This is a genomic window from Rhodobacter sp. NTK016B (genome assembly GCF_017303295.1).
Taxonomy (GTDB): domain Bacteria; phylum Pseudomonadota; class Alphaproteobacteria; order Rhodobacterales; family Rhodobacteraceae; genus Pararhodobacter.
The window spans coordinates 1-52915 of the sequence record NZ_JAFKOK010000006.1 but is presented as its reverse complement, the minus strand read 5'-3'; the positions used below and the strand labels follow the sequence as shown (position 1 = coordinate 52915).

The following is a 52915-nucleotide window of genomic DNA, read 5'->3' as shown; positions in this document are numbered from 1 at the left end:
ATTTTCTCAAAGGGGCCGCGCTGAATCTCGGCTTCAGCCAGTTCGCCGCGACCTGCGCCACAGCGGAAAAAGACGCTGCGGCAGGACAGGTCGACGGGATCGACCCGGATGCGATCCGCGCGCTCTATGCGGAATCGGAAAAGGAATTCCGCATCGGGCTGGCCAAGCGCGCGGCCTGACCGCCCGCTACAGCAGGAAGTTCGCCAGCGTTTCGTCCACCGTGACATCGCGGTAATCGAACCCGGCGGCGTCCATCCGGCGAAACAGCGCGTCGATATTTTCGGCCCGCGCGGTTTCCACGCCGATCAGCACCGAGCCGAAATTGCGCGCGGATTTCTTCAGGTATTCGAAGCGGGCGATGTCGTCCTCGGGGCCGAGGATCTCGAGAAAGTCGCGCAACGCGCCCGGACGCTGGGGCAGGCGCAGGATGAAGTACTTCTTCGTCCCGGCAAAACGCATGGCGCGTTCGCGGACCTCGGGCAGGCGCTCGAAGTCGAAATTCCCGCCCGATGTCAGGCAGACCACGGTCTTGCCGGCGATCTGATCGGCCAGATCGGGCAGGCAGTCGACCGACAGCGCGCCCGCCGGTTCCAGCACGATGCCTTCGACATTGAGCATCTCCAGCATGGTGATGCAGATCCGGTCTTCGGGCGCCAGAAGCACCTGCGCGGGGTCGATATCGGCCAGCGCGGCAAAGGGGCGCGCACCGATGCGGGCAACCGCGGCGCCATCCACAAAGCTGTCGACGCGCGGCAGCGTCACCGGTTCCCCCGCCTGAAGCGCCGCCGTAAGGCTGGCCCCGCCCGACGGTTCGATGAAGCGGAAATCGGGCGCTGTTCCCAGCGCGTTGAAATAGCGCCGCACGCCCGAGGACAGGCCGCCTCCGCCCACCGGCAGGACGATCATGTCGGGCGCATGGCCCATCTGGTCCATGATCTCGACGCCGACGCTGGCCTGACCTTCGATCACGTCGTCATCGTCGAAGGGCGACAGGAAATGGCCGTTCACCTCGGCGCAGAAGGCCTGTGCGGCGGCGAGAGACTGGTCGAAATAGTCCCCGGTCAGACGGATTTCGACCTGATCGCCGCCGAAGGTGCGGGTCTTGTCGATCTTCTGCTTAGGTGTCGTCACCGGCATGAAGATCACGCCGCGCTTGCCGAAATGGCGGCAGGCAAAGGCCACGCCCTGCGCATGGTTCCCGGCCGAGGCGCAGACGAAGGTTTCATGCGCGGGGTTCTGTTCCAGCACCCGCCGCATCGCATTGACCGCGCCCCGGATCTTGTAGCTGCGCACCGGCGTCAGGTCTTCGCGCTTGAGCCAGATATCGGCACCGAAGCGCTTCGAGAGATGGTCGTTGCGCTGCAGCGGCGTCGGGTCGAACAGGGACCGGAGGCTGTCGGCGGCTTGGCGGGCTGAGGTCAGGATATCGCGCATACCGCGTCCATACTTCGGTTGGCGCCGCATTGGGAGGACAGAATCGCGCAGGGCGGCATTGTTTGCATGACGCTTCTGGATCGGTGTTGTATCACGGCGCTGACCGGCTCGGGGATCTTGCGATGCGCGTCGTCTTGTTTCTTTCGCTTACCTTTCTTGCCGCCTGCGCGGTGAGGGCGCAGGTCGATTACGTCGACGCGCCGGGCGGCAGCGTCCCGGGTGCGACGTTGCGCACGATCCTTGTGGGCACGACGCGCGGCCCCGACACCGAGCAAAGTGTGCCGGGAACCGAGCGGGCCGAAGCCATAAGCTATGGCCGCTATGTTGTGTCGATCCCCGATGACCGCGAATCCGGCGAGATCCCGCGCCAGAGGACGCGCCAGCAGGCCGACCCGCGCGAACATTTCATGCTGGCCGGGAACGAGACGCTGAGCGCCCCGGCGTTCCGCGCGGCGCTGCAAGCCGAGATCGCGCAGGAACTCGTCTCTGAGCGCGAGGCAGTGGTCTTCGTCCACGGCTTCAACAACGCCTTCATCGAGGGCGTCTATCGCACCGCGCAGCTGGATTACGACCTGCAGATGCCCGGCGTGATGCTGCATTACTCGTGGCCCTCTCTGGGGGCGCCGCTGGCTTATGTGCATGACCGCGACAGCGCGCTTTTCGCGCGCGACGGACTGATGGAGATGCTGCATCAGATCCGGGACTCGGGCGTGACGCGGATCACCGTTCTGGCGCATTCGATGGGGTCGCAACTGACGATGGAGACGCTGCGCCAGATGGCGCTGATGCGCGATCCGGTGCTGCGCAATGTCGAGGGCGTGATCCTGCTGTCGCCCGATATCGATGTCGAGCTGTTCCGCTCGCAGGTGCACGCGATGGGGCGTCTGCCCGAACTTTTCGTCATCGTGACCTCGCAGCGCGACCGGATCCTGAACCTTTCGGCCAGCATGACGGGCGAGGCGGCGCGTCTGGGCAATATGGCCGATCCGAGCGCGGTGGCCGATCTGGACCTGACGGTTGTCGATGTCAGCGCCTTCGGGCGCGGGGCGGGGCATTTCACTATGGGCTCCTCGCCCGAGCTGAACCGCCTGCTGGCACAGATGAATGCCTCGCTCGAAGACGAAGTTTCGGGTCGGGTGCCTTTGCTACCGGCGGCGTTCCTGACCCTGCAGAATACCGGGCAGGTGATCCTGACACCGTTCAACGAGATTCAGGACGATCTGACCGGGGCCGGAACCGGAACGGGCCGTCCCGCCGTGCTGCCGTGGTGGTTGCGGCGGATGGTGATGGACGAAGAGCCCGACGCGGATGGGTCTGCCACAGAGGCCCAGACGGCGGAAGAGCGTTAACGCCGCCGGCGCAGATAGACGTAATACGCGCCGGTCCCGCCATGGCTGCGATGCGCCTCGCGGGTTTCCAGCACCAGCGGCCCGAGCGGCGCCGCGCGCAGCCATTGCGGCACTTCGTGTTTCAGAACGCCCTGCCGCACGGGCATCGGCGCCGCGTGATCGGGGCCCGCCTTGCGCCCCTTGCCGGTGATCACCAGCACCAGCCGCAATCCGCGCGCATGGGCGCTCATCACGAAACCCAGAAGCGCGGTATGCGCCTGCGCGACGGTCATGCCGTGCAGGTCGATTCGCGCCTCGGGCTCGAGCTTGCCGCGCGACATCGAGCGATGAAGGTTGCGGTCCATGCGCACCGGCTCGCGCGCCAGCCGGTCGCCGACACTTTCGGCCAGATCGACGCGCGTCCTGGGGTGGCTATGGGGCTGTGTCTTGGGAAAGCTCATGCGACCGGGGATCGGCGCGGGCGCCGGGGTCGAGGTCTGAGGCCCGGCAGGCGCGCGCGGATCGGGGACCGGGCCGTCGCGCAGATCGGGTTTCGCCGGGTCCGACGAGGGATGCAGCCGGTTGGCGCTGCGCGCCACCCTGTGCCACAATTCGCGCTCGTCTTCCGTCAGACGCCGGCGGGGCATGAGATACCCTCCGGTTGGGGATCAGTCGCCGGTTGCGACCAGTCGCCAGTTCGGGTTGTCCGAGCCCATCACGCGGGCAAAGGTCCAGTTGTCGCGCTGCTGCTTGATCTGGTTCGGGTCGCCTTCGACCGGATTGCCGTCGCGGTCATAGACCACCTGCGTCAATTCGCCCACGAAGCGGATGGTGATTTCGGCCTCGCGGCTGGTGGGATCGAAGCGTGCCGAAGAAATGCCGATCTCGCGCAGGCCGACGAAATTGGCCTCGACCTTCAGGCCCTCACGCTCGCGCAACTGGACCACTTCGTCGAAACTTTCGAACACGTCGCGCGACAGGAACGGCACCAGATCGTCCAGCTCGCCGCGCTCGAACCCCATGAGGATCATCTCGTAGGCGCCGCGCGCACCGCCCAGAAATTCCGACACGCTGAACGACGGCTCGATGCGTTTCATCGCGGCAAGCGCCACGGCGGCGTCCGAACTGGCGGGAACGTGATCGGTAATATCGTGATCTTCGCCGCCTTCGATCACCTCGAAGCCACGCTGGGACGCCTGACCTTGCGGTGCCGGGCCTGCCATCGGCTCGGGCGGACGCTCGTAGCCGTCGCGGGTGCCAAGCACATTACGCAGCTTCAGGATCAGGAAAACCGCAATACCGGCGAGAACGAGTAGTTGTATCACTGCGGAATCCATCATGTCCTCGGGGCGTGGCTCGGGCTTGGTTTCACTCAATCGTTGACTATGTAGGGTGCGTGACGCCCCGTGTCTACCGCAGGCGGGGTATGCATTGTCGAAAGGAATCGTCTTGCCCGCCTTGTTGGTCTTCGTCCTGATGCCGCTCATCGAGATCGCGCTCTTCATCGCCGTCGGCGGAGCGATCGGTGTCGGGGCCACGCTTGCGCTGATCGTTCTCAGCGCGCTTCTGGGCGCCGCCGTCCTGCGCGGACAGCAGGCGCGCGCGGTGGCGATGATGCAAGGGGGACTGCGGGTGCAGCCCGGCACCTTTCTGGCGCAGGGCGCGTTCAGCGTGGTTTCGGGCATTCTGCTGATCCTGCCCGGCTTTCTGACCGATACGATTGGGCTGATCCTGCTGATCCCGCCGCTGCAACGCGCCATCGTGCGGGGCATCGGCGCGCGCACGACGGTGGTCAGCACCACGACCTACCGGCAGGGCGACGTGGTGGACGGCGAGTTTACCGTGCACGAACCACGCCGCGACCCGCTCGATCCCGACCGCCGGATCGACGATCACCGCCCTTGATTGTGGCCGTGATCATTGCAGCGCCTGATGCGCTTTGTCGCAGCTTGGCGTGTGGGTAAGGTCCAGCGCCATTGAGGCAGGGGAAAGCACCTGCTAGAACCGCCGCGACACATGACCGATGCAGGAGAGTTTCATGGCCGAAAGTGGCAACGGCGCGACGCCGCAGCCTGGCGCCCCGACGGGCGCACAGCCCGGCGGGCAGCCGCAGGTGAAGTTCCAGGTTCTGGCGCAATTCGTGCGCGACCTGTCGTTCGAGAACGCGGTCGTCCGCGGTGACGGCGTTCTGCCGCCGGGCCAGCCCGACATTCAGGTGCAGGTCAGCCTCGACGCCAAGAAGCGCGACACCGATGGCCATTACGAAGTCATCTCGAAATACAAGATCGAGTCGAAACACAAGGAAACCGGCAAGGTCCTGTATCTTGTCGAGCTGGAATACGGCGGCATTTTCCTGATCGACGGTCTCCCGCAGGACCAGATGCATCCGTTCCTGCTGATCGAATGCCCGCGCATCGTCTTCCCCTTTGCGCGCCGCATCATTTCGGATGTGACCCGCGACGGCGGCTTCCCGCCGCTGAACCTCGACATGATCGACTTCATGGGTATGTACCGCCAGCAGCTGGCGCGTCAGGCCCAGTCGGGCGCGCCCGAAGGCACGAAGATTTCCTGATCTGAACGCCGGATTGACCCTTTGAAGCGGCCGGGCCCCCTGGGTCCGGCCGTTTTCTGTGGGGCGGTTGCCGTTGAGAGGTTGTTAACACCTTCGGCGCAGGCTTGGTCGCATGGAAAGTGCCGATTCCGACCTGACCGATGCTGACGCCCCACCGGCAGACCCCGACGGGGAGCCGCCCGCGCGCGCCGCGCGAAACGGTGACCGGCAAGCCCGTGTGGGAATCCTGCGCAACCCCAATGCGCCGCCGCGTCCGCCGCCGCGCCGGGCTTCGCTGACCGGGCGCTGGCCCCTACTGCGTAGCAAACGACGCCCGCCCGGTCGTCGGGGGAAGGGGGCGGACCTGGTCGATCCTCCGATCCTCGCTGACAACGACGAAAGCAATCAATCCATCGCGCGCGCGGTCCGCAGGGCCGAGAATGGGCGCGTTCAGTCCATCGATATCGACAGACTGATGGACTCGGTCGCCGGGATCGGCCGGGACGGGCCGACCCGCACCCCCTATTCGGCCATCGCGCTGGGCAGGGGGGACGCGGACGACCCCTCAGCCGCTCCCCGCAAGCCCGCCGTTCTGACCGCCGCAGCGTGGATCGAGGATGAGGACGGTGATGAAGACGACGACCCGCTGGGGGACGCGTTCAGCCAAGCCCTGAGCGACGGATCGCCCTGGCCTGAGCAAGAGGGAGACGGCGACGCAACGGACGGCCCGCAATCCCCCGATGCGCGGGCCGGTCGCCGCCGATGGTCGGGTCTGTTGGTATGGCTCGCCAGCCTTCTTGTGGCGGTTGGAGCGGTCTATTTTCTGACCCTTTAGCTGCTTTGGCCGGGAAGCGGGTCTGCAGACATGCATGTTGTATGGGAAAAGCGTGCTCGCGACGGGGGCGGGAAAACCATGGCGGCGTCCGTTTCGATGTGACGACGGCGGCTAAGATCATGGAATGTAACAGGAAGACCCAAGGTCTTCTTGTGCTCTGACAGCGATAATTGATGGCCGTTACCTGACGAGCAGGTCGATCCGAACGCACTGCTCCAACGGACCCGCATTGACCCACCAAACCCGCCAACGCAGTCAGCCGACGGCGGGCAGAGTCACCTCGACGATCAGGCCGGGCCTGTTATCCCTGAGCGCAACGCGTCCGTTATGCTTTTCGGCAATCGCCCGAACCAGCGCCAGTCCCAGACCGTTGCCCGGCTTAGACCGGCTGGGGTCGAGCCGGTGGAAGGGTTCGAAGACCCGCTCCATCGACGCTGCCGGAATACCCGGCCCGGTATCGGCCACCGTGAAGCGAACCTGTCCGTCCGCATGGCCCAGCCGGACTGTGATCCGGTTGCCATCCGGGCCATGCGTGACCGCGTTCTGCAAAAGGTTCACCACCATCTGCTGCAGCATCTGGCTGTCACCCATGACCGCGTAAGCCGCCCCGGCCTCGGTGTCGAAAGACAGGCTCTGTCCTTCATCCTCGGCGATCAGCGCGAAGGTCTCGACCAGTTCCGCGATCAGGGCCTGCAAATCGACCCGGGTGTTCAGATGCGCTTCGCCAGCAGCCTCGATCCGCGACAATTGCAGATACGAATCGAAGATGACGCGCATAGTCTCAAGCTCGTCCTGTGTATCGGTCAGCGCGTCGGACGGGTCGTCGCCGTGATCCACCATCTCCATGGCTTTGCCCAGCGAAAGATAGGCGCGGCCCAGCGGCGATTTCAGATCATGAGCAGCAGCGGCGGCGGTGTTGCGCGTCGTGGCGATCATCCGCGACAGACGGTCGAGATGCAGGTTCATCTGCCGGGCGATCCGGTCGATCTGCGTCGTGCCGCCGTTTTCAGAGATCCGCACCGCCGTGTCGCCCTCGCTGGTTTTCGACAGGGCCATTTCGATGTCCCGCAATCGCCGCAGGCTCTTGCTGCTCAGGAAATAACCGACCGAGAGCATAGTGAGAACGATCAGGAACCCGCTCAGCGTCAAGGTGCGGAAGACAAGGATTTTCGTATGATAGAGCAGGTCCAGCCGCTGCCCGACGACCAGAATGTTGTCGCCCAGCGGACCGGAGAAATAGACGTAATCGCGGGTCACGTCGTCCGGCGAGGCGGCGGCGTGGTCGAGCGGGCCGACCTGCAGGCCATCGGCCTCGGGGCGGGTCATAATGTTCCCGGCGATGAAGCGGTCCGACGTTCCGAACAGCGCCGCCGCGTGATGCGCGCTCGCGCCCACCCGCGACAGGTCCGTGATCGTGGTGACAATGGTCTCTTCACCGTCGCTGGCATGTTCGGCGGCGATGATGTCCCAGCGCTGCTGCACATCGTCGCCCAGCTCGTCTATCAGGCTGCGCTCGACATAGAACAGCGTGATCCAGCCAAACAGCAAAAGCAGGACCACGAACGCAAAGGCCGAGCGCAAAACCGCCGAGAACGCGGCCCCCGAAAGGATGTCACCGCGGTCCATGCATCGAATACCCGGTATTGCGAATCGTATGGATCAGCGGCGTGTCGTACGGCTTGTCGATCTTGGCGCGCAACCGGCTCATATGCGTTTCGACCACGGTGGTGTTGGGTTCGAAATTGAAGTTCCAGACCCGTTCGAGAAGCAGGGTGCGCGTCACCACCCGGCCCGAATTGCGCATCAGGATCTCGAGGATGCTGAACTCTTTGTTGTGCAATTCGATCATTTTACCCTGACGCGTCGCGGTGCGTGCCAGCAGGTCGAGCGTCAGGTCATGCACGGTCAGGGTGGAGTCGACGCTCGTTTCGGTCCTGCGCCGGGCGATGGCGTCGATGCGGGCCACCAGCTCCGAGAAATGGAACGGTTTCGTCAGGTAATCGTCGCTGCCCGCCGCCAGCCCTTCGACGCGGTCATCGACCTGCCCCAGCGCGGTCAGGAACAGAACGGGCAGGGACTTTTTCGACGCCCTGAGCGCCCTGAGGACCGACAGCCCGTCCATGCCGGGCAGCATCCGGTCGAGGATCGCCAGATCGCAGTCATTGTACAGACAATAGCTGAGCGCATCCCGGCCATCGGCAACGTGATCAACGGAATGGCCGAGTTCCGAAAGACCGGCGACGATGTAGTCGGCCACTTTGGCGTCGTCTTCCGCGAGCATGATTTTCATCGGGTGCGTCTCCTTGCCGTCATGTAACGAGAATCGCCCCCGCAGTGCCAGCGAAACAGCTTTCTTTGCACGGAAGTAAGGTTCGCGCGAAACAGGGGCGATGGCGCGCGCCTAGCGTGCCGCTGTGCCCGACAGACTCTCACGGGCCCATGGGAGCTATTCCAATGCAGACTTATCCAACCTCACCTATGCCCCCGGTCGGGGATCGGGCGGGTTTCAGACATCTCAGACTGGTCGGAGTCATTCTGGCCGTGATCGGCGCGCTGGCCATCCTGTTGCCGACGCTTGCCACCTTCGAGGCCGAGCTGCTCGTCGCGTGGATGCTGACCGTCTGGGGGGCCGCCGGCCTGTGGTTTTCGTGGGCGATCCGGCCCGCACCGGAATCGCGCTATGGCTTCGCGGGCTTCGGTATTCTGTTTGTGGTCGGTGTCGCGTTCATTCTGTTTCCGCTCGCAGGGATCGCCACGCTGACGGTCCTGATGATGGTGTCGTTCCTGATGGAAGGCATCCTGTCGATCCTGTTCGGGTTGCGCAGCAGCGCGAAGGTATCGAATTGGGGATGGCTGGTGTTCAGTGGGCTGTGTTCCTTTGCGGCGGGTGTCGTGGTGCTGTTCGGCTGGCCATGGACCGCAAGCTGGACGCTGGGCCTCATGATGGGTTTGAATTTTCTGTCGACCGGGCTGTCGCTTGTGATGCTGGACCGTCGGCAAAGCGCGCTACGCTGACGCGGCAAGATGCGAGGGGACGCCGCTGATGATCGTCAATTTCGAAACCCATGCCTCGAATGAGCGGACGTTTCTGGCATGGGTGCGCACCGCTGTCGCCATCGTCGGCTTCGGCCTTGCGGCGGCCCGGCTGGGCGAGCGCCCGGTGCCGCAATGGTCGACCTATCTTCTGTTCGCGGCGGGCGGCGCGGTCGTGACGATTGCCTGGCTGCGGATGCGGCATGTGCGCAAGCGGATCGACATTGCGCAGCGGCTGCCCGATGACGATGGCCCGGCCGAGGTCTTTTTGCTGTTGCTGGTGATGGCACTGTTCGTCCTGCTGGGCAGTTTCGCCGTTCATGTCGCGCCGTGAATTGCGCGTCGATAAGCCTTCGAAATCATGGTGCGGCGGGATTTGCCGCATCGCCAAGAACGCTTCTGCGGCGAGGTCAGCTCATCACACTGGTCATCGGCTATCGTATCGGTTTTTATGGACCGGACGCCCCGGGTCTTGCCGTCGATCCGACACTCGTCCAGCGGCTGACGCGGTCGGGGCCGGACGGCGGGCATGCCGCCCGAACGCGCCCCGAAAGATCAACAGGCGGAAGACAGCAGGACGAACAGAGATGAGATTTCGGCACGTTTCCAAAGTCATGCTGTTGGCGGGCTGTCTTGCCTTGGCGGCCTGCAACGGGACAGGGGACACGTTCCTGTTGCCTGCCGGACCGATCGCGGCGGCGCAACGGCTTGAGCTTTTCAAGATCCTCGGCTGGACGCTGATCGCGATCCTGCCGGTCTTCGTGTTGGTGCCGATCTTTCTGTGGCGCTATCGCTACCGCAACGGCAAGGCGCGCTATACGCCCGATTGGGACAGGTCGTCGGTGCTCGAAATCCTGATGTGGGGTGTGCCGCTCGTCATCGTGACGATCCTGTCGGTGCAGCTATACCGCACGACCCACGCGCTTGACCCGTTCAAGCCGATTGAGTCCGATAATCCGCCTCTGCGGGTTCAGGTGGTCGGCCTCGACTGGAAATGGCTGTTCATCTATCCCGATCTGGGCATCGCGACGGTCAATGAGCTGGCCTTCCCCGCGCAGACCTCGGTCGCGCTGGACCTGACGACCGATACGGTGATGCAATCCTTTCTGATCTCGGCGCTGGCGGGACAGATCTATGCCATGCCGGGGATGCGCACGCGGCTGCACATCCTTGCCGACGCGCCCGGCGAGTTCGAAGGCGAGAACACGCAGTTCAACGGCACCGGTTTTCCGGATCAGAGGTTCAACGCCATCGCCATGACGCCCGAGGCGTTCGACACTTGGGTCGCGCAGGTCCGCTCGGACGGTCAGGCGCTGACCTCAGACAGCTATGCCGTGGTCGCCGAAGCCTCGACCGGGGTGCAGGCGCAGCAGCGGATGGGCGGCGAAGATCAGCCCGAGGGAGTGCTGCATTTCTCATCGGTCGAGGACGATCTCTTCGGGACCATCCTGCACCGCTACACGCGCGGAACCGCCGTGCCGCCATCCGCCCAGCCCGGCGCGACAGGCTATGACCCGCAGGCTGCCACAGGGGGGCAAAGCCAATGACCGACGCGATTTTCGGCCGCCTCGGCCTGTCCTCTCTGGCCCTGTGGCGGGCTTTCGAAAACCCCGATCTCAGCGAGCTGATCGCGGCGGGCGCCGCCATGGCGGTGATCGTCGGCGGGCTTGTCACGGTGGTGTTGCTGACGTGGTTCCGGCTCTGGGGTCCGCTGTGGCGCAACTGGCTGACCAGCGTCGATCACAAGCGGATCGGCATCATGTATTGCGCGCTGGCACTGATCATGCTGGCGCGTGGCGTGATCGAAGGGGCGCTGATGCGGACCCAGCAGGCGTTCGGCCTGCATGGCGGGTTCCTGTCGCCGGACCATTTTTCCGAGCTGTTCAGCACCCATGGCACGATCATGATCTTCTTCGTGGCGATGCCCTTCATCGCCGGGGTGATCAATTATGTGATGCCGCTGCAGATCGGCGCGCGGGACATGGCCTTTCCGGTGATGAACCAGATCAGCCTAGGCCTGACCGCGACGGGCGCCGCGCTGGTGATGATCAGCCTTGTGCTGGGCAAGTTCTCGACCGGCGGCTGGGCCAATTACCCACCGTATACCGGTGCGGATTTCCAGCCGGGGCCGGGGCCCGATTACTGGATCTGGTCCATCGTGCTGGCCGGGATCGGCACCACGCTGTCGGGCATCAATTTCGCCGTCACGATCTACAAGGAGCGCGCGCCGGGGATGCATTTCCTGCGCATGCCGATCTTCTGCTGGACCGTGATCTGCACCTCGATCATCATGATCTTTGCGCTGCCGCCGCTGACCGTGGCCGCGCTGATGCTGGCCGCCGACCGTTATCTCGAGTTCCACTTCTTCACGAACGATCTCGGCGGGAACATGATGAATTACGTCAACCTGTTCTGGCTGTTCGGCCATCCTGAGGTCTATCTGCTGGTCATCCCGGCCTATGGCATGTTTTCCGAGGTCATTTCGACCTTCTCGGGCAAGCGGATCTACGGCTACATGTCGATGGTCTATGCCACCATGTCGATTGCCGTCCTCAGCTTCTGCGTCTGGCTGCACCATTTCTTCACCATGGGGCAAAGCGCCAATATCAACGCGGCATTCGGCATCGCCTCGATGGCCATCGCCGTGCCGACGGGGATCAAGGTCTATAACTGGATGGCCACGATCTTTCGCGGGCGGGTCCGCATGACGGTGCCGATGATTTATGCGACTGGGTTCTTCTATCTGTTTGTGATCGGCGGGCTGACCGGCGTCATGCTGGCCAACCCGGTGATCAGCTATCAGGTGCACAACACCCTGTTCCTGGTGGCGCATTTCCACAATGTCATCATTCCCGGCGTGCTGTTCGGGCTGCTGGCGGGCTATCACTACTGGTTCCCAAAGGCGTTCGGCTTCCGCCTGCACGAAGGCTGGGGCCGGGCGGCGGCGCTGCTCTGGATCGTCGGGTTCTCCTTTACCTTCCTGCCGCTCTACTGGCTGGGACTGCAGGGGATGCCGCGCCGGTCCGCGTCGTTCAGCGATCCGTCGTTTCAGCCGATGCTGTGGCTGGCGTTGTTTGGCGCGGCGTTGATCGTGTCGGCGCTGACCTGCCTTGCGATCCAGCTTTGGGTCAGCATCCGCAACCGGGCCCAACTGGCCGCGCCGCTGGGCGATCCGTGGAACGGGCGGGCGCTGGAATGGTCGATCCCCTCGCCGCCGCCCGCCTACAATTTCGCCATGGTGCCGCAGGTCATGGCGCGCGACGATTTCGCCGAGGCCAAGGCCGACGGCCGCGCCTATGCCGAGCCCGAGGCCTACGAAGACATCGAGATGCCCAATAACACCGCCATCGGCATGATCGTCTGCGTCTTCGGCACGCTGCTGGGGCTGGCTCTGGTGTTCTGGATCTGGTGGCTGGCTGTGCTGTCGCTGGCGGTGATGCTGCTGGCGCTGATCGGGCGCACCTTCCGGCTGAACGTCACGCATGTCATCCCCGCCGCCCAGATCGCCGCCGAGCATCGCGCGTGGCTCGCCAAGGTGAAAGCCGCCCCGGCGGTGGACCGGCTTGAGGAAACGCATGCGCGCAATCTGGGCCGTGCCGTTCTGGAACGACCCATCGGATCCGAGGCCGCGCAATGAGCACATCCAACATCCATCCCGGTCTCAATCTGGGTGCGCGGCACGGCGAGGCCCATGTGGGCGCCGAAACGATCGTCTTCGGGTTCTGGATCTTCCTGATGAGCGATCTGGTGATCTTCGGGCTGGTCTTTGCCTCGTATCTCACGGTCGCCAACCCGATGGGGATGGCGGGCGGTCCCGGCCCGGCAGAGGCGTTCGACCTGCGCAGCATCTTTGCCCAGACCATGATCCTGCTCACCAGCAGCCTGACCTTCGGCTTCTCGACGCTGGCGATGCGGCACGAACGGGGCCGGGCGGCGATTGCGGGCTGGCTGGGCGTGACGCTGCTTCTGGGCCTTGGCTTTCTGACGCTGGAACTGCGCGACTTCGCTCACATGATCGACGTGGGCGCGGTGCCTCAGCGCAGCGGCTTCTGGTCGGCTTTCTGGGGCCTTGTGCCGCTGCACGGGTTTCACGTGGCCGTGGGCTGTCTGTGGATCATGGTGATGCTGGTGCAAATGGCGCTGATGGGGCTGGTACCGGTCGTCAAGACGCGGCTGCTCAGGCTTGGCCTGTTCTGGCACTTCCTCGACCTGATCTGGGTCGCGATCTTCTCCATCGTTTATCTCGGAGGGCTGATGCCATGAGCGATCCGGACCACCGCCGCGAAGCGCGCCTGTATCTTGCTGGATTCGGGCTGGCCCTGACGCTGACGCTTGTTCCCTTCGGACTGGTTTCGTGGGGGCTGATGCAGGGCAGGGCGCTGGCGATCACGATTGCGGTTCTCGCCGTGGCGCAGATCGTCGTGCATCTGCGGTTCTTCCTGCATATCGACCTGTCGCGTCAGAAACGCGAGGATCTGCAACTGATCCTGTTCACCGTCCTGCTGCTGGCGATCATGGCCTTCGGCACGCTCTGGATCATGGGCAACCTCGCCACCCGGATGTAGGCCGCCCCTCGGCCCTTGAGCCCGCTCAGTGGGCCATGGCCGAGGCGGCGTTACGGTTCGGGCGTTGCAGGATCAGCACCACGGGCAGCATCAGGAACGCCGCGACCCCGGTCAGCCAGAACGCATCCTGAAAGGCCAGCAGGCTGGCCTGTTGCTGCACCTGCCCGGCGATGTAGGCGGCCCCCTCGGCCGAAGACGGATCAAGGTTCAGCGGTGCAAGCCATGCCCGTGCCGTCGCATCGAACGGCGTGATGCCCGAGGCCAGCGTCGCGTAGTGAAACTGCATCCGGCTGGCCACCTGCCAGCCGACCAGCGCGATGCCCACCGAAGACCCCAGCGACCGGGTCACGCCATAGATACCCGACGCCTCGTCTTGCTGTTCCGAGCCGATATTCTGGAAGGCGAGGGTCGACATCGGCACGAAGAACAGCCCCATGCCAAACCCCGACACGACACCGGGCAGCGCCAGATCCCAGAACCCGGCATTGAGGTTCAGAAGGCCCAGCAGGATATTGCCCGTCCCGGTCAGGATCAGGCCCACGACCAGCAGCTTGCGCGGATCGAACCGTGTGACCAGAACCGATCCGGTCAGTACCATGGAAAAGCCCGCCGCCGCCCCGCGGGGGATGAACAGAAAACCCGCATCCAGCACCGGATAGCCCAGAAGGCCCTGCACGAAGAGCGGCAGGATCGCGATAGAGCCGAACATCGCCACGCCGAAGCCCATGATCGCGACATTCGCGCCGGCAAAGCTGCGGTCGCGAAACAGCGAGAAGTTGATGATATTGTCGGGTTTGCCGCGCCCGCGCAGGACGAAGGTCGCGGCGCAGGCGATCATCGTGATCGCGGCGACCTGAATCAGCTTCGACGCGAACCAGTCGCGGGTTTCGCCCAGATCCAGCATCAGTTGCAGCGACGCGATGGCCCCGACCATCAGCGCAAGGCCGATCCAGTCGACCTTGATCCGCTTGGTGTCTTCGGATTTCAGCTCGCCCGACATCATGATCAGCGCAAAGGCCGCGATGGGCAGGTTGACGTAGAACACCGCGCGCCACGAGAAATACTCGGTCAGCAGCGCGCCGATCGTCGGGCCCAGCACCGGCGCCACCACGACGCCGAGGCCGAAGAACGCCATCGCCTGCCCGCGCTTTTCCTTGGGAAAGCTGTCGAACAGGATGGATTGCGACAGCGGGATCAGGAAAGCGCCGAAGATGCCCTGACCAAGGCGGCAGGCAACCATGACCTCGACGCTCCATGACAGGCCGCACAGCGCCGAAAAGGTGGCGAAGCCCAGAATCGCCGTGATGATCAGCCGCCGCCGCCCGATTCTGCGCACGAAGAACCCGGTCAGCGGCATGACCACGACGGAGGCGACGATATAGCTGGTCAGAATCCAGACCGTCTGATCGTTGGTGATGCCGAAAGCGGCCTGAATCTGCGGCAGGGCCACGTTGACGATTGTGCTGTCGAGTACTTCCAGCACCGCCGTCAGCACCACGGCCAGCACGATGGTCCAGCGCACGGCCTTGGCCGTGTCGCCTGGTGCAGCCGCGGCGGTCATTGCCCGTCATCCAGTCCCGACGTGTCGACGGTCACGCTGGCACTGGCACCGACGCGCAGTTGCATTGCGGGATCATCGGGGCGGGTATCGAGGGTGATGCGGACCGGGAAACGTTGCGTGACCTTGACCCAGTTGCCGCTGGCATTCTGCGGGGGCAGCAGCGAAAAGACCGCGCCCGATCCCGCGCCGAGGCTCTGGACCGTGCCGTCAAGCGTCAGGCCCGGATACATGTCGATGCCGATCGTCACCGGCTGACCGGGTCGCAGGCGCGCTAGGTCGGTTTCCTTGAAATTCGCGTCGATCCACCACGCATCGTCCTCGACCAGCGAAAAGAGCGGCATGTTCGGCGCCACCAGCGCGCCGGGCCGCAGGTCGAGATTGGCGACCCAGCCCGAAACCGGCGCCGTCACCTGCGCGCGCGCAAGGTTGATCTGCGCCAGCGTCAGCTGCGCCTCGGCCGCGCGTACGGCGGGATTGTCGCGTCCGGGCGTTCCGGCCCGCTCACGCGCCGCCGCCAGCGCGGATTGCGCATTGTCCAACGCGGCCTGCGCCTGATCGCGCGCCGTCGTGGCCTGATCCAGCGCGGCCTGAGACACGTCGTTGAGGTTGAACAGCGCCTCGGTCCGGTCATAAGCGTTCTGCGCGTCGGTCAGCGCCGCGCGGGCGCTGTCGACCTGTGCCGAGACCGAAGACAGGTCGGTGATCGCCGCGTTGGTCTGCTGAAGGGCGGCGTCATAGCTGGCCTGCGCAGCCTGTACCGACGCTTCCAGATCGGCGGTGTCGATTTCGAACAACAGATCGCCGGCCTCGACATGCTGGTTTTCCACGACCGCCACCCTGTCGATCGCGCCGCTGACCTGCGGGGCGATGGTCAGCACATGGGCCCGGAGATAAGCGTCGTCGGTGGACGGGTGAATGCGTTCATGTTCCCACCACAGCCACAATCCGCCGCCCGCGGCGACAACGGCTGTGACAAGGACGAGGGTCTTGAGATGTTTCATGGCGGGACCTGGTAAGACGGGGGCGGACCCCGATCAGGGGCCCGCAGCCAGTGGTGACGGGCGCTCAGGCGCCGAAGAGTTGGGGGAACAGCCCGGCCAATCCGAACAAGATGAGATAGGCGGCGATCACGTAGTTCAGTATCCTCGGGAAGATCAGGATCACCACGCCCGCGATCAGCGCCAGAAGCGGCTGAAGGATGAAAACCCCGGTCATGCGTCTTGCGGCGCGGAAGCGCCGACCTCGGCTTTGTGCGCCTCGTCAAAGGCGAGCCGCAAGTGGTTTTCCGCGTCGGTGTCCAGATTGGTCCGCAGCACCCGTCCGCCATGTTCGCCCAGCCGTTCGATGACCCGGTCGGAGGCTTCGGTGCGCACCATCATGAACAACGCCGCCTGACCCGGTTGCAGGACACCGGCCACGTCTTTCATGAAATTGTCGTTGATCCCGTAATCGGTCAGCGCGCCCGACAGCGCCCCGGCCCCGGCGCCGACCGCGACCCCCAGCAGCGGGTTGAAGAAGATCATCCCGACCAAAAGGCCCCAGAAGGCGCCACCGGCGGCCCCGGCGGTCCACATATTGACCATCTGGTTCAGCTTGACGTTGCCCTTGTCATCCGCGACGGCGACGACCGCGTCGGCCACGTCGACCAGATATTCCCGGGCCATGGTCATCAGATCGGTGCGGGCTTCTTCGGCTTTTTCGGGTGTGTCGTACCCGATGACGATCAGTTCGGACATGAGGTTCTCCTTTTCAGTCCAGCTGTTTCAGGTTCGGTGTTTCAGGTTCGGTGTGATGTTCAGTTGGGCGAGACGTAGGCGGTGTCGAAGCTTTCGACCCATTGCTGCACCGACCGCTCGAGATCGCTCACATGACGGCCATGCGCCTCGGCATCGGCGAATTCGCCGTTCAGCCGGGCCTGCAGCCGCGCGTAACGCTCCTTGAGCTCTTTCGCGGTCAGATGCGCCGAGTCGTGGTGCCAATGCGCCTGTTCGCGCAGCTTTTCCTCGGCGTTGTGGATCTTTTGCCCCAGCGCCTGCAGGCGGTCGTGAAGGGTGTCGTTTTCCATGGCAGGTCTCCTGTTTCGGGGGGTCAGTTCATGTACCAGCCGTGGCTGACGACCAGCGACTGACCGGTGAGCGCGTTGGTGGGGAAGGCGGCAAAGACATGGGCCACTTCGGCCACGTCCTCGATCGTGGTGAATTCCTGATCGACGGTTTCGCCCAGCATGATCTTGTTGACGACTTCGTCTTCCGAGATGCCCAGATCGCGCGCCTGCTCGGGGATCTGCTTTTCCACCAGCGGCGTTTTCACGAAGCCGGGGCAGATGACGTTGGCGCGGACACCGTGCTTGGCGCCTTCTTTCGAGATAACGCGCGCAAGGCCCAGCAGGCCGTGTTTCGCGGTCACATAGGCCGATTTCAGCGGGCTGGCTTCCTTGGAATGGACCGAGCCCATGAAGATGATCGACCCCGAGCCCGCCTCGTACATATGCGGCAGCACGGCTTTCGTGGTCAGGAAGGCACCGTCGAGATGGATCGACAGCATTTTTTTCCACTGCTCGAAGGGGAAGTCCTGCAGCGGATGCACGATCTGCACCCCGGCATTGGACACCAGCACGTCGATGCGGCCCCATGTCTCGATGACCTTGGCGATACCGGCATTGACCTGATCTTCGTTCGTAACGTCCATCTCGACGGCGATGGCTTCGCCCGGCCCCTGCGCGGTCAGGTCGTCGGCGGTCTTTTGCGCCGCGTCCAGTTTCAGGTCGGCGATGACGACCTTGGCGCCGTCGGCGATGTAGCGTTTGGCGATGCCGTGGCCGATACCGCTGGCCGCGCCGGTGATGATGCAGACTTTGTCTTTCAGGTTCATGGTCTTGTCTCCTTTGAGGAATTCAGGGCAGCTCAGGCGAGGTAATCGTGCACGACCTCACCCAGACCCAGCGTCAGGTCGGTGAGCAGGTGAACGGCAGAGAGGACTTCGCGCACCGGCAGGTCCGATACCGGGGCCAGCGCGTGCTGGTGCAATTCAAGCCCGGCGGGGCCTTCCCATGCGCCTTTCAGGGTCACGTCCTTGGTGTAGTAGCGGACCAGTTCGCAGATGCGCGGCGTGCAATCGACATGCGGGATGACCTTGAGCATGAAGTTCGGCGCGTCGAATCCCTTGAGCACCGTGGCGTGGTCCAGCTCGCGGTGTTTGTAGCCCATGGTCCCGGTGGCAACCCGGACGGACCCCACATCGAGCGTCCCGACCAGCGTGTCCTTCTCGACCCTGAGCGCGGGATCGGCGAGCTTCTTGGGAAAGCCCCAGATTTCGCGGCCCCCGGCGATGGGCGCGTCGTCATTGAGGAACATCGAGTGGACATAGCCACCGGCGACGCCGTTGAAGGAAACGGGGATCACCTGCCCGCTTTCTGTGTAATCGCCAAAGCCGGTGCTGTCGGGCATACGGATGAATTCGTATTTGACCACCGGTTCGAGGATCTCCAGCGGCTCGGGCACCACGCGGCGCAAAGCCGCCATGTCGGTGCGGTAGGTGATCGTCAGGAATTCGCGATTGACGAAGCGATAGGGCCCTTTGGGATAAGAGGGGCTGGTGACCGGCATCGCGAAGGCGTTTGCCACAAGGTCCTGGGCATTCATGTCAGAGTTCCTTAGCTTTCGGGTGTTCCAAGATCGAAGACGTGCAGGCCATCGGCCTCCACGCGGCGGGATTTCCATGACGGGTGAGACAGCGTGCGGGTGACGTCCCCGATCCCTGCGGCCCAGTGGTCGGACATCGACGGGCGCGAGAATTCGTAATCCTTGCCGCTACCCTCGAAGCCCTCCTTGCGGTGGATCAGATGCACCAGCGTGACGGGACAGGACGGTCCGGCGTGGCGCAGCAGGGCAAGGTCGGGGTCGTCCTTCAGCGCGTCGGGCAGTTTCGCGGCAAGCCGGTCCGCGGCGGCACTGAGCGCGTGCAGCTGGCGGTAGCGATCCGTGGTCAGGCGCGTCCGGCTGGAATACTGGATGTCCTTCTGGCGCTGCTGCACCTCGATGACATCGACCGGCAACCCGCCGCGCGCATTGAACAGATCGACCTGAAAGACACAGAGCGGCGTGTCGCCCTCGGCCTGTTCCATCACGTATTGCAGCGGCGTGTTCGACACGAGGCCACCATCCCAGTACCAGCGCCCGTCGATCTCGACCGGCGGAAAGCCCGGGGGCAGGGCTCCGCTGGCCATGATGTGGCGCGCGTCGATCCGGGTGGTGCGGCTGTCAAAGTAGCGGAAGTTCCCGGTCTCGACATCGGTGGCGCCGACGCAAAGCCGCGGGCCGGTGGCGTTGAGACGGTCGAAATCGACCAGCTCGTTCAACGTCGCCTCAAGCGGGGTGGTGTCGTAGAAGCTCAGGCTCGGGTCGGGCAGGAAGGGCCAGAACGCGCTGGGCATCCGCGGCCGGAAAAAGCCCGGCGCCCCGGCAAGCGTAACCTCAGCTGCCGCCATTTCCGAATAGGCGCGGCGACCGGCCGGGGTCCAGAAAGGCGCCGATACCGGCAGGTTCGACGTGATCCTTTTCCAGAAGGCCTGAAGGGCGGGCACGCGGTCCTTGTCGCGGTTGCCGCAGATCAGTGCGGCGTTGATCGCCCCGATCGAAATTCCGGCGATCCAGTCAAAGGAAAACCCGGCCTCGTCCAGCGCCGAGAACGCCCCGGCCTGATAGGCGCCAAGCGCTCCGCCCCCTTGCAAGACCAGTGCGTTGAGTTCGGAAGTGGCCATGTCGAGCGTTCCCTGTAAGCGGCGTATCGTGCCATGGCCCAACATTTAGGAACGCTCGTCTACGCAGGCTTTTCGGCAACCTTACATCTGCGACAGGTTCGCCAAGTCTTTCTGACACAAAGAGAAAACCCGCCACCAAGGGTGACGGGTTCGCGGTCCGGGAGGGGGCGATGCTCAGTTGCCGTAGAGCCATCCGTGCAGCGGGTAATCATGCGGCGGCGGGCCGCCGAACACCGCGTCATAGGTTGCCTGTTCGAAGCCGCGCACGTTCGCTTCGCTGCGATGGTCGGCGGGCGCATCCGAGTTGAGATAGGTGCAGAACGCGGTGATCATGATGTCGGCGACATCCGCATCCGTGGCATTGGGATAATCGCCGCGGATCTGCTGCGCGACTGTATAGAGCGACTGATCGTCAAGCTGGGCCGTACCGACCGTCTGCGCCAGTTGCGACAGATCAAGCGTGTTGCTTCCGGCTTCGGCGAAGACCGGCGCGGGCTGCGGGCATTCAAGCGGTTGCGTTTGGGCGAGGGCCGGGGCCGACAGGCACAGGACCGTCACGACAGAGAGAAGGGGGTGTTTCATAACGCGTTCCTTTCAGAAATCTTGGTGAGGCAGACGTGCCGGATCACGGTGAAGCATCGGGGCGCGCCCCGAGACCGGGACGGGGATCAGCACCATGGGCTTGGCTTGGCGCGGGAGCAGGCCAGCAAACGCGGCGCCGATCCTATCGGTCAGATGTTTCAGGCAGAGATACAGCATGGTCGGCCTCTCGGGGTTGCATCACCATGAGGGACGTTCTGACCGATCGTTTTGCAGCAGGTTTGTCCGAAGACTTACATTCGTGACAGGTTTCCCGGCGCGTGGCGAAAGACCCTGTGCGGCGTGCTCAGGTCCGGATCGACAGAAACCGGAACTGGATCGAACCATCCTCGGGGTCGATCATCGGCGTGGCGCGGACCCGGAAGATGCGGGCAAGGCAATCGGGGGTCAGCACCTCGGCCGGCGGGCCGCAGGCGACCATCCGCCCCTCGGACATCACGCCCACCCGGTCACAGATCATCGCCTGATTCAGGTCGTGCAGCGCCATGATCACGGTCACCGGCAGCGCCGCGACCAGCCCCAGCAGCGACAATTGATGATGGACGTCGAGATGGTTCGTCGGCTCATCCAGAATCAGCAGGCGTGGCTTTTGCGCCAGTGCGCGCGCGATGTGGATGCGCTGCCGCTCGCCGCCCGACAAGGTGGACCACGGCCGCGCCGCCATCCCGGCCATATCGACGGCTTCGAGCGCTTCGTCGACGATGCGGTGATCCTCGGGGCCGAAGGGGGACAGCGGCGAGAGCCACGGCGTGCGCCCCAGCTCGACCGCGTCGCGCACGCAGAGCGCCTCGCCGGTATCCGCGAATTGCTCGACCAGTGCGATGCGCTGGGCGACCTGACGGCGGCTCAGCGTGGCCATCGGTTCGCCGTCCAGCCGGACCTCGCCCGCTGCGCGCGGCACCAGACCCGCGAGAAGCCTCAGCAGCGTGGACTTGCCCGAGCCGTTGGGTCCGACAAGGCCGAAGGTCTCGCCCGGCCGGATCTCGCACGAGACGTCGCGCACGATACGGCGCCATCCGAGATTGCGGGCCTCGATCTTCACGGCTGCCTCCGTTTGCGGATCAGGATCAGCGCGAAGGCCGGGGCGCCGACCAGCGCGGTGACCACGCCGATGGGCACGACCTGGCCGGGGATCAGCACGCGCGACGCGATGTCGGCGGCAATCAGGAAGATCGCGCCTGCCAAAGCCGAGGCGGGGACAAGCCGGGCATGACGCGGCCCGACAAGGAAGCGCATCGCGTGCGGGATCACCAGCCCGACGAACCCGATCGACCCGACCAGACTGACAAGCGTCGCGGTCATCAGCGTGACGGCGGCGATCAGCACCAGTTGCACGCGCCGCACCGCGATCCCCAGCGCGGCCGCCGCCCCCGAGCCGAACGAGAACGCATCGAGCGGGCGCACATGGGCAAGGCAGGCAAGGAACCCGGCCACCACGACCGGAAGCGCCAGCGTAACATCGGGCCAGCGGACGCCCGACAGGTTGCCCAGCAGCCAGAACATGATGCCCCGCGCCTGTTCCGCATTGGCCGATTTGGCGATGATGAACGACGTCAGCGCATTGAAAAGCTGCGATCCGGCGATACCCGCAAGCACCAGCTGCGCGGGCCCGCCGCCTGCCGCCCGCGCCAGCAGCGCCACGATCACAAAGGCCGAAGCGGCACCACCGAAAGCCCCGGCGGTAATCCCGATCGCCCCGCCTCCGAGGCCAAGGATCGTGACCGCCACCGCGCCCGCCCCGGCCCCTGCCGAGACGCCCAGCAGATAGGGATCGGCCAGCGCGTTGCGCACCAGCGCCTGCAGCACGACCCCCGACAGCGCCAGTCCCGCGCCACAGCAGGCGGCGACCAGCGTCCGTGGAAGGCGATAGCTCCACAGGATGCCCGCGTCGATGGGGTCGATCGCCCGCTCGGCCCCCCAGAGCTTGACGGCCAGCACGTCGCCCACCAAGCCCAGCGGCAGCACCACCTCGCCGATCATGACGCCCGCGAGAATCGCGAGCGCCAGCAGCACCGCCCCCAGCCCCCCGCGCGTCAGCACGGGGAGGGCAAGCGCCGAGAGGGCGGCGCGATGGGTCATTCCGGCGTGAATCCGGCCAGCGCGGCAGACAGGGTTTCAAGCGCGTCGATATTGCGGATCGACGGATCCATGCCATGCGCATCGAGGATGACGATGCGGTTATTGCGCACCGCGTCCATCTGGCTTGCGACCGGATCGGTGCGCAGGAAGTCGAGCTTGCGTTCGACATCGTCCGCCTCGAACCGGCGGCGATCCATCCGGGCCAGCACGATGATGGTCGGATTGGCGCGGGCGATGGATTCCCAGCCGACGACGGGCCATTCCTCGTCGCTTTCGATGATGTTGCGCAGTCCCAGCGCCTGCATCATGTAGGCCGGTACACCGCCCCGGCCTGCGACGAAGGGGTCGGTATCCATCTCGGCCGACGAGAACCAGAACACCGCCGAGGCGTCGTCCAGATCGAGTGCCCGCGCAGTCTCGATCGCCGCCGCCTCGCGCGTGCGCAGCTCTTCGACCAAGGCCGTGCCGCGTTCGGGACTGTCAAAGATCCGCGCCAGTTCGTCCACGCCCTGATAGAGACTGTCCATCGCGTAGCGTTCAAGCCGCGTCCCGTCCGACCCGGTGCTGTTGTCCTTGCCGATGCAATCCGACGGCAGGACATAGGTCGCGATCCCGAGATCGGCGAATTGCTCGCGCGTGGCGACGATGCCCTGCGGTCCGACATGCCATTCGTATTGCACGGCCACCAGATCCGGCCGCAGCGACACGACGCTCTCGAAGCTGGGGTCGTTATCGGCGATGCGCGGGACGATTTCGTTCACAGCCCCGAATTGCGGCAGGACCGACGTGAACCAGACCGAGGTGCCGAGCACCCGCTCGCCAAGGTCCAGCGCATATAGGATCTCGGTTGCCGCCTGCCCGACCGAGACGACACCTTCGGGCGCGGCGTCGAAGGTCAGCTCGACCCCGCAATTATCAAGGGTCAGTGGATATGCGGTCTGCCCCAGCGCTGGAAGCGCGGGAAGCATCGTCGTCAGCGCAGCGGTCAGAAGCGCGCGCCGGGCTGTGGGGGAACGGGTCGTCATGGGAAGGCTCCGGTGTGAAAGGGGCCGGAGGGATGCGAAGGGCAGGGTGCCGGGCCAACCCCATGGCTCGCCCCTGCCGTGACCATGGCGGTAACGGCTTGGAAGCTGGCGATGGCGCACGGTATCGTGCGCGCGAGGGAGAACATCATGGTACACCTCCCCGGACACCCCGCCCGGGCCACGTTGCAGACAGGTCGGCAGGTCTCCTGACTGGCGTGTCGTCACGGGCAGCTGCCTTCCCATGGCCCGGCGAACCGGGGTCACAGTGGCATTTTCGCTGCGCGCTCGGCGCCTACAGTTGCGGGGGCAGTTTCGGTTCACCGGCGGACCGGCGGCGAATTCCCTTTTGATCCCTTGCGGGAACCGACAGCGGAATGGGTAGAGGACGGGCCGTCCCTTGGCAAGTGTGCGTTGCAAGCCCGCGCGCAAGAACGCCTGTCCGGGTGGGGCTCAGGTGGGCAACGTATGTGTTCTGCGACGCCGAGGTCGCTGTTCGTGGGGACCGCTTTCACACCGAAAAGGCGCTTCTAACAGTACGTGGCGCTGCCATGACGAACTTGTCCCATAGTGCTTCCTTCCATTCCGACGAACGGATCGCACCATCAAACCGTGGGAGCAAACACCTAGAGAGGCTTTCTCGTTCTGGGGCAGCTACTGCGTAACGTCCACCACGGTGGACATGTTGAGAGGTAGAGAAGGGCTGCGAAATGGGTGACCGGAAGTGAGATCGGAAGAGTGGCTTCCGGCGCCCGTCTTAGAGAATATCTGATGGCGAAATCTGCCCAGAAAGTCACCCTGTCCCCGTCCCGGGATATTCCCTTTGACAAGCTCGTGCTGAGCCAGTCCAACGTCCGTCGCATCAAGACGGGCATCTCGGTCGAGGAACTAGCCGAAGATATCGCCCGCCGCAGGTTGCTGCAGAGCCTGAGCGTCCGGCCCGTTCTGGCTGATGATGGTTCCGAGGCCGGTAAGTTTGAAATCCCAGCGGGCTGTCTGCGCTTCCAGGCCCTGTCTCTTCTGGTGAAGCAAAAAAGTTTGGCCAACACGACGCCCATTCCATGCATCGTTAGGGATGCCAAGTCCGTGATCCTCGCCGAGAACGACTCGCTCGCTGAGAACATGCAGCGCGCTGCCCTGCATCCGCTCGATCAGTTCCGCGCCTTCGTGGCGCTGCGGGAGAAGGGTCAGGGCGATGAAGAGATCGCAGCCGCCTTCTTCGTCACACCGCAGGTGGACAGCCACGCCTCCGCCTTCTTCGGCAGGGTGCCGGTATCGGTCCTCTACGACAACGACAGCTGTATGGTTGCGAAGATCCTGGCGGACGGCACACGTCAGCGGGTTCCTGTCCCACTACCTGTTCCGCGACCGCTATGGCCGCCCAGGCAAGGGGAACGACAGGGGCAACGCGCAAGGATTGGTCGGCTACTCCCGCCGCAACTTCATGATCCCGGTCCCGCGGTTTGTGAGTTGGGCTTCGTTCAACGCCTACTTGGAGGAGCCGTGGCGCAAACGTCAGGCGGATGTGTCGTCAAGCCCTTGCGTAATGGTCATCCCGCAGACCGGGTCTACGTCAGCGGACCCGGTCTGCGGGCCGCCCTGCAGCTCCGAAAGATCGTCGTCGGTTGGGTTCTGATGGTCTGGTTGCGGATGGATGGGGCTCATGTAAAAGTCCTTGAGTTTGCTTGAGCCCGCACCAGCAGCCTGATGCGGTTTCACGAATGGCCCGCGCGCGCCCTTTGTTTGGAGGGCAAAGCCATGTGACGCCGTTCATTGGCAGCTCAGATCGCAGCCACGGCCTTGGCCAGCAGGTCGCGCACTTGGCCTGCGACGGCTGTCAACTCGGTGTTGTCGATTGCCTGCATTGAGGCAACCGGGTCGACCGCGCTGACCTCGACCCCTCCCTCAACCTCCCGAAGGATCACGTTGCAGGGCAACATGGCGCCGACGCGTGGTTCGATCCCAATGGCTTGATAGGCCATCTTCGGGTTGCAGGCGCCGAGGATTCTGTAGGCGGGCATGTCGGCATCGAGCTTCTTCTTCATCGTTGCCTGCACGTCGATCTCGGTCAGAACGCCAAAGCCATTGTCGGCCAGCGCTGTGCGTGTTCGGGCATCAATATCTTCGAAGGATACCCCCTCGAAGGTTCGGTTGATCGTGTAGTTCATGGCAGCATCCTTTCAGTCGAAACCATCGATCGCGTGGTCCGGGCCCCGCCGAGGCGCGTGTCCGGGCTGCCGCGTCGGGCTCAAGGCCCACGCTTCGAAGGTCTTAGTCTCTTCGTTATGATATCCCCTGAAAGCAGCGCACAGAGTGATGCAGATCAGTGTGCGTTCGGGACATTTCCGATTTGATGTTCGCAGAGTGGCCTTTGCCGCCGCAGCCGCCCTGACGGCCAACATGGCCTTGGCGCAATAGGGTGAAATGCCCAACCGTGATGCACCCTTCTATCACGGGCACGATATGATGTGGGGCAGCGATCAATGGGGAGGGTTCGGAATGGTACTTGGTCCGATCTTCATGATCCTGATCCTGGTTGGGATCGTCGTTGGTACAATCTACGTCTTGCGTCTGTTCTGCGTGGCCGGCAGTGGCCAGCCCGCACATGATCGGGCGCTGATGTTACTCAAGGAGCGCTACGCAAAGTACGCAAAGGGTGAAATCGACACGCAAGAGTTTGAAGAGCGTAAGAAATTACTGGCGCACTGACGCATGTCAATCTTGCAGGTGCTCCGATGTATCATGCTCAGCCATGTAGGTGGGCAATGGCCATTCTCAGAACAGATAGGAATACAATGAACCGGATCGTATACATCGTCGGCCTCGTGGTCATTGTCTTGTTCATCCTCGGCTTTTTCGGCCTTCGCTAAGGGCAGACATTCTCGTAACCAAACAATTGGAGGCGAAACCATGATCCGCGATAAAATCCCAAAGTCCGACGACGCCGACCACGGCCTTGGTGCAAAAGGCACGATATCTCAAGCAGGGCGTTCAAGTGGGCGTTTGTCGCGTGACATCGGCACGCAGGATGCGGCAACCAGATCGTGCTTGGTACCTTCTTGTCCACCTTCGGTATTGCCTGTTGGTCCTTGCCACCGTTCGGGGAAGCGGCACTTCCTATTTCGTGCCAGTGATCGCCATGACCTTGGTTATGATCCTTGCCGTCGCCAGCCTTGCAACGCTCACCAATTTCATCCACCACATCGCGACGTCAATACGCATCGAGACCATACTGGCCAATCCTTCGGCATAAGCCTGCAAGACTGTTGCGCGCATATTCCCAGAGCCGGGGGCCTCGTCAGCACCTCTTCCAGAGACACCGATTGCGCAGGCTCTGCCGCCGGGTTTTGACGACGATAGCCGCTCTGTGGTCACGTCAGGCAGCGGTTACATTCAGTCGATCGATCTGGACGGGCCTCTGCAGGTCGCCAGCGACAATGATTTTGTTGTCCGGCTAGAGCGTCAGACCGACAACTTTGTTCGCAGCGCCGAATCCTTTGGCTTTGCTTTCGCCTACGGCCGGGTCTCCGATACGGTAGCCTACGACCTGTCCAATGCGTTCTCGTTTGGTCCCGAGCATACGCCCGAATACGATATCGAGTTCTCGCTAAGGCGGATTGTGGAAATTGCGCAACTGCCTTGTCTTCAGGGGACAACCACCCGACAACCGCGCTATATTGCGTGGATCGTCTGGGCGAGGTTCTTGGGCTTTTGGCAGATCGTTAGTTTCCCTCGGGCCGGATCGTGGATCAGTACAGGAAACTGTGGATCCGCTTCCCCCCGAAGCCTCTTGGCCAGAGGCGTGACGGTGAGCCCTTGCACGATGATCGGGAAGACGATCAGCAGCGTGCCAATCTGGAGAGCGTTCACCGAAACCTGCGTTTTGCGGCGTGCCGGCTTACAGGGAGGCTTGGCTGGACCACCGGACTCGGGCCCACCCCGGGGTGGGATCGTTAGCTTTTTGTCACGTCGCCGACCGGGAAGCCGCCTGTCGCCCGGCGTGTCGGATGAATCATTGCCAAGGCCCAAGCTTGTCCCGGCATATGTATCGCCGGAAGATCCGCCCAGATCAAAGCCGGGACGGTCGAGCTTTTTCCCGCTGTCATCTGTTGCGTAGGGTTCGTTCTGTGCAGGCGTCTTGTTGCTGTTCTTATTGGGATTTTTGTCACCTCTTGCGCCTCGAAAATAGAAGCAGCGGCCGATTTCTCACTATGTTTCATGGTCTTTCTCCTGTCGTAGGGGGCCTTCCTCCGGACACGGAGGGTCACAAAATGAGGACATGCGCACAGTCAGGGTCTGCGGACTGAATTCCCTCCGGCGATGATCCTGCGGATCAGAGCTGCAGCGGCGCGGTGCTTTACGGCATCAGCTTCGGACCCGATTGCGTTCTCGTGGGTTGCCGCTGCATCCGTGAGAACACCCATGATCTCTTTCTCGGGCAAAATCTGCGCGTCATTCAGCGCGAGAAGCAGAGCTTCGCAGATGGTAAGCGCGGCCATTCCTGAATGCATTTGGTCGTCTGTCATAGGGTATTGGCCTTTCCAACGAGCGCGACGCTGAGATGCGCCTGCTGCTTACGGAGCAGACTCGCAAGGAATCTAATATACTGTGCTGATGGACATCAGTCCCACGGGCGATTTCTTTTGCTAGGTCTTCGCCGACTACCGAAGAGGGACAAATGATCGAAAACACACCGCTTGTCCGCAAGCTTGGCGCATTCGTCGCCCTGTCAGACCCCGAATTGTCGGTGCTTGCGTCCTTGCACAAGCGCCGCCGTACGTTCGTGGCGGGGCGCGATCTTGTCCATCAGGGGCAGTCAGATCAGGCCGCCTATATCCTCGCCTCTGGTTGGGCCTGTTCCTACAAGCTTCTTGAGGATGGTCAGCGGCAGATCGTTGATTTCCAGATCCCTGGCGATTTTCTGGGGCTTCGCAGTGTGCTTTTGAACGTGTCGGATCACAGCATCGAACCCGTGACGGACATCGAAGTGACGGAAATTCTTGTCACCGACCTTCTGACCGCATTTGCTCACACGCCCCGACTGGCCACCGCGGTACTGTGGGCCGCGTCCCGCGACGAGGCGATGGTGGTCGAGCATCTGGTGGATTTGGGACGCCGCGATGCGGCCGAACGCATGGCGCATTTCCTGCTGGAGCTTGGTGCCAGGCTTGCCTTGGTCGGATTGGGGAGCAAGGAAGGTTATGCCTGTCCGCTGAGCCAATACCTTCTGGCTGACGCGCTTGGGCTGAGTGCCGTCCACGTCAACCGAGTGCTGAGGCAGTTGCGCGAAGCCGGAATGGTCACGTTTCGGGACGGGTTCGTCGCGTTCGACGATTATGATCAACTGGTCAATTTCGCCGGGTTCGAACCGTCTTACATGGACCAGAAAGGGCCACTTCTCCATTAAAGTCGTGCTGTATTTGCCTGCCGTCAGATGCGACCCAGCAGCATCAGGATGACCACGATGATCAGAAACGCGCCAAGAACACCGGTTCCGGCATGACCGAAGCCGTAGCCATAGCCGCCGAAGCGCCCGCTGAACCCGCCGAGAAGAAAAATGATAAGAATGATGATCAGGATCGTACCGAGTGACATAGCGATTTCTCCTTTGGGGGGCGCCGCGCGTCATGCAAGACGCACCGATGGTGGTATTGTCGGCAAGAGGTCGTTTCAGTTCCCCTCGATGGTCACGCCATGCTCGTTGATCTCGATGTCGATGCCGCTTTGGCGTTCCTGATAGTAGAAATAGCCTGCGCCGATGAGGCAGACCGCGAGGACTCCGATCAAGACGAGAAGAAGATTTCGGCTCATAGGAACTGTCCTCTCTGGCACGTGGAACTCTTGTCCAAGACGGAACACTGATCGCTAGGGGGCCGTGCTGCCGGGACCATTGCCTGCGAATTGGTGGACGCTCGAAGTACGGGGGTTCTAGGCGTCACGGATGGTATCTTTGATGCTGCCGACAGCGTTCTGAACCTTGCCCTCGACCTTTTCAGCCTGTCCTTCCGCCTCAAGCTTTGAGTCGCCGATCGCCTTGCCGACTGCAACCTTAGCCTTGCCTTTGACGACCTTTGCGGAGCCGATCACCCGATCCTTGTCCATCACCCGTTCCTTTCCTAGAGCTGCGGCCGCCAAACGTGTGGCGACCATGAAGCATCCTGCCGTGTTTGTGCAGTTTGCGTACTGATGCAGGTCAGCGCGTCGGCGTGATCACGATTTCGACCCGACGGTTTTGCTGCCTGCCGGCAGCGGTGGCATTTGTCGTGATTGGCTCGTTGTGGCTGCGACCGGAATAGGTAATCCGCGACGAGGATACGCCGTCCCCAATCAGGATGCGTGCCACGGCCAAGGCCCGGTCCTGGCTCAGCTGTTGGCAATAAGCGGCAGAGCCGACGTTGTCGGTATGACCCACGACACGGACGGTTGAGTTCGGGTGCGCTTCCAGCGATCAGGCGACCTCTCGCAGGGCGGGCCGGAAACTGGAGGCCACCGCGGCGCGCCCTGTCAAGAACGTTACACCCTCGGGCAGATTAACACGCAACTGGCTGCCGGTGTTGGTGATGACCGCGCCAGTGCCTGCGAGCTGCTGGTTCAACTCGCGTTCCTGTTGGGCGATGTTGGCCCCGATGGGACCTCCGACTGCAGCGCCGATCGCGCCGCCGATGATGGTGAATCGCGTGTCATCCCCAATGACGTTGCCAACAGCCGCGCCCGTTACGCCTCCAATTATTGCACCCGTTACCGGTTGGTTCGCCGTGCCATCGTTGTAGGTACAGCCAGCCAAGGCGATGATTGTTGTCGCAGAAAGAACTCCAGAAATCTTGATCATGGAACGTGTCCTTCTGGAGAGAGCCTTTTCAGAAAATGACGTGGTGCAATGCGTCGAACTGGGCGAAAAGTCTTTTTCGTCTATTGTCTCAAGGCGAAGGTTCGAGCGGGAACTCATAAATTGGTTTCCCGTTTTCGCCTGCCCGGCTCGTATTTCCGGGCAGGGAAGCCATCACGTCACGCGAGAGCGTGGGTCGCGGCGTCGAGGGACTTGTGTGTGTCGGCGTCGTTCTTGGCCGTGTGGGCCTTTTCCGCAGCTTGGTAATGCTTCAGCGCCGCGTCCTTCTTCGGACCGGAGGGCGCCTTGTCCCACGCGGCCTTCACGGTTTTCATCTTGTCGGCGACGTTGGTCGATTTGTTGGTGGCGGGTGTCATTGGATTGTCCTTTCGAGGACGGTCCGGAAACGGGAAACACGCGGGGCATGGGGACGAGGGGACAGCTTGCCCCCCGTGTCTCAGGCTCACTCGGACTGGTAAATGTCCACCGATATACGGTGAACGTTCAGACTATCGCACCACCGTCGTCGAGCCATACTGATACAGGTTGGTCTGCTCCCGTGAATCCGGAGGACTTTTGACCTGGGTCGGTTTTTCGGAGGGACTTTGCCTTGTTCGGCAGCACGCGCGTGCCTGCCCGGCCCTCAAGGATCGCGCGAGCGTCCTTCAATTGACCAATACCCGCACGCTTTCCGCTGGCCTGGACAAAGGCGATGGCGGCACCGACCTTTGGACCCATCGACCCCGGTGCGAGCTCGAGGTCGCTCATCGCCTCGGGTGTCGCTGCGCGAATCGCGCTTTGATCCGCTTTGCCATAGTTGCGGAAGACCGCCGGCACATCGGTCAGCAGCAAGAGCGCGTCGGCCTCGACGCCCAAAGCCAGCAATGCCGACGTGCGGTCCTTGTCGATGACCGCCTCGACGCCCATCATCTCCCCGTCCGTGTTCCGCATGACGGGAATGCCACCACCCCCGGCGCAGATCACGGTGTGCCCGGCGCCCAGAAGGACCTTGATGGCGTCCAGGCCCACGATCCTGAGGGGCAGCGGCGAGGGAACGACGCGGCGGCGGCCGCCGGAGCCTTCGGTGACCATGGCCCAGCCATGATCTTGTGCCGCCTGCTTTGCATCGGCCTCAGTGTAGACGGGACCAATGGGCTTGCTCGGGGTCTCAAACGCGGGGTCATTCGGATCGACCTCTACCCGACTGAGCAGGGTGGCACATTGCGATCCCTCGGGGAGGGCGTTCATAAGCTCTTGCTCGATCAGATATCCGATCATGCCCTCGGTTTCGGCGCCCAGCACATCCAGCGGCCAGGGCTTCGCCGCATCGTAGGCCGCCCCCTGAAGCGCCAGAAGGCCGACCTGCGGCCCGTTGCCGTGCGCCACCACGATCTGATGATCGCGGGCCAGGTCTGCCAGCGCCGTTGCCGCGATCCGCACATTCGTATGCTGCGCTTCGGCCGTCATCGGCTCTCCGCGCTGCAAAAGCGCGTTGCCGCCAAGGGCCACTACCACGCGCATTTCAGGACCCCATCGTGGCGACAAGCACCGCCTTGATTGTGTGCATTCGGTTCTCTGCCTGATCAAAGACGACGGAGGCTGCGCTTTCGAACACTTTGTCGGTCACCTCCATGCAGTCGATCCCGAATTTCTGGAACGTCGCCTCGCCCACTTCGGTGTCGCGGTTGTGGAAGGCAGGAAGGCAGTGGAGAAACTTGGCGTAGGGATTGCCGGTCATCTCCATGACCTTTGTGTTGACCTGATAGGGCGACAGGAGAGCGATCCGCTCTTCCCAGACCTCATCAGGCTCCCCCATGGAGACCCAGACATCCGTATAGACGAAATCGGCTCCTTCAAGCCCTTCGGCATGCTTCTCGGTCAGGGTTATCCGGGCTCCGGTCGTCTCGGCCAGGTCTCGGCACTGCGCCACGAGGCCCGCGTCAGGCCAGCAGCTTTGGGGACCACACAGGCGGATGTCCATTCCGATCAGGGCGGCGCCCACCATCAGGCTTGAGCCCATGTTGTTGCCGGCATCCCCCATGAAGCAAAAGGCGATATCAGACAGATGTTTGTGTGTGAACTCGCGCATGGTCATCAGATCGGCGAGGATCTGTGTCGGGTGGAAATCATCCGTAAGCCCGTTGAACACCGGCACGCCTGAGAATTCCGCCAGAACCTCGGCATCCTTTTGGCCAAAGCCACGATACTCGATCCCATCGTAGAACCGGCCCAGAACCCGCGCGGTGTCCTTCATGGTTTCCTTGTGGCCGATATGGCTGCCCGATGGCCCAAGATAGGTGACATGCGCACCCTGATCGTAGGCCGCCACCTCAAACCCACTGCGGGTGCGCGTGCTGTCCTTTTCAAAGATCAGGGCGATGTTCTTGCCGTCCAGCATTTGCTGTTCATATCCGCCCGCTTTCGCCATCTTGAGGGTGGCGGCGAGTTGCAAAAGATGCCGGATTTCGTCCGGCGTGAAATCAAGCAGCTTGATAAAGCTGCGTCCGCGCAGGTTCTGTGGCATTGGATGTTCCTTAAATGGGGTCGCGGATCAGGGGGCAGGTCATGCAGTGTGATCCACCGCGCCCACGTCCAAGTTCCGATCCGGGAATGGTGATGACCTCGACACCCGCCTTGCGCAGAAGGGTGTTGGAGTAGACGTTGCGTTCGTATCCGACGACAACGCCGGGCTCGAGGCACAGCAGGTTGTTGGCATCGTCCCATTGTTCACGGGCGGATTCATAGGCATCGCCGCCGGTTGGGACGGTGCGCAGTTTCTTGAGGCCAAGGGCGTCAGCCACGACCTCCAGAAACGGTTTCGTTTCGGCCTCCACGACGACGTCATCTCCCTTGCCGGGGCGCAGACTGTAGCAACGGATGGCATCGGTGACTTCGGCAAAGACAGTGACGAGATCGCGGTCGCAGAAGGTGAAGACCGTATCCAGATGCATGGACCCGCGCGCGCGGGGAAACTGGCAGGCGATGACACGGGTCGCGCCACCTCCAGCGAATAGCCCGCGCGCAATCTGGCTGACCGCTTGCGGTGTTGTGCGCTCCCCCATGCCGATCAGAACGGTGCCGTTTCCGATGGGCATGACATCCCCACCTTCGACCGTCGCCGGGCCATGATCCTGCTTTGGATCTCCCCACCAGACGGGAAACCCCGCGTCCTTGAAGTCGGGGTGAAAGCGATAGATCGCGGCGAGGTTCAGCGTTTCCAGTCGCCGCGCGGGCCAGTGCATCGGGTTGAGCGTGACGCCGCCGTAGATCCAGCAGGTCGTGTCGCGGGTGAAGATGTGGTTGGGCAACGGTGGCAGGATGAAATCTGCAGGCTCCAGCATGGGGGCAAGTACGCCCTTGTCCGGGATCGGCAGTTCGGCCCGGCTCATACCGCCGATCAGGATGGTGGACAGCAGATCGGCGTCGATCTCCATCAGGTGCGCCATGAGGTCATCCGCCAGACCGACGCCCACGGTGTTGTCATTGATCCGCGCCTCAAGAAGCCAGCGGCGGGCGTCCATCTCTTTCAGTGTTTCCATCAGCAACTGGCGCAGAAACACCACCTCGACCCCGCGATTGCGCATGGCATCGACAAAGGTCATGTGGTCAATCCGCGCCTGTTTGACCCACATCACATCATCGAACAGCAGCTCGGCACAGTTGCCGGGCGTCAGCCGCGCCATGGCGGCACCGGGCTTGTGAACGAGGACTCGCCGCAGTTTGCCCGCCTCGGAATGGACGCCGTAAGTGATCGTCATGTCGGGGTTCCTTGCAGAAGGACGCCAAGGCTGAGGGCGGCCATGACAATAATCGTGAGACCCAAGAGCACCGGCCAGACGAAGCGCAGCCAGCGTTCATAGGGCACGCGCCCGATGGCGAGGCCGCCCATGACAACGGCAGAGGTTGGTGTGACCAGATTGACCATGCCTTCTGCCGACTGGAACGCGGTTACCACAAGGCTGCGCGATACGCCGGCAAAGTCACCGACGGGGGCAAGGATCGGCATGGACAGAACGGCAAGGCCCGAGGTTGAGGGCACGAAGAAGGACAGGACGACCTGAATCCAGTACATCACGTTGATGAAAACGACCTCGTTCAGGCCCGCGACGGTGCCTTCGGCCCAGTGCAGGACAGTATCGGTGATGTGGCCCGCGTCCATGATCACGACGATGCCCCGCGCCAGCCCGATGATCAGCGCCACGCCCAGCAGGTCGCGCGCACCGCCAACGAAGGCGTCGACGAGTCCCTTTTCGCCCAGACGCCCCACGATGCCTATGCCGATGCCGGCGAACAGGAACAGTCCGCTCATCTCGGCCATCCACCAACCGCCCAGCGAGACGCCCCAGATCATCACGGCGAAGGTCGCGGCGAACAGCAGCATCACTATCTTGTGCAACCCGGTGAAGTCGCTGGCTCCGGCCTCGGTTGCGCTCAAGAAATGCGTCTCGTTCTCGCCCTTCCTGTCATAGACGAGTGAGCGCGACGGGTCGGCCTTGACGCGTGCGGCATATCGCATGACGTAAGCGACGGCTGCGGCGAAGGTGAGTGCGAGCAGGACCAGCCGCAGCATCAGCCCGTCGGTGAACGGCACCCCGGCGGCGTCCGACGCGATCACGGTCGAAAAGGCGTTCACGGTCGAGCCGAGCACACCCACCCCGGCGCCCAGCAGGATAACGGCCACGGCAGTCAGCGCGTCATAGCCAGCCGCGATCATCACCGGCGTCAGGATGACGTAAAAGGCCAGCGTTTCCTCGGCCATGCCATAGGTCGAGCCGCCCGCTGCAAACAGCGCCATGAGGATCGGGATCATCCACTTTTCCCGCCCCTTCAGCCGTGCCATCGCGCGCTTGATGCCCGCATCGATGGCCCCCGTGGCCGTCACAACACCGATGAACCCGCCGATCATCAGCACGAACAAGGCGACGTCGATGGCATTGGCGGCGTAGCTGCCCGGATCGTAGAAGCCGGCGATCGGGGCCAGGATGACGTCGAAAAAGCCTTGCGGATTGGCGTCGGTGGGCGCGTAGGTTCCCGCCACCGGAATGTCCTGGCCAAGCGCCTCCGAGGCAACGCGTTCATACTCACCGGCCGGGATCACCCATGTCAGGCCAGCGATGATCACGATCAGCGCGAACAGGATGGTATAGGCAGAGGGGAAGCGGAACCGGGACGCGGTGTCGGTAGCGGGCGTTGCGGGGTGTGCCATCGGGTGTCCTTTTGCCGGCGGGGGCCGCGAGGATGGGCGCGGCTGTTACGGCAAGGTTAGGCGAAGATGGCAGGTGACGGACTGACAGGGGTTAGCGGGGATGTTTGAGGCTGAGGAGTCTGCAATGCGGACGAAGCTGTCATTGGCAGAATAATCGCCTTGGGCAAAATGTTCAGTTTCTATGATTTATGCAATTTGCCAAAGGCGGGACTAGGGGCAAGAGAATGTCAGATCGCGAGCTTTCGCCCAACCGTGGATGAACTGACGAAGTTCCTCGCTTCGTTCCTGCGGTTGCGCTTTGCCGTCACGTATAGCGACGGTCGCTTCGTGCCCGACGAGCCAAGGGAACAAACCTAAACGGTCGAAGTTCTCGCCCGCATCACAATGACCTGGATTTAGCCATTGCACGAAAATGTCAAAATCATTCTCAACGACGTAATCGAGCGTCTTACGCACTATCTCGGTGTATTGGATTGAGCACAATATAATGCGGCAGTCCTGTTGTTCGAGAATTTCTCCAGCGTAGAGTTGACGCTCTTCGGGTGATCCGCTGATCAAAAAAATCTCAACGCATTCCCCGCCGTAGAGGGTTAGAGTTCGAGGGTTCTTGCCTGTGCGCACCGTCGCGTTGAACAACGTATTCCACGTCGTCGATTTGCCCGAGTTCCGGTTGCCGAGAACTCCAACGAAAAGGCGATCGATCAAAGCACCCTCCTGATCTTGATGCTCGCTAGATAAAGGCAATCACGAGCCTTACGCAAATCCTGATTTTTGAGTCCGGAGATCAAGACCGGCTATTCGACTTGTTGCGACAAATTGGTGGGTTGGGCTCACAGCGGACCTTCACCAGTTCACCCTTCGCGCGCATCCCCCATCGGCGTCTGCTGGTGCGCAAGGCGCAGCCACTTGCCGTCGTCGTTCAGGTAGGTCGAGGTGCAGAGCGCCTCGCAGATCGGCTCGTCTCCCCGTTCGGCCGAGACGCGATAGGCCAACACGGCAATGTCGTTCTGGCGCGAGAGGTAACGCTCGCTCATCTCGACCGAACGCCACCGCTGGGCGACGTCTTTTTCTCTCCAAAGCGCATCGCCTTGAAGAATACCGGCAGGAAAGGGCAAGACGAAAACGGCGCCTTTTGCCGTGGCGTGACGCGCACTGTCGGCGCCCTGTGTCCAGAAGCGTTCTTCCAGATCCCAGAGGGTGTCATCTGCAGTCATTCAAGGCTCCTTTCAAGATTGTCGGTTGTGCTGGGTGATGGCTGTTTCGCTCAGGCGCACAACTCATTGGCCTTGGGCCAGCATGGCGATCCAGCCACCGAACAGGGCTGCCGCGATGATCCAGTAGAATGGGGATCCCTGCGCCGGCAGCGGAAGCTTGGCCGAAGTGCCGTCCTCGGGTGAACGTGCCGTCGCGGCCCGCCTCGGCAGCAGGCCAAGAAGGCCCGAGACAATTCTGCTCCGATCCGAAACAGGGGTCGGTACATCATGGAAACGTGTCATCAGCGCCTCCAATCTTTGCCGCGCCGCACCCTCGGGCAACTTGGCAAGGTCCGAGGCCTCACCCCAGGGGTCGACGCCGAGCCGGGCAAGCATCGACAGAACGGTGACGCTGCTTCCGCGTCGATCTTCACCCAAGGGCGCGTGCAGAAACGGCTCAAAGTGCGGGTCTTGTCGATGTTGCGTCGGGGCGAATGCCATGCGGGATCCTTGCTGGCGCCGTTTGCATGAGCCGAACTGGCCGATGTCATGGCGCCGGTCGAACCAAAACGGGCGGGTGCCACAGCTTTGGTCACGACCAACATGACGGAAATCGCGCTACATTGTGCTTACCCAGATCAATAGGAGGCTACGATAGCCCCGTAGCGCTCACCTTGCGTCGTGCGCGGACGCAGTACCGGTCCCCAGCTCGATGATTTCGGCTGTGATCGCTTCCTGTCGTACCTGCCGCAGAGTCGCCTCGAACTCGCCCAGCTCGCGCGTGATCTGGCTGCCCGCGGCGGACATGGCCTCCATGCGCGCCTCGTTCTCGGCGGCAAAGGCATGAAGTGCTGCCTTGCAGACCAGAGCATGAAGATAGTCCCCGCTGAGGCTATTGATCAGGGCGTCTGTTGGAAGCTGGGTCAGCGGACGTGTCGCCCCGGGCGGCGGCAGGGCCGACAGATCGACCGGCAACAGAATCTGCCGGACGACTTGAGGTTGCCCGGACGCCCATCCGGCATGGACCATATCCACGCGTTCGAGGCGACTCTCGCCCAGGGAGCGGTAAATCGCCTTGACGATAGTATCAGCCAATTTCGGGATGCCGGGGGTGTGCGAGGACATCGGCACAGACCAGACCGGATCGAGCCCACGCGCGGCGGCGATGGACAAGCCACGGCTGCCGATCAGAAACAGGGTGGTGGCCGACAGGTCGCCTTCGATGCTGTCCAGAACGCGTTCACTGAAGGCCCCGGCAAAGCCCTGTTCGGCGCAGAATACCAAAAGACCGGCGATGCCGTCGGCTTGGCTTTCGGAGGTCTTGGCCGATGGTGAGGGACTCGCGGGGCCAAGTGCATCGGATATCGCGTTTGCAATTGTTGCGGCATAGCTGTCGACGGCCTTGATCTCGGCGCGCGCGGTGCTGGCGCGCGCGGCGGCGATGCCCTTCATCGCGTTCACCACGGCCCCCAACTGGCGAATGCCGTCGATCCGGGCGCTGACATCGGTCAACCGTTCGGTCATGTCGCGGGCTCCGCATCGCCAAGCTGCGTCACAAGGCGGGTCATCGCGGCGATCAGGGCAGCCCGTGCCGTCTCAGTCAGTTCCCCGGTCTCGGAAAGGACGCGCAAAGCATCGCGGGCGTCACGGTCAAGGATATCCGGCAGTTCGTCCCGAAAGGCGGCAACAGCATCGAGTGACAGGGGGTCCAGCAGTCCCGACTGCACGGCGAGCAGGATCGCCACCTCATCTGCCAGCCGAAGCGGCGCATTCTGCGGCTGACGCAGGATTGCGCGGATCCTTTTCCCGCGTCTGAGTTGCTCGCGCACGCGACCTTCGGGCATGCCCCCGAACCGGGTGAAGACCTCGAGCTCCAGAAACTGCGCATAGTCGAGCCGCAGCGTACCGGCCGCCTCGCGCAGCACGGGCGCCTGGGTCTTGCCGCCGACCCTGCTGACGCTCAGCCCCACATCCACCGCCGGTTTCTGTCCCTGATGGAACAGATCGGCATCCAGCACGATCTGCCCATCGGTGATCGAGATCAGGTTGGTCGGAATATAGGCCGACAGGTTCCCGGCATCGGTTTCCGCAATCGGCAAGGCGGTCAGGGAGCCGCCGCCCCGCGCCTTTGACAGCTTGGCCGCCCGTTCCAGCAGGCGGGCATGGATGTAGAACACGTCACCCGGATAGGCCTCGCGCCCCGGAGATTGCCGGGTCAGGAGGGCGATTTCACGATGGGTGGCGGCGTGCTTTGACAGATCGTCGATCACCACAAGGGCATGCTCGCCCCTGTCGCGGAAGTATTCGGCCATGGTCATGCCCGCATAGGGCGCGATCCATTGAAGCCCCGGTGCCGAGGCGGAGCCTGCAACAATCACGATGCATCGTGCGAAATTGCCATGGGTTTCAAGCGCGTCGATGGCGCGGCGCACGCTGGACGTCTTTTGCCCCACAGCGACATAGACGCAGATCATGTCGCTCTGCGCTTGGGCGATCATCGCGTCGGTGGCCAGCGTCGTCTTTCCGGTGGAATGGTCGCCGACGATCAATTCGCGCTGACCCCGGCCAAGCGCGAAAAGCGTGTCCATCACGAGTATCCCGGTTTGCACCGGCTGGGTCACGAGATCGCGTTCGATGATCGACGGCGCCGGGCGCTCGATCGGCCAGCGCTCTTCGGCCTCGATCGCTCCCTTGCCGTCCAACGGGCGGCCAAGTGGGTCGACGATGCGCCCGAGCAGCGCCTCTCCGACGGGCACGCTCACCACTTCGCCCGTGCCGAAGACGGCGTCGCCCGCCTCGACCTTGGTCGCGGCGTCGATGAACACGCAGCCAATCAGATCAGGGTCCAGAACCCGGGCGAACCCGAATTGGCCGCCCTCGAACCGCAGGACTTCGTCAAGCCGAACGTCGCGCAATCCCGAGATCATCGCCACACCGTCCCCGATCTCCTCGACACGGCCCCTGTGCTCTGGTCTTGGGCCCAGTGCCGCGCGCCGCACTGCGCCTTGCGCCGAGGTGAACCAGTTTGGTGCGTCAGGCGGCATTCTCGACCTCCTTGAGGATAGTCTCCAGATCGGCCCGCCAGCTGTTGTGCAGCACGAAATGCCCGCTGTGCAGTTCCAGTCCGGCGATCAGGCTGGGATCGGTGACAAGACGAACGTTGGGCGTGCCGTCCAACGCATCCTTTACCGCGCGTTCGATCTTGGCCCTTTCCGAGTCCTCCGGGTTTGTCGCGGTGATGATCTCGATATCATCTGCCGAGGCTATCAGCGCTACGCGGTCGGATGCGGACAAGCCCGAGATCGCCTCGACAAGTTGCGCAAGGAACGTCGCCTGAACCGCAGGCGTGTTGAACCGCCCCAGAAGCCGGGCGGCAATCTCGACCGACAATTCGGTGGCTCTCTTTGCGTTCTCTTTCCGTGCGGTGTTTCGGTCGCGGTCAATGGCGGTACGCGCGGCGGCGATCAGGGAGTCGGCCTTGGTTTGCGCATCCTTCAGCGTAGCTTTCGCGACTGTGTCCGCCGCTGCCTTGGCCTCGACAAGTATGGCATCGCGTTCCGACGCGATGCCTGCGCGGGCCTCGGCCACCTCTGCCAGCGCCGCATCGGCCTTCGCTTGTGCCGTCTTGCCTTCGTCCAGCATGGCTTGCGCCGCTTGCTGGCGCCGGGTAATCGCCCCGGCAACCGGACGCCAGAACACGCGGCTGAGCAGCCAGACGAGGATCAGGACGTTTATGGCCTGAAGACCCAGTCCCCACCAATCGAGGGTCATGCGCTCATGCCAGTAGCGGGTTGGCGAAGAGCAGCAGGAGCGCAATCACCAGACAATAGATTGCCGTGGTCTCGATCATCGCGAGCCCAACGAACAGCGTGCGAGAGATCGTGTTTGCCGCATCGGGCTGGCGGGCGATGGCATCCATCGCGGCGGCGACCGCGCGACCCTCGGCAAGGGCGGGGCCGATAGCGCCAAAGGCGACCGCAAAGGCGGCGCAGAAGATACTGGCCAAGCTGAGATAGTCCATCATGACTCCTTTTTCTTTAGGGGCAGATCGGTTTTGGGTGTGCCGTCCTCGACCGCAGAGGTAATGAACACCATCGCAAGCACCGCGAAGATGTAGGCCTGCACGAGGCCGGTCAGAAGATCGAGCGCCATCAAAGGGATCGGTACCAGAAGTCCAGCCAGCGAGGCGACGATGCCGATGACGAACACCCCACTCATCACGTTGCCGAACAGGCGGACGAACATGGAAAAGACCCGCGTCAGGTTTTGCAGGATGTTCAGCGGGATCATCACCGGATTGGGCGCGGCGAAAGTTTTCAGCCAGCCGCCAACGCCGCCCGCGCGAATGCCGAACCAGATCACCGACATGAACACCAGAACGGCGAGGGCGGCATCGGTTTCAAGCTGTGCGGTCGGAGGGTCGAGCCCCGGCACAAGCGAGGACCAATTCGCCACGAGGATGAACAGAAAGAGCGTGCCGATGAACCCGCGATAGGGTGTGGGCACGGCGCCCGTTGTCTCGGTGATCTGGGTGTCGAGCGTGGCGACCATCAACTCCAGCGCGGCCTGCCGCCGGGTCGGTCTGAGGTCTAGCCGCCGCGTCAGGGCAAAAGCCCCGATCACCAGGATCGCCATGATCGCCCAAGTTGTGACGATGGCTTGCGTGATCGAAACCGGTCCAATCTGGAACAGGACGGTGGAGTCGAGCGGAGAGTTCATGTTGGGATATCCCGCAACCTGCGGAGCATGATCCACTTGGCGCAGAGGACCCCTGCAAGCGCCGCCAGCAGGGCAAGGCCGCCTGCCAGCACGGCGATGAAGAAGCCGGTGGCCAGAAGCGAGATGCGCGCGAGAGTCAGGACGATCGCCCTGAGCGGTTTGCCCCCTTCGACGATCAGGTTGGCAGTCTCGCGAAGCGCACGGAAATAGCCCCACCCGATGAAGAGCCCACCCAGAAAGCAGATCGGAAGAAGGACGATGAGCGGGAGAGTGGAGGGATCGGTCATCGTGCGTTCATCCATTTCCAAGCGGTCCAGCCGCCTATGAAAAGTCCGAGCAGCATCATCGGGGCGCTCCAGAAGATGCCTGTCTCAAATTGCGCATCGAGCCAGCGTCCGAAGAACAGGCCCGCGAGCGTCGGCACCACAAAGATCCAGCCCAGCACGCCGATTTGCGCCAGACGCCTGCCGACGGACATGTCACCTTCGCGCAGCCACGCCTCGCGTCGGCTGCGATGCTTGCGGATCTCCTCGACAAGAGGATCGGTTTCTGGGGGTTCTGATGGGTCTTCGGTCACCGGAACTGCCCCCTGTCCGCGCCCCGACGCAACCCGCTGATCATCTGGCGGATGGCGTTCATCTGAAGTCGCATCGTTTCGACATGTTCGACCCGTTCTTCGTCGGCGTCGGTCTGAAACCGGGTCAGAACCTCCGCGTCCAGCGTGGCCAGATCGTCGCCCGCCACGGCCTCGCGGGTGGCGATCGCGACGGTGCTACCACCGGCCACGGTCAGCACCCCGCCCCGCAAGGCGCAGAACCGCTCAAGCCCGGCGGTCTTCCAACTTAGGATGGAAACCGCGAGCGCGGTCAGGAATGGGGCATGGCCGGGCCGAATGCCGAAGCTGCCGCTGGCGTCCTGAGCCCGCAAGCTTTCGGCATCCTCGTCCACAACGACAGACAGGGGGGTCACGATACGCAACCTCACGCCACTTCCTCGGCGTCAGTGGCGTCCGAGGCATTGGCAGCGGCTTCTTTCTGTCTTGCGTCCGCCAGCGTTCCGATCATGTAGAGCGAGCTTTCGGACCACGCGTCGGCTTCGCCGTCCAGAATGGCGCGGCACCCCGAGAGGGTCTCGGTGAGGGGCACGCTGGCGCCCGGTGTGCCGGTAAAGGCTTCGGTTACCATGAACGGCTGGGTCAGGAACCGCTGCAACCGGCGTGCGCGTTTGACGATGAGGCGGTCGGCGACTCCAAGCTCCTCGACTCCCAGCAGCGAAATGATGTCCGTCAACTCGCGGAACCGCGCCAGCGCTTGCCGGACCGCTTCTGCGGTTCGGTAATGCTCGTCACCGACAACCAGCGGATCGAGCAGCATCGACGACGATCCCAGCGGGTCAATCGCGGGATAAAACCCCTCGGAGGCCTGGGCGCGGGACAACATGATGACGCAATCCATGTGCCCGGAAATCGTGGTCACGGCGGGATCGGTGAAATCGTCGGCAGGCACATAAACAGCCTGAATGGCGGTCACGGCAGAGCCTGCCACAGAGGCAATACGCTCTTGCAGGCCCGCCACTTCGGTCGCGAGCGTCGGCTGGTAGCCCACGCGCGAGGGCAGGCGGCCCAGAAGGCTCGATACCTCGGCCCCGGCCTGAACAAAGCGGAACACGTTATCCATCAGAAGAAGGACATTCTTGTGCTTCTGGTCGCGGAAATATTCCGAAATCGTCAAGGCTGTGAGCGGAGCCCGCCAGCGCGCGCCGGGTGGCTCGTTCATTTGGCCGTAGACCAGCACGGTGCGCTCCAGAACGCCCGAGTCCTGCATTTCAGTCAGCAGTTCATGCCCCTCGCGTGATCTCTCACCGACGCCCGCGAAGACGGAAATACCTTCATATTTCTCGACCATGGCGCGGATCAGTTCCATCACCAGAACGGTCTTGCCCACGCCTGCGCCGCCGAACATCGCGGCCTTGCCGCCCTGAGCCATCGGGGTCAGCAGGTCGATCACCTTGATCCCCGTTTCGAACACGTCGGTGGCGCCAGTCTGGGATTTCAGAAGCGGTGGCAGGGCGTGGATCGACCGTCGCGGTGTATCGTCAGGAAGGGCAGGCCCTTCGTCCTGCACGTTACCCACAACATCCAGAAGCCTTCCAAGAACCGCTTCGCCCACGGGCACGGTAACCGACCCGCCGCTGGCATGGACCGAAACGCCACGGGCAAGGCCCGCAGTGGATTGGAACGCCACCGCACGGACGGTTTTCTGGTCGAGGTGGCTGTGGACTTCGAGAGTAAGGACGGTCGGGCGGTCCCATTTCACGACCAGGGCAGAATTGATCGGCGGAAGCTCGGCCCCGGCAAAGACAACATCGACAACCGCCCCTCTGACGGCATGTACAACACCGTCGAGCGCCTCGCTGCAATCATCCACCTGTGCGTCGTTCCCGACCCGGGTATTGTCCGTCTTCGGTGTTCGATCTGAGCGTTGGGGTGTCAAACGGGGCCTCTTTGCTTGCCTGTCGCGGGCAACCAGCCAGAAAACGGCAGCCTGCGGGGAACACTTGAAAGCAGCATAGAACTCTGCGCGACGGTGGGCGCTAACCTGCATCAATGCGACCACAATTGTCGTTTGCCACACAGGGCGTATGCGCCGCTCAGGCTTTGGTCAGTCCGTCTACAAAACCCAACTGTTCACTGACAGCGATATGACTTTTGTCCTGACGAGCGGCGGCCACAACAGCGGGATCATCAACGAACCAAAGCTGGCGCGCGGTCACCATCGGAGCTCGCGTCATACTGCCGGGGCGCACTATGTCGGCCCCGAAGCCTGGGTTGCGCAAAATACGCCGCAACCGGGCTCTAGGTGGCCCGCGTGGAAGACTTGGCTGGAAGGGAAAAGCAGCGGTGTCGCGCCGGCACCCCCCATCGGTGCGCCAGACAAAGGCTTGGACCCAATCGTGCAGGCACCCGGCACCTACGTTTACCAGACCTGATCCCAAGCCCGCTTTTGACGGTAGTAGGCCGCGGCGAGAGGCCGCTTTATCGGGCCATGAAATGAAGCAGGACGCTTCATGACGCCCGTGGTGAGCACTTATGACCAAAGGCGGATTTTGGCCAATCGAACCGCAGCGAAGTGAAACGCATCATGCTGCTAACGCCGATCAGTGCGGCCAAGATTTACCTGCGGCACACAGAGTCATGTCGTCCAGCCAGGCGATGAAATGAGCGGAGAGGCACCATGATCGGATATGTCGCGAATATCGAAGAACTGACAGAAGAGAACGCCAACTTCCGACGTGTTCTTTATTCAGGGACAAAGCTGCAATTGGTTCTGATGTCTCTGGAGCCGGGGACGGAAATCGGCGGCGAGATACACGCCGACACGGATCAGTTCTTTCGCATCGAAGAGGGCAAAGGAATGGTCGTGATCGACGGCGTGACGCACAAGGTCAAGGCTGGAGACGGCATCGTCGTGCCCGCAGGCGCGCATCACAATGTGATCTGCAGAGGTCATAAGGCGCTCAAGCTCTACACCCTCTACGGCCCACCGCATCACGAGGACCAACTGGTTCAAAAGACGAAAACCGAGGCCGATGCGTCTGACGAGGCTTTCTCGGGAGAAGGCACTGAGCAGGCGGCAGAGGTCGTCCGGGTCTCCGCCCGAACCTGATGCGCTGCGCATTCAGGTCACGCCCGCACAGCACCTCAGATGCCACGACACCCCAAAACCCGCCAATCAAAGGAAATCATTATGTCATCTGATAGCAATACCAGCACCAAAGCTACCGCAGAAACCGATATGGAAGCAGTAGTCCATCAAATGGCCGCCCTGCGGGAGGACATGTCGCGGCTCGCTGAGACTGTCAGCGGGATCGCGGGACGTCGCGGAAGCCGCATGGTTGCGGACATCGCAGAAGGCTTTGACGAAGCGAAGCATTATGCCGAGAGCAAGGGCCGCTCCGCTGAGACGCAGCTCGAGGAATCCGTCGCGGCGCACCCTTTCATGACAATCGGCCTGGCCGTCGGCGCGGGATTTCTGGCCGGGACCCTGTCGCGGCGGTGACGGGTGTATTCGATGACATCGTGCGCAGCATCGGTCACAGCGTCCGAAAGGACGCGCGACACTTGCTGCTGCCGATCGTGCTTGCTCTGGCTGGGGGCGTGACCGGAGCCGCAGGTGCGGCGTTCCTGACGACCTGGGCTTACCTCACGCTCAGCGTGGTTGTGGGGTATGGACCGGCGGCCCTTTTCACCGGATTCGGATTGACAGTTCTGGCTGCGGGCCTGCTGGTCCTTGCCAGAAATCGCTTTACGAAAAAGACCGCTTCAGACCCGCCGGTCTCCCGACCAGTGGCAACTGCCACGGGCAAAGCTGATCTTGCGTCCGAGTTTGCCTTCACGGCAGCGTTTGTCCTTGCCCGATACCTAGGCGAGGGCAGGCGGGATTGAGATCGACCGCCATGACATACGTTAGCACGCAGCAATGCAACCTGTGCATCCTCTCCCGAACTTATCCATTTGCAGGAGAGCCATCGTGACCGGTGCCGCGTCGGGCATCGGTGCGGCAATTGCGCAGGATCTGGCTCGCTATAAGGCCAAAGTGGTCTTGGCGGATATGGACGAAGCGGGAATGTCCGCCGTGGCCGAGCAGATCAAGGCATCCGGCGGCACAGCTCACATCCACTAGACCAACGCAAGTGTCGCCGCTGATGTAGAGGCTCTTTTGGCGTTTTCTGCGGCGCAGACGGATGGGACTTCACCTGCTTGTCAATAACGCGGGTACTAGCGGTCCGGTCCAACCGGTTGGCGAATATCCTCTTGATGGATGCCAACAGGTCATCGACGTCAACCTGACGGGTGTGTTTCATGGCATGCGCTTTGGCCTTCCCGAAATGGTCAAGGCAGGCGGCGGCGCGATCGTCAATATGGCGTCTATCCTTGGGTCGGTCGTTTTGCGACGGCCGGTGCTTATGTCGCCGCGAAACATGGGGTTGTTGGCCTGACAAAGGTTGCGGCCATCGAATACGCCAAGGCCGGGGTTCGGGTAAACGCGGTTGGTCCGGGCTTCATCGCGACGCCGCTTCTGGACAAGAACCTCGACGCAGCGGCGCTGGACGGCATCGCCGCCCTGCACCCGGTCGGGCGTCCGGGTGAGGCTGCGGAGGTGTCGGCAATGACCTGTTTCCTGCTATCGGATCAAGCCAGTTTCATCACCGGAAGCTACCACCTCATCGATGGCGGCTATTCCGCGCAGTAAGCACTCGCTGCCTCGGCCTAACCGGTCATAATCCCGTCGCCCACGACGATCTGGCGCCGACAGAAACCGGCAATCTTTTCGTCATGGGTCGAGATCAGGAAGGTCGTGCCTTCCTCGCGGTTGATCTGTCCGATCAGGTCCATCACCTGATTTGCTGAGTCTCGGTCCAGGTTCCCGGTCGGCTCGTCCGCCAGCACCAGTTCCGGACTGTTCATCAAGGCACGGGCAACAGCGACTCGTTGCTTTTGCCCGCCCGAAAGGTTGGCCGAGGGGAATTCGATACGATCAGCCAGCCCCATGCGGGACAGTAACTCGCGGCCACGCGCACGGGCGGCAGGTGTCTCGCGCCCTTCACGTACGGCCGTGGGGAAGACCACGTTTTCCAGCGCAGTGAAATCTGGCAGAAGGTTGTGGAATTGGAAAACGAAGCCAATGTGGGCATTGCGAAAGTCGGTCAGCGCTTTGTCATCTGCGGCGATCATGTCCTGGCCGAGCATCACGTAGCTGCCGGAGGTGGGCTTCATCAATGTTCCGAGGATTGTGAGGAGCGTGCTCTTGCCTGAACCTGAAGGACCCAGAAGCGCGGCCAGTTCTCCCGCCTCAAGGCACAACGACAGGCCGCGCAGCACTCGTGTTGTGGCCTCTCCCGTGCCGTATGTTTTGAACAGCTCGCGGACCTCGAGAAGCGTGCTCATTGGCCGATCGCCGTGACGGGATCGACCCGCGCGGCCGAACGTGCGGGTAAGATCGAGGCCAGGATCGCGCCGATCACTGTAAGCGTGATGGCCAGACCGTAAGATCCTTGCGTGATGTCCATCGGCAGAGTGCCCGGCTGGAACGCGTCACGCGAGGGAAAGGGCAACAGGGCGAGGTATCCCAACGCCGCACCTGTGACCCCGCCCATCAGTCCTATCAGCGCCCCTTGTGCGACAAAGACAAAGATCACAAACCTACGTCCGGCCCCCATCGCCCGCATGATCCCGATCTCGGGGCGGCGACGGTAGGTCGACAGCAGAAGGGCAGAGGCAACACCGATCACGATCGTGATGAGCGCGAAGGTCTTCAGGAAATACCCGGTCTGCGCCTGAGCATTCAGCGCCTCCATCAATTGTTCGGCCCCGTCCGTCCATGGAACAGCATCAAGCCCCGTCAGGGCCCGTATCCGCAGGGCGGTCGCATCGGCGGCGTTTAGATCATCCAGCTTGATTTCGATCCGCGAGACGCCTTGCGGCATGGAGAACAATGTTCGAGCGGTCGAAAGACTGACAAACGCGCGTGCGCCGTCCATCCCGCCATTGCCGGTCTTGAATATGCCACTGAGGGTCAGCGTTGAAATGACGCCACTCGAACTCTGGAGCCGCAGGGTCTGACCGACCGACAGCGCAAGATCATCGGCCAAGTCACGTCCAAGAACGATCAGCCCCGAGCCGAGCCGCACATCGCCCGTAACCATATAACCGGCAAGGTCGAGAATCGCGGATTCGCGCCCCGGCTCGACCCCGGTCACGCTGACCTGAGAAACCTGCGCGCCGCGGGTGAGAAACCCGGCTCCCGTGATCTGCGGTGAGACGGCGCGCACGCCGGGGACGGTCTCGATCAGTGGCAGCCACGTGGCGGCCTCGGCCAGGGTCGCCGTTCGCGCGCGGCCCCGTTCGGCGACGACCAGCACATGGCCTTCGGGCGAGATCAACAAGGCCGGGTCGGCAGTTTCCGCTTCTATGGTGATGTGTGAAATGTCCCCTACGGTGCGCGAGAGAATGAATTCGGCCAAGCCCCCGATCAGCGCCGACATAAAGATGAAGATGAACACGCCCACCGCGACACCGGTAACCAGGAGGGCGGTCTGGGCTTTGTTGGCCGTGAGGTAACGGGTCGCAATCTTCAGCGCGTAGAGCATCAGGGTTCATCCACGGCGACCGGCTGACCGTTCGAGATGCCTGTTGCATCGACGATCACGGCGTTGCCTTCCTCCAGCCCCGCCGTTGCAATCAGTCGGGCTGCGGGCCATTCCACAACCGTCACGGGATGCAGTTGCGCCACGCCGTCGACAAACACGAAAACCGCATCACCATTCACCAAGGCGGTGCGCGGCACGGTCAGCGCCGCATCGCGCTGGTCCACGATGATGTTCGTAGTAACCGTCAGGCCGACGGGTGCCGCAACAGGCGCATCAAAGCTGATCTCGATGGCAAGCCCACCGGTCGCCTCATCCACGCGGTTTGACACGAAGCTGACATGTCCCTGATGCGTTCCGGTGTCACCGGCCAGTTGCAGCACGGCAGGCTGGCCTACGGCGATCTGCGTCGCATAGGCCTCGTCGACATCGGCCTCGACCAGTATCTCGCTCAGATCGGCGAGGGTGAGCAGGCGGCTGGTGGGGCCAACGATCTGCCCCTCTTCGGCGTCCAGTTCAAGAACGGTTCCGGCGACGGGGGCACGGATCGTATGATCCTCCAGAACGATTTGCGCCTGATCCAGAGCGGCCGTGAGGCGGGCGACCTCCTGTGCTGACGACTGGACGGCATGGGTGTTCGCCTCCAGTTCCGATCTGGGAATATTGCTACCCAGTGCTACCGCACGCTCATAGATCTCGGTCGCCTGTTGCTGCGCCACGAGGGCGGCGTCCAATGCGGCCATGGCCTGCCGGACCGTGGCATTCTGTGCCGCCGCATCGACTTGCGCCAGGATCTGGTTTTTCTCCACGATGTCGCCCTCTGCAACGTGAAGCCCCACCAAGTTGCCAGACACCACGGATCTTACATCGACGGAACGCACCGCCGCGATCCGGCCGTTGACCGCAAGCACACGCGTGACCGGGGCGAGGGCCGCGATTTCCACCGTGACCGCTGTTGGCCGCGCCATCCAGAACTGGGACCAGACGAAGCCAGCGAGTGCCAGGCCCAGCAGGCCGGCAGCGCCCCAAAACCAGAGTCGACGCTTTGCGGCAGGCTTGGGAGCGACCGGTCGCAGAGCTGGAACAAGCGGTCCGGATACAGGTTTATCTCGCGGCGGAGGACTCCCCTGTTCCCTTGTGGGTCTGTTTTTTGCCGCGTCCAAGCTGGCTCCTTCCGAGAAGTCTTTGCGCACTGGTGAATAGAATTCTTCGGTGAGACATCACCTTGTGAATTATACCGGATCATGCCTTTCCCACCCTGACATAGATCAGCGACGAAGCAGGCGTCGCTATGGCATTTTGAACGGGTTCATTCCGTTCGCGGGGGCTTGCCACCTCACCATGCGATGGGTGTCGAACAGGGAGCCCGGATGTCCAACGATCCATACGAAGTGCTCGGCCTCACGAAGGCTGCCACGGCTGACGACATAAAGAAGGCGTATCGGAAACTGGTGCGGACAAGCCACCCCGATCTGCATCCAGACGATGCAGGGGCCGAGGCGCGGTTCAAGTCGATCTCTGCCGCCTACGAGATCCTGAAAGATCCCGAGACCCGCGCACGATACGATGCGGGAGAGATCGATGGCCTCGGCGCAGAGCGCCCTCAGCGGCGGTACTATCGTGATTTCGCCGATGCGGCGGACAACACGTATCAGCAAGGGCGCGGCTTCGGACCTGACGCCGACCCGGCGGATTTCTTCGCGGAGATCCTCCGCAATCGCGCGCGGTCGCAGGGAACCGATTTTGGCGGCGGCGGGTTTTCGGCGTCGGGCGCGGATCTGCGCTATTCGCTCGAGGTGCCCTTCCTCGATGCGGCGCGGGGCGCCGAGACACGGATCACCTTGCCGGATGGCCAGAGCCTCGCGGTCAAGATCCCTCAGGGCACCGAAGACGGCCAGACGCTGCGGCTGCGCGGCAAAGGGGCGCCGGGCTTGGGCGGCGGGCCTGCCGGGGATGCGCTGATCACTGTCTTCGTCCAACCCCATCCGGTGTTCCGGCGCGAGGGCGACGATATCCTGCTGACGCTGCCGATCACCATCGACGAGGCCATTCTTGGCGGCAAGGTGCCGGTTCCCACGATCGACGGCCGGGTCAGCCTGACGATCCCGCCGGGCGCAAGTTCTGGCCAGGTGCTCAGGCTGCGCGGACGTGGCGTCGCGTATCCGCGGAGCAAGACGAAAGGCGATCAGAAGGTCGAATTGCGGATCGTCGCGCCATCGGAGGCCGATGACGGCCTGCGCGATTTCCTCGCAGAATGGCGCAAGACACACGCCCATGACCCGCGGGTCGACCTGATGAAGAGGGCCGGGACATGACAGACCTGTTTACCGAGGCAGACGTCGTCGCCACTGTGACACGGTTGACGCGCGCCCGGCTGTACCAATTCGTGCAGAGCGACCTCGTCCGGCCGCAGCGTGACGCCGGCGGCTATGTCTTTCGACGCATCGACATCGCGCGCCTGGAACTGCTGTGTGACCTGTCTCAGGACCTCGATCTGGACGAGACGGGCCTCGGCATCGTGATCTCGCTCGTCGACCAGCTGCACGCGGCGCGTCAGGAACTCGCGGCGGTGGCCCGCGCGATCGACGCTCTGCCGGCCGACCTGCAGGCACGGCTCAGGGCTGAGTTGAAGCGGCTGTGAATGCCTTCTTTCCGCGGCCAGTTTCAAGACTTACCGGCCTGTCAAAAAAGAGTCCGTCCTGGATTGTGCGTTTCGCATCGCGCCACAGGAGCCAAGGTTGCCGCAGCCACGGGGCGGCCGCCATCGGTCTGGCCCCAATCACGCAAGGAGCTATCCCATGAGCGGTCTCTCACACTCCGAAAATCACATGATCCATCGCATCGGCTGGCTGCGGGCGGCCGTTCTCGGAGCCAATGACGGTCTCGTCTCCACCGCAAGCTTGGTCGTCGGGGTCGCTGCGGCAGGTTCCGGGCGTCCCGAGATCCTGATCGCGGGTCTTGCCGGGCTCGTCGCCGGCGCGATGTCGATGGCGGCGGGCGAATACGTCTCCGTCAGTTCACAGACCGATGCGGAGCAGGCCGACATCGCGCGCGAAACCCGCGAACTGGGGGAAACACCCGAGGCCGAGCTCGACGAGCTCACACGCATCTACGTTGCGCGCGGGCTTGACGATGGCCTCGCGCGCCAGGTCGCGATCCAGCTGTCCGACAAAGACGCACTTGGCGCCCATTCGCGTGACGAGCTTGGCATCTCTGAGACCGTGACCGCGCATCCGATCCAGGCGGCTCTGGTGTCAGCGGCGACCTTTGCTGTCGGCGCCGTCATACCGCTCATCATTGCTGTGCTGGTTCCTGCGCCCCAGATCACTCTCGTCGTCGCGGTCACCACTCTGGTCGCGCTTTCAGTGCTGGGCGGACTCGGCGCATCGGTCGGTGGTGCGGGCGTCGTCAAGGGAGCCGTTCGCGTCACGCTCTGGGGCGCACTTGCCATGGCCGCGACCGCTGGCGTTGGCATGCTCTTCGGGGTTGTCGCTTGAACGCTCACCGCCATGAAACTCGCGGCTTGCACACGCGGGCCAAGCCATTCTCCCGCGTAGGGCGGTGGGCCGACGACCACGCACGTCGGCCTCTTCGCGGGCGCTGTCGTCGTCATACTTGCGCTTCTTTGGTTCCTGATCTCGCGGCTCCGGCGGGGATGGCCCTTCGCGGTCTCCATCCTGCGTTCGCTCGGAACGGCGATCCGGGACAATCCAGAAGCCCGCGCCGGTGTCGCGCGCCACCCGAAGTTGTTTCGATTTCTTGCCGCCCGAGTGTCGCTGGCAACCTTCCGGAGCCTGCCGACGACGCTGCTGGGGCCCGCATTCCGTTTATGCAACCTTCTTGCCTGACCCAGTCTCGCGGGAAGTTCGTTGACGGCACGGTTTTCAGGTCATCCTGAAATCGAGGGCCGCATGGTTTCGCGCCGAAGTATCTTGGGCTATTGTTATTGATCTGCCTGCAACTATCCATGCACTAGCCAAGTGAAGAGCCCCCTGTCACGTTGCTGGGTGTTTTGTCCCACGGTTTGATGGTGCGATCCATTCGACGGAATGGAAGGA

Annotated in this window: 67 protein-coding genes, 4 pseudogenes and 1 riboswitch (1 of these 72 cut by a window edge); of the genes and pseudogenes, 25 read left to right on the top strand and 46 right to left on the bottom strand. The window is 63.0% G+C overall.

The genetic code is table 11. The features are described 5' to 3' along the window. Window positions 1-179: the 3' portion of an Hpt domain-containing protein gene (locus JI664_RS09300; protein WP_286173989.1), read on the top strand. It extends 160 nt beyond the left edge of the window; the window shows 179 of its 339 coding nt (coding positions 161-339); its start codon lies off the left edge, out of view; it ends in the stop codon at window positions 177-179. A 7-nt stretch (window positions 180-186) separates the two neighbouring features. Here the strand turns inward: JI664_RS09300 and ilvA are convergent, their stop codons facing one another. Beyond that, window positions 187-1434 (bottom strand): threonine ammonia-lyase IlvA, encoded by a 1248-nt coding sequence (gene ilvA, locus JI664_RS09295; RefSeq protein ID WP_207013457.1) that lies wholly within the window; start codon window positions 1432-1434, stop codon window positions 187-189. A 122-nt stretch (window positions 1435-1556) separates the two neighbouring features. Between ilvA and JI664_RS09290 the strand changes: the two genes are divergently transcribed. Continuing rightward, the gene (locus JI664_RS09290; RefSeq protein WP_207013456.1) at window positions 1557-2783 is read left to right on the top strand and encodes an alpha/beta hydrolase; all 1227 of its coding nucleotides are present in this window, start codon (window positions 1557-1559) and stop codon (window positions 2781-2783) included. Here the strand turns inward: JI664_RS09290 and JI664_RS09285 are convergent. Continuing rightward, a complete protein-coding gene (locus tag JI664_RS09285; protein ID WP_207013454.1) occupies window positions 2780-3409 on the bottom strand; it encodes a Smr/MutS family protein in 630 nt (209 codons plus the stop codon). The two genes, JI664_RS09290 and JI664_RS09285, sit on opposite strands and share 4 nt — an antisense overlap. Window positions 3410-3430: 21 nt before the next feature. Then, the gene (locus tag JI664_RS09280; protein ID WP_207013450.1) at window positions 3431-4099 is read right to left on the bottom strand and encodes a Tim44/TimA family putative adaptor protein; all 669 of its coding nucleotides are present in this window, start codon (window positions 4097-4099) and stop codon (window positions 3431-3433) included. Window positions 4100-4211: 112 nt separating this feature from the next. On the opposite strand from JI664_RS09280, the gene JI664_RS09275 reads away from it, so the two are divergent. From JI664_RS09275 to JI664_RS09265, 3 genes are all read left to right on the top strand, one after another. Then, a complete protein-coding gene (locus JI664_RS09275; protein WP_207013448.1) occupies window positions 4212-4667 on the top strand; it encodes an FxsA family protein in 456 nt (151 codons plus the stop codon). Window positions 4668-4800: 133 nt separating this feature from the next. Continuing rightward, window positions 4801-5334: a protein-export chaperone SecB gene (gene secB, locus JI664_RS09270; protein ID WP_286173988.1), complete on the top strand. Its 534-nt coding sequence runs from the start codon at window positions 4801-4803 to the stop codon at window positions 5332-5334. A gap of 112 nt (window positions 5335-5446) precedes the next feature. Next, entirely contained in the window at window positions 5447-6148 is a 702-nt protein-coding gene (locus JI664_RS09265; RefSeq protein WP_207013446.1) for a hypothetical protein, read from the top strand. Window positions 6149-6403: 255 nt separating this feature from the next. On the opposite strand, the gene JI664_RS09260 is transcribed toward JI664_RS09265, so the two are convergent. Both JI664_RS09260 and JI664_RS09255 read right to left on the bottom strand, forming a co-directional pair. Then, window positions 6404-7774 carry a sensor histidine kinase gene (locus tag JI664_RS09260; RefSeq protein WP_207013444.1) on the bottom strand — a complete coding sequence of 457 codons (1371 nt, stop codon included), beginning with the start codon at window positions 7772-7774 and terminating at the stop codon, window positions 6404-6406. Continuing rightward, complete coding sequence (locus JI664_RS09255) at window positions 7761-8438, bottom strand: response regulator transcription factor (protein WP_207013443.1); 678 nt, start codon at window positions 8436-8438, stop codon at window positions 7761-7763. The genes JI664_RS09260 and JI664_RS09255 overlap by 14 nt, the downstream gene beginning before the upstream one ends. A 164-nt stretch (window positions 8439-8602) precedes the next feature. On the opposite strand from JI664_RS09255, the gene JI664_RS09250 reads away from it, so the two are divergent. The 6 genes from JI664_RS09250 to cyoD all read left to right on the top strand — a co-directional run bounded on the left by JI664_RS09250 (window position 8603) and on the right by cyoD (window position 13746). Next, complete coding sequence (locus JI664_RS09250) at window positions 8603-9163, top strand: HdeD family acid-resistance protein (protein WP_207013441.1); 561 nt, start codon at window positions 8603-8605, stop codon at window positions 9161-9163. A 28-nt stretch (window positions 9164-9191) separates the two neighbouring features. Further along, complete coding sequence (locus tag JI664_RS09245) at window positions 9192-9515, top strand: YidH family protein (protein ID WP_207013440.1); 324 nt, start codon at window positions 9192-9194, stop codon at window positions 9513-9515. 253 nt (window positions 9516-9768) lie between these two features. Continuing rightward, complete coding sequence (locus JI664_RS09240) at window positions 9769-10728, top strand: cytochrome ubiquinol oxidase subunit II (RefSeq protein ID WP_207013439.1); 960 nt, start codon at window positions 9769-9771, stop codon at window positions 10726-10728. Beyond that, on the top strand, window positions 10725-12818 hold the full coding sequence (locus JI664_RS09235; protein ID WP_207013437.1) for a cbb3-type cytochrome c oxidase subunit I: 2094 nt from the start codon (window positions 10725-10727) through the stop codon (window positions 12816-12818). Before JI664_RS09240 ends, JI664_RS09235 begins: the two co-directional genes overlap by 4 nt. Continuing rightward, complete coding sequence (locus JI664_RS09230) at window positions 12815-13444, top strand: cytochrome c oxidase subunit 3 (RefSeq protein WP_207013435.1); 630 nt, start codon at window positions 12815-12817, stop codon at window positions 13442-13444. Before JI664_RS09235 ends, JI664_RS09230 begins: the two co-directional genes overlap by 4 nt. Further along, the gene (gene cyoD / locus JI664_RS09225; protein WP_207013434.1) at window positions 13441-13746 is read left to right on the top strand and encodes a cytochrome o ubiquinol oxidase subunit IV; all 306 of its coding nucleotides are present in this window, start codon (window positions 13441-13443) and stop codon (window positions 13744-13746) included. The genes JI664_RS09230 and cyoD overlap by 4 nt, the downstream gene beginning before the upstream one ends. A 25-nt stretch (window positions 13747-13771) precedes the next feature. Here cyoD and JI664_RS09220 read toward each other — a convergent pair whose 3' ends face one another. From JI664_RS09220 to JI664_RS09165, 12 genes are all read right to left on the bottom strand, one after another. Next, window positions 13772-15307 (bottom strand): DHA2 family efflux MFS transporter permease subunit, encoded by a 1536-nt coding sequence (locus tag JI664_RS09220; protein WP_207013433.1) that lies wholly within the window; start codon window positions 15305-15307, stop codon window positions 13772-13774. Further along, window positions 15304-16308 carry an HlyD family secretion protein gene (locus JI664_RS09215; RefSeq protein WP_207013432.1) on the bottom strand — a complete coding sequence of 335 codons (1005 nt, stop codon included), beginning with the start codon at window positions 16306-16308 and terminating at the stop codon, window positions 15304-15306. Before JI664_RS09215 ends, JI664_RS09220 begins: the two co-directional genes overlap by 4 nt. Before the next feature lie 64 nt (window positions 16309-16372). Then, window positions 16373-16522, bottom strand: coding sequence for a DUF3096 domain-containing protein (locus JI664_RS09210; RefSeq protein WP_207013431.1), 150 nt, complete (start codon window positions 16520-16522; stop codon window positions 16373-16375). Then, on the bottom strand, window positions 16519-17043 hold the full coding sequence (locus JI664_RS09205; RefSeq protein WP_207013430.1) for a DUF1269 domain-containing protein: 525 nt from the start codon (window positions 17041-17043) through the stop codon (window positions 16519-16521). Before JI664_RS09205 ends, JI664_RS09210 begins: the two co-directional genes overlap by 4 nt. Before the next feature lie 59 nt (window positions 17044-17102). Beyond that, window positions 17103-17372: a 3-ketoacyl-ACP reductase gene (locus JI664_RS09200; RefSeq protein ID WP_207013429.1), complete on the bottom strand. Its 270-nt coding sequence runs from the start codon at window positions 17370-17372 to the stop codon at window positions 17103-17105. 23 nt (window positions 17373-17395) lie between these two features. Beyond that, on the bottom strand, window positions 17396-18178 hold the full coding sequence (locus JI664_RS09195; protein WP_207013428.1) for a 3-hydroxybutyrate dehydrogenase: 783 nt from the start codon (window positions 18176-18178) through the stop codon (window positions 17396-17398). A gap of 32 nt (window positions 18179-18210) precedes the next feature. After that, window positions 18211-18948, bottom strand: coding sequence for an acetoacetate decarboxylase (locus JI664_RS09190; RefSeq protein WP_207013427.1), 738 nt, complete (start codon window positions 18946-18948; stop codon window positions 18211-18213). 11 nt (window positions 18949-18959) lie between these two features. Further along, entirely contained in the window at window positions 18960-20066 is a 1107-nt protein-coding gene (locus tag JI664_RS09185; protein WP_207013426.1) for a patatin-like phospholipase family protein, read from the bottom strand. 174 nt (window positions 20067-20240) lie between these two features. Then, window positions 20241-20648, bottom strand: a complete 408-nt coding sequence (locus JI664_RS09180; protein WP_207013425.1) for a hypothetical protein — start codon at window positions 20646-20648, stop codon at window positions 20241-20243. A gap of 304 nt (window positions 20649-20952) precedes the next feature. Beyond that, a complete protein-coding gene (locus JI664_RS09175; protein WP_207013424.1) occupies window positions 20953-21708 on the bottom strand; it encodes an ABC transporter ATP-binding protein in 756 nt (251 codons plus the stop codon). Further along, window positions 21705-22745, bottom strand: coding sequence for a FecCD family ABC transporter permease (locus tag JI664_RS09170; protein ID WP_207013423.1), 1041 nt, complete (start codon window positions 22743-22745; stop codon window positions 21705-21707). Before JI664_RS09170 ends, JI664_RS09175 begins: the two co-directional genes overlap by 4 nt. After that, window positions 22742-23770: an ABC transporter substrate-binding protein gene (locus tag JI664_RS09165; RefSeq protein WP_207013422.1), complete on the bottom strand. Its 1029-nt coding sequence runs from the start codon at window positions 23768-23770 to the stop codon at window positions 22742-22744. Before JI664_RS09165 ends, JI664_RS09170 begins: the two co-directional genes overlap by 4 nt. 179 nt (window positions 23771-23949) lie before the next feature. Further along, window positions 23950-24153, bottom strand: a riboswitch (cobalamin riboswitch). Between the two features lie 385 nt (window positions 24154-24538). Here JI664_RS09165 and JI664_RS09160 point away from each other — a divergent pair. Continuing rightward, window positions 24539-25004, top strand: a pseudogene (locus tag JI664_RS09160) (ParB/RepB/Spo0J family partition protein); the annotation flags it as partial. Between the two features lie 5 nt (window positions 25005-25009). Beyond that, window positions 25010-25292 (top strand): annotated as a pseudogene (locus JI664_RS09155) (IS21 family transposase); the annotation flags it as partial. A 256-nt stretch (window positions 25293-25548) separates the two neighbouring features. Here JI664_RS09155 and JI664_RS09150 read toward each other — a convergent pair. Continuing rightward, entirely contained in the window at window positions 25549-25935 is a 387-nt protein-coding gene (locus JI664_RS09150) for a DUF302 domain-containing protein (protein ID WP_207013421.1), read from the bottom strand. Window positions 25936-26191: 256 nt separating this feature from the next. Between JI664_RS09150 and JI664_RS09145 the strand changes: the two genes are divergently transcribed. Continuing rightward, window positions 26192-26476, top strand: a complete 285-nt coding sequence (locus JI664_RS09145) for an SHOCT domain-containing protein (RefSeq protein ID WP_207013420.1) — start codon at window positions 26192-26194, stop codon at window positions 26474-26476. Between the two features lie 319 nt (window positions 26477-26795). Further along, window positions 26796-27386, top strand: a pseudogene (locus JI664_RS23970) (DUF2254 family protein); the annotation flags it as partial. Window positions 27387-27720: 334 nt separating this feature from the next. Here JI664_RS23970 and JI664_RS23965 read toward each other — a convergent pair. After that, a complete protein-coding gene (locus JI664_RS23965; protein WP_286174014.1) occupies window positions 27721-27987 on the bottom strand; it encodes a hypothetical protein in 267 nt (88 codons plus the stop codon). A gap of 69 nt (window positions 27988-28056) precedes the next feature. Then, window positions 28057-28278 (bottom strand): hypothetical protein, encoded by a 222-nt coding sequence (locus tag JI664_RS09130; protein WP_414707732.1) that lies wholly within the window; start codon window positions 28276-28278, stop codon window positions 28057-28059. A gap of 167 nt (window positions 28279-28445) precedes the next feature. Between JI664_RS09130 and JI664_RS09125 the strand changes: the two genes are divergently transcribed. Then, the gene (locus tag JI664_RS09125) at window positions 28446-29174 is read left to right on the top strand and encodes a Crp/Fnr family transcriptional regulator (protein ID WP_207013416.1); all 729 of its coding nucleotides are present in this window, start codon (window positions 28446-28448) and stop codon (window positions 29172-29174) included. A gap of 23 nt (window positions 29175-29197) precedes the next feature. Here JI664_RS09125 and JI664_RS09120 read toward each other — a convergent pair whose 3' ends face one another. The 23 genes from JI664_RS09120 to JI664_RS23960 all read right to left on the bottom strand — a co-directional run bounded on the left by JI664_RS09120 (window position 29198) and on the right by JI664_RS23960 (window position 44486). Then, window positions 29198-29362 (bottom strand): DUF3309 family protein, encoded by a 165-nt coding sequence (locus JI664_RS09120; protein WP_207013415.1) that lies wholly within the window; start codon window positions 29360-29362, stop codon window positions 29198-29200. A 75-nt stretch (window positions 29363-29437) separates the two neighbouring features. Then, a complete protein-coding gene (locus JI664_RS09115) occupies window positions 29438-29578 on the bottom strand; it encodes a hypothetical protein (RefSeq protein WP_165617216.1) in 141 nt (46 codons plus the stop codon). 117 nt (window positions 29579-29695) lie between these two features. Beyond that, window positions 29696-29917: a CsbD family protein gene (locus JI664_RS09110; RefSeq protein WP_286173986.1), complete on the bottom strand. Its 222-nt coding sequence runs from the start codon at window positions 29915-29917 to the stop codon at window positions 29696-29698. A gap of 43 nt (window positions 29918-29960) precedes the next feature. Continuing rightward, window positions 29961-30212 (bottom strand): OmpA family protein, encoded by a 252-nt coding sequence (locus tag JI664_RS24240; protein ID WP_414707731.1) that lies wholly within the window; start codon window positions 30210-30212, stop codon window positions 29961-29963. 3 nt (window positions 30213-30215) lie between these two features. Continuing rightward, window positions 30216-30596 carry a glycine zipper domain-containing protein gene (locus tag JI664_RS09100; protein WP_207013413.1) on the bottom strand — a complete coding sequence of 127 codons (381 nt, stop codon included), beginning with the start codon at window positions 30594-30596 and terminating at the stop codon, window positions 30216-30218. Between the two features lie 176 nt (window positions 30597-30772). Continuing rightward, a complete protein-coding gene (locus tag JI664_RS09095; protein ID WP_207013412.1) occupies window positions 30773-30970 on the bottom strand; it encodes a hypothetical protein in 198 nt (65 codons plus the stop codon). Between the two features lie 127 nt (window positions 30971-31097). Continuing rightward, window positions 31098-32114 carry a carbamate kinase gene (arcC, locus tag JI664_RS09090; RefSeq protein WP_207013411.1) on the bottom strand — a complete coding sequence of 339 codons (1017 nt, stop codon included), beginning with the start codon at window positions 32112-32114 and terminating at the stop codon, window positions 31098-31100. A 1-nt stretch (window position 32115) separates the two neighbouring features. Beyond that, a complete protein-coding gene (argF, locus tag JI664_RS09085; RefSeq protein ID WP_207013410.1) occupies window positions 32116-33117 on the bottom strand; it encodes an ornithine carbamoyltransferase in 1002 nt (333 codons plus the stop codon). A 10-nt stretch (window positions 33118-33127) separates the two neighbouring features. After that, window positions 33128-34351: an arginine deiminase gene (locus JI664_RS09080; protein WP_207013409.1), complete on the bottom strand. Its 1224-nt coding sequence runs from the start codon at window positions 34349-34351 to the stop codon at window positions 33128-33130. Next, window positions 34348-35799, bottom strand: a complete 1452-nt coding sequence (locus JI664_RS09075) for a YfcC family protein (protein WP_207013408.1) — start codon at window positions 35797-35799, stop codon at window positions 34348-34350. Before JI664_RS09075 ends, JI664_RS09080 begins: the two co-directional genes overlap by 4 nt. Window positions 35800-36009: 210 nt before the next feature. Beyond that, window positions 36010-36504, bottom strand: coding sequence for a hypothetical protein (locus JI664_RS09070; RefSeq protein WP_207013407.1), 495 nt, complete (start codon window positions 36502-36504; stop codon window positions 36010-36012). A gap of 146 nt (window positions 36505-36650) precedes the next feature. Continuing rightward, the gene (locus JI664_RS09065) at window positions 36651-37013 is read right to left on the bottom strand and encodes a hypothetical protein (protein WP_207013406.1); all 363 of its coding nucleotides are present in this window, start codon (window positions 37011-37013) and stop codon (window positions 36651-36653) included. A 63-nt stretch (window positions 37014-37076) separates the two neighbouring features. Then, window positions 37077-37493, bottom strand: coding sequence for a hypothetical protein (locus tag JI664_RS09060; RefSeq protein ID WP_207013405.1), 417 nt, complete (start codon window positions 37491-37493; stop codon window positions 37077-37079). A 168-nt stretch (window positions 37494-37661) separates the two neighbouring features. Continuing rightward, window positions 37662-38516 carry a F0F1 ATP synthase subunit gamma gene (locus tag JI664_RS09055; RefSeq protein ID WP_207013404.1) on the bottom strand — a complete coding sequence of 285 codons (855 nt, stop codon included), beginning with the start codon at window positions 38514-38516 and terminating at the stop codon, window positions 37662-37664. Continuing rightward, complete coding sequence (locus tag JI664_RS09050; protein ID WP_207013403.1) at window positions 38513-40036, bottom strand: F0F1 ATP synthase subunit alpha; 1524 nt, start codon at window positions 40034-40036, stop codon at window positions 38513-38515. Before JI664_RS09050 ends, JI664_RS09055 begins: the two co-directional genes overlap by 4 nt. Next, window positions 40026-40763, bottom strand: coding sequence for an ATP synthase F0 subunit B (locus tag JI664_RS09045; RefSeq protein ID WP_207013402.1), 738 nt, complete (start codon window positions 40761-40763; stop codon window positions 40026-40028). The genes JI664_RS09050 and JI664_RS09045 overlap by 11 nt, the downstream gene beginning before the upstream one ends. 4 nt (window positions 40764-40767) lie before the next feature. Then, window positions 40768-41013, bottom strand: a complete 246-nt coding sequence (locus JI664_RS09040; RefSeq protein WP_019953286.1) for a F0F1 ATP synthase subunit C — start codon at window positions 41011-41013, stop codon at window positions 40768-40770. After that, entirely contained in the window at window positions 41013-41711 is a 699-nt protein-coding gene (locus JI664_RS09035; RefSeq protein WP_207013401.1) for a F0F1 ATP synthase subunit A, read from the bottom strand. Before JI664_RS09035 ends, JI664_RS09040 begins: the two co-directional genes overlap by 1 nt. Continuing rightward, window positions 41708-41998 (bottom strand): ATP synthase subunit I, encoded by a 291-nt coding sequence (locus JI664_RS09030; protein WP_207013400.1) that lies wholly within the window; start codon window positions 41996-41998, stop codon window positions 41708-41710. Before JI664_RS09030 ends, JI664_RS09035 begins: the two co-directional genes overlap by 4 nt. After that, on the bottom strand, window positions 41995-42288 hold the full coding sequence (locus tag JI664_RS09025) for an AtpZ/AtpI family protein (RefSeq protein ID WP_207013399.1): 294 nt from the start codon (window positions 42286-42288) through the stop codon (window positions 41995-41997). The genes JI664_RS09030 and JI664_RS09025 overlap by 4 nt, the downstream gene beginning before the upstream one ends. Continuing rightward, the gene (locus JI664_RS09020; protein ID WP_349768703.1) at window positions 42285-42680 is read right to left on the bottom strand and encodes a F0F1 ATP synthase subunit epsilon; all 396 of its coding nucleotides are present in this window, start codon (window positions 42678-42680) and stop codon (window positions 42285-42287) included. Before JI664_RS09020 ends, JI664_RS09025 begins: the two co-directional genes overlap by 4 nt. A gap of 11 nt (window positions 42681-42691) precedes the next feature. Then, window positions 42692-44137: a F0F1 ATP synthase subunit beta gene (gene atpD / locus JI664_RS09015; RefSeq protein ID WP_207013398.1), complete on the bottom strand. Its 1446-nt coding sequence runs from the start codon at window positions 44135-44137 to the stop codon at window positions 42692-42694. Between the two features lie 223 nt (window positions 44138-44360). Then, entirely contained in the window at window positions 44361-44486 is a 126-nt protein-coding gene (locus JI664_RS23960; RefSeq protein ID WP_286173985.1) for a hypothetical protein, read from the bottom strand. A gap of 458 nt (window positions 44487-44944) precedes the next feature. On the opposite strand from JI664_RS23960, the gene JI664_RS09010 reads away from it, so the two are divergent. The 6 genes and pseudogenes from JI664_RS09010 to JI664_RS23945 all read left to right on the top strand — a co-directional run bounded on the left by JI664_RS09010 (window position 44945) and on the right by JI664_RS23945 (window position 46963). Further along, the gene (locus JI664_RS09010) at window positions 44945-45376 is read left to right on the top strand and encodes a cupin domain-containing protein (RefSeq protein ID WP_207013397.1); all 432 of its coding nucleotides are present in this window, start codon (window positions 44945-44947) and stop codon (window positions 45374-45376) included. A gap of 81 nt (window positions 45377-45457) precedes the next feature. Continuing rightward, the gene (locus JI664_RS09005) at window positions 45458-45769 is read left to right on the top strand and encodes a DUF883 C-terminal domain-containing protein (RefSeq protein WP_207013396.1); all 312 of its coding nucleotides are present in this window, start codon (window positions 45458-45460) and stop codon (window positions 45767-45769) included. 62 nt (window positions 45770-45831) lie between these two features. After that, complete coding sequence (locus JI664_RS09000) at window positions 45832-46155, top strand: hypothetical protein (RefSeq protein WP_207013395.1); 324 nt, start codon at window positions 45832-45834, stop codon at window positions 46153-46155. Between the two features lie 85 nt (window positions 46156-46240). Beyond that, window positions 46241-46393, top strand: coding sequence for an SDR family NAD(P)-dependent oxidoreductase (locus tag JI664_RS23955; protein WP_349768702.1), 153 nt, complete (start codon window positions 46241-46243; stop codon window positions 46391-46393). Window positions 46394-46454: 61 nt separating this feature from the next. Next, window positions 46455-46595, top strand: a pseudogene (locus JI664_RS24235) (SDR family NAD(P)-dependent oxidoreductase); the annotation flags it as partial. Further along, window positions 46532-46963: an SDR family NAD(P)-dependent oxidoreductase gene (locus JI664_RS23945; protein WP_414707730.1), complete on the top strand. Its 432-nt coding sequence runs from the start codon at window positions 46532-46534 to the stop codon at window positions 46961-46963. The pseudogene JI664_RS24235 and the gene JI664_RS23945, both read left to right, overlap by 64 nt. Window positions 46964-46980: 17 nt before the next feature. Here JI664_RS23945 and JI664_RS08990 read toward each other — a convergent pair whose 3' ends face one another. Genes JI664_RS08990 through JI664_RS08980 form a run of 3 tightly spaced genes read right to left on the bottom strand, consistent with a single transcriptional unit; the run spans window position 46981 to window position 49801 of the window. Beyond that, the gene (locus JI664_RS08990) at window positions 46981-47658 is read right to left on the bottom strand and encodes an ABC transporter ATP-binding protein (protein WP_207013394.1); all 678 of its coding nucleotides are present in this window, start codon (window positions 47656-47658) and stop codon (window positions 46981-46983) included. Continuing rightward, window positions 47655-48860: an ABC transporter permease gene (locus tag JI664_RS08985; RefSeq protein WP_207013393.1), complete on the bottom strand. Its 1206-nt coding sequence runs from the start codon at window positions 48858-48860 to the stop codon at window positions 47655-47657. The genes JI664_RS08990 and JI664_RS08985 overlap by 4 nt, the downstream gene beginning before the upstream one ends. Then, window positions 48860-49801 (bottom strand): efflux RND transporter periplasmic adaptor subunit, encoded by a 942-nt coding sequence (locus JI664_RS08980; RefSeq protein WP_349768701.1) that lies wholly within the window; start codon window positions 49799-49801, stop codon window positions 48860-48862. The genes JI664_RS08985 and JI664_RS08980 overlap by 1 nt, the downstream gene beginning before the upstream one ends. Window positions 49802-50227: 426 nt before the next feature. Here JI664_RS08980 and JI664_RS08975 point away from each other — a divergent pair, with 426 nt between their 5' ends. The 3 genes from JI664_RS08975 (at window position 50228) to JI664_RS08965 (ending at window position 52354) form a co-directional block, all read left to right on the top strand. Beyond that, on the top strand, window positions 50228-51172 hold the full coding sequence (locus JI664_RS08975; protein WP_207013391.1) for a DnaJ C-terminal domain-containing protein: 945 nt from the start codon (window positions 50228-50230) through the stop codon (window positions 51170-51172). Further along, the gene (locus JI664_RS08970) at window positions 51169-51498 is read left to right on the top strand and encodes a chaperone modulator CbpM (protein WP_207013390.1); all 330 of its coding nucleotides are present in this window, start codon (window positions 51169-51171) and stop codon (window positions 51496-51498) included. The genes JI664_RS08975 and JI664_RS08970 overlap by 4 nt, the downstream gene beginning before the upstream one ends. A gap of 157 nt (window positions 51499-51655) precedes the next feature. Continuing rightward, on the top strand, window positions 51656-52354 hold the full coding sequence (locus JI664_RS08965) for a VIT1/CCC1 transporter family protein (RefSeq protein WP_207013389.1): 699 nt from the start codon (window positions 51656-51658) through the stop codon (window positions 52352-52354). Window positions 52355-52915 lie beyond the last annotated feature (561 nt).

Coding starts and splice junctions, on each gene's coding strand:
- ilvA (WP_207013457.1), bottom strand. CDS start 1,434: ATGCGCGATATCCTGACCTCAGCCCGCCAAGCCGCCGACAGCCTCCGG.
- JI664_RS09290 (WP_207013456.1), top strand. CDS start 1,557: ATGCGCGTCGTCTTGTTTCTTTCGCTTACCTTTCTTGCCGCCTGCGCG.
- JI664_RS09285 (WP_207013454.1), bottom strand. CDS start 3,409: ATGCCCCGCCGGCGTCTGACGGAAGACGAGCGCGAATTGTGGCACAGG.
- JI664_RS09280 (WP_207013450.1), bottom strand. CDS start 4,099: ATGGATTCCGCAGTGATACAACTACTCGTTCTCGCCGGTATTGCGGTT.
- secB (WP_286173988.1), top strand. CDS start 4,801: ATGGCCGAAAGTGGCAACGGCGCGACGCCGCAGCCTGGCGCCCCGACG.
- JI664_RS09265 (WP_207013446.1), top strand. CDS start 5,447: ATGGAAAGTGCCGATTCCGACCTGACCGATGCTGACGCCCCACCGGCA.
- JI664_RS09260 (WP_207013444.1), bottom strand. CDS start 7,774: ATGGACCGCGGTGACATCCTTTCGGGGGCCGCGTTCTCGGCGGTTTTG.
- JI664_RS09255 (WP_207013443.1), bottom strand. CDS start 8,438: ATGAAAATCATGCTCGCGGAAGACGACGCCAAAGTGGCCGACTACATC.
- JI664_RS09250 (WP_207013441.1), top strand. CDS start 8,603: ATGCAGACTTATCCAACCTCACCTATGCCCCCGGTCGGGGATCGGGCG.
- JI664_RS09245 (WP_207013440.1), top strand. CDS start 9,192: ATGATCGTCAATTTCGAAACCCATGCCTCGAATGAGCGGACGTTTCTG.
- JI664_RS09240 (WP_207013439.1), top strand. CDS start 9,769: ATGAGATTTCGGCACGTTTCCAAAGTCATGCTGTTGGCGGGCTGTCTT.
- JI664_RS09235 (WP_207013437.1), top strand. CDS start 10,725: ATGACCGACGCGATTTTCGGCCGCCTCGGCCTGTCCTCTCTGGCCCTG.
- JI664_RS09230 (WP_207013435.1), top strand. CDS start 12,815: ATGAGCACATCCAACATCCATCCCGGTCTCAATCTGGGTGCGCGGCAC.
- cyoD (WP_207013434.1), top strand. CDS start 13,441: ATGAGCGATCCGGACCACCGCCGCGAAGCGCGCCTGTATCTTGCTGGA.
- JI664_RS09220 (WP_207013433.1), bottom strand. CDS start 15,307: ATGACCGCCGCGGCTGCACCAGGCGACACGGCCAAGGCCGTGCGCTGG.
- JI664_RS09215 (WP_207013432.1), bottom strand. CDS start 16,308: ATGAAACATCTCAAGACCCTCGTCCTTGTCACAGCCGTTGTCGCCGCG.
- JI664_RS09210 (WP_207013431.1), bottom strand. CDS start 16,522: ATGACCGGGGTTTTCATCCTTCAGCCGCTTCTGGCGCTGATCGCGGGC.
- JI664_RS09205 (WP_207013430.1), bottom strand. CDS start 17,043: ATGTCCGAACTGATCGTCATCGGGTACGACACACCCGAAAAAGCCGAA.
- JI664_RS09200 (WP_207013429.1), bottom strand. CDS start 17,372: ATGGAAAACGACACCCTTCACGACCGCCTGCAGGCGCTGGGGCAAAAG.
- JI664_RS09195 (WP_207013428.1), bottom strand. CDS start 18,178: ATGAACCTGAAAGACAAAGTCTGCATCATCACCGGCGCGGCCAGCGGT.
- JI664_RS09190 (WP_207013427.1), bottom strand. CDS start 18,948: ATGAATGCCCAGGACCTTGTGGCAAACGCCTTCGCGATGCCGGTCACC.
- JI664_RS09185 (WP_207013426.1), bottom strand. CDS start 20,066: ATGGCCACTTCCGAACTCAACGCACTGGTCTTGCAAGGGGGCGGAGCG.
- JI664_RS09180 (WP_207013425.1), bottom strand. CDS start 20,648: ATGAAACACCCCCTTCTCTCTGTCGTGACGGTCCTGTGCCTGTCGGCC.
- JI664_RS09170 (WP_207013423.1), bottom strand. CDS start 22,745: ATGACCCATCGCGCCGCCCTCTCGGCGCTTGCCCTCCCCGTGCTGACG.
- JI664_RS09165 (WP_207013422.1), bottom strand. CDS start 23,770: ATGACGACCCGTTCCCCCACAGCCCGGCGCGCGCTTCTGACCGCTGCG.
- JI664_RS09150 (WP_207013421.1), bottom strand. CDS start 25,935: ATGAACTACACGATCAACCGAACCTTCGAGGGGGTATCCTTCGAAGAT.
- JI664_RS09145 (WP_207013420.1), top strand. CDS start 26,192: ATGCCCAACCGTGATGCACCCTTCTATCACGGGCACGATATGATGTGG.
- JI664_RS23965 (WP_286174014.1), bottom strand. CDS start 27,987: ATGAAACATAGTGAGAAATCGGCCGCTGCTTCTATTTTCGAGGCGCAA.
- JI664_RS09130 (WP_414707732.1), bottom strand. CDS start 28,278: ATGCATTCAGGAATGGCCGCGCTTACCATCTGCGAAGCTCTGCTTCTC.
- JI664_RS09125 (WP_207013416.1), top strand. CDS start 28,446: ATGATCGAAAACACACCGCTTGTCCGCAAGCTTGGCGCATTCGTCGCC.
- JI664_RS09120 (WP_207013415.1), bottom strand. CDS start 29,362: ATGTCACTCGGTACGATCCTGATCATCATTCTTATCATTTTTCTTCTC.
- JI664_RS09115 (WP_165617216.1), bottom strand. CDS start 29,578: ATGAGCCGAAATCTTCTTCTCGTCTTGATCGGAGTCCTCGCGGTCTGC.
- JI664_RS09110 (WP_286173986.1), bottom strand. CDS start 29,917: ATGGTCGCCACACGTTTGGCGGCCGCAGCTCTAGGAAAGGAACGGGTG.
- JI664_RS09100 (WP_207013413.1), bottom strand. CDS start 30,596: ATGATCAAGATTTCTGGAGTTCTTTCTGCGACAACAATCATCGCCTTG.
- JI664_RS09095 (WP_207013412.1), bottom strand. CDS start 30,970: ATGACACCCGCCACCAACAAATCGACCAACGTCGCCGACAAGATGAAA.
- arcC (WP_207013411.1), bottom strand. CDS start 32,114: ATGCGCGTGGTAGTGGCCCTTGGCGGCAACGCGCTTTTGCAGCGCGGA.
- argF (WP_207013410.1), bottom strand. CDS start 33,117: ATGCCACAGAACCTGCGCGGACGCAGCTTTATCAAGCTGCTTGATTTC.
- JI664_RS09080 (WP_207013409.1), bottom strand. CDS start 34,351: ATGACGATCACTTACGGCGTCCATTCCGAGGCGGGCAAACTGCGGCGA.
- JI664_RS09075 (WP_207013408.1), bottom strand. CDS start 35,799: ATGGCACACCCCGCAACGCCCGCTACCGACACCGCGTCCCGGTTCCGC.
- JI664_RS09065 (WP_207013406.1), bottom strand. CDS start 37,013: ATGACTGCAGATGACACCCTCTGGGATCTGGAAGAACGCTTCTGGACA.
- JI664_RS09060 (WP_207013405.1), bottom strand. CDS start 37,493: ATGGCATTCGCCCCGACGCAACATCGACAAGACCCGCACTTTGAGCCG.
- JI664_RS09055 (WP_207013404.1), bottom strand. CDS start 38,516: ATGACCGAACGGTTGACCGATGTCAGCGCCCGGATCGACGGCATTCGC.
- JI664_RS09050 (WP_207013403.1), bottom strand. CDS start 40,036: ATGCCGCCTGACGCACCAAACTGGTTCACCTCGGCGCAAGGCGCAGTG.
- JI664_RS09045 (WP_207013402.1), bottom strand. CDS start 40,763: ATGACCCTCGATTGGTGGGGACTGGGTCTTCAGGCCATAAACGTCCTG.
- JI664_RS09040 (WP_019953286.1), bottom strand. CDS start 41,013: ATGGACTATCTCAGCTTGGCCAGTATCTTCTGCGCCGCCTTTGCGGTC.
- JI664_RS09035 (WP_207013401.1), bottom strand. CDS start 41,711: ATGAACTCTCCGCTCGACTCCACCGTCCTGTTCCAGATTGGACCGGTT.
- JI664_RS09030 (WP_207013400.1), bottom strand. CDS start 41,998: ATGACCGATCCCTCCACTCTCCCGCTCATCGTCCTTCTTCCGATCTGC.
- JI664_RS23960 (WP_286173985.1), bottom strand. CDS start 44,486: ATGGTGACCGCGCGCCAGCTTTGGTTCGTTGATGATCCCGCTGTTGTG.
- JI664_RS09010 (WP_207013397.1), top strand. CDS start 44,945: ATGATCGGATATGTCGCGAATATCGAAGAACTGACAGAAGAGAACGCC.
- JI664_RS09005 (WP_207013396.1), top strand. CDS start 45,458: ATGTCATCTGATAGCAATACCAGCACCAAAGCTACCGCAGAAACCGAT.
- JI664_RS23945 (WP_414707730.1), top strand. CDS start 46,532: ATGCCAACAGGTCATCGACGTCAACCTGACGGGTGTGTTTCATGGCAT.
- JI664_RS08990 (WP_207013394.1), bottom strand. CDS start 47,658: ATGAGCACGCTTCTCGAGGTCCGCGAGCTGTTCAAAACATACGGCACG.
- JI664_RS08985 (WP_207013393.1), bottom strand. CDS start 48,860: ATGCTCTACGCGCTGAAGATTGCGACCCGTTACCTCACGGCCAACAAA.
- JI664_RS08975 (WP_207013391.1), top strand. CDS start 50,228: ATGTCCAACGATCCATACGAAGTGCTCGGCCTCACGAAGGCTGCCACG.
- JI664_RS08970 (WP_207013390.1), top strand. CDS start 51,169: ATGACAGACCTGTTTACCGAGGCAGACGTCGTCGCCACTGTGACACGG.
- JI664_RS08965 (WP_207013389.1), top strand. CDS start 51,656: ATGAGCGGTCTCTCACACTCCGAAAATCACATGATCCATCGCATCGGC.